42 protein-coding genes (2 of these 42 running past the window's edge) are annotated in these 57,671 nt (G+C 66.6%); 20 read left to right on the top strand and 22 right to left on the bottom strand.

The genetic code is table 11. From position 1 onward, the window contains the following. Both KHO18_RS10250 and KHO18_RS10245 read right to left on the bottom strand, forming a co-directional pair. Positions 1–6,806 carry part of the coding region annotated (locus tag KHO18_RS10250; RefSeq protein ID WP_211943122.1) for a two-partner secretion domain-containing protein on the bottom strand (this coding region is incomplete at its 3' end). 977 nt of the annotated region lie to the left of the window's left edge, so 6,806 of the 7,783 annotated nt are shown. 438 nt (positions 6,807–7,244) lie between these two features. Beyond that, positions 7,245–7,685 carry a PRC-barrel domain-containing protein gene (locus KHO18_RS10245; protein WP_144197747.1) on the bottom strand — a complete coding sequence of 147 codons (441 nt, stop codon included), beginning with the start codon at positions 7,683–7,685 and terminating at the stop codon, positions 7,245–7,247. 289 nt (positions 7,686–7,974) lie between these two features. On the opposite strand from KHO18_RS10245, the gene KHO18_RS10240 reads away from it, so the two are divergent. Next, a complete protein-coding gene (locus KHO18_RS10240; RefSeq protein ID WP_144197746.1) occupies positions 7,975–8,337 on the top strand; it encodes a DUF883 family protein in 363 nt (120 codons plus the stop codon). On the opposite strand, the gene KHO18_RS10235 is transcribed toward KHO18_RS10240, so the two are convergent. After that, positions 8,334–9,254, bottom strand: coding sequence for a LysR substrate-binding domain-containing protein (locus KHO18_RS10235; RefSeq protein WP_144197745.1), 921 nt, complete (start codon positions 9,252–9,254; stop codon positions 8,334–8,336). The genes KHO18_RS10240 and KHO18_RS10235 overlap by 4 nt on opposite strands. Before the next feature lie 105 nt (positions 9,255–9,359). Here KHO18_RS10235 and KHO18_RS10230 point away from each other — a divergent pair, with 105 nt between their 5' ends. Then, entirely contained in the window at positions 9,360–10,628 is a 1,269-nt protein-coding gene (locus KHO18_RS10230; RefSeq protein WP_211943121.1) for an MFS transporter, read from the top strand. A 40-nt stretch (positions 10,629–10,668) separates the two neighbouring features. Here KHO18_RS10230 and KHO18_RS10225 read toward each other — a convergent pair whose 3' ends face one another. The 5 genes from KHO18_RS10225 to KHO18_RS10205 all read right to left on the bottom strand — a co-directional run bounded on the left by KHO18_RS10225 (position 10,669) and on the right by KHO18_RS10205 (position 18,642). After that, positions 10,669–13,791 (bottom strand): efflux RND transporter permease subunit, encoded by a 3,123-nt coding sequence (locus KHO18_RS10225; protein WP_144197743.1) that lies wholly within the window; start codon positions 13,789–13,791, stop codon positions 10,669–10,671. 15 nt (positions 13,792–13,806) lie between these two features. Continuing rightward, a complete protein-coding gene (locus tag KHO18_RS10220) occupies positions 13,807–14,991 on the bottom strand; it encodes an efflux RND transporter periplasmic adaptor subunit (RefSeq protein WP_244844682.1) in 1,185 nt (394 codons plus the stop codon). A 1-nt stretch (position 14,992) separates the two neighbouring features. Further along, the gene (locus KHO18_RS10215; protein WP_211943126.1) at positions 14,993–16,330 is read right to left on the bottom strand and encodes a TolC family protein; all 1,338 of its coding nucleotides are present in this window, start codon (positions 16,328–16,330) and stop codon (positions 14,993–14,995) included. A 278-nt stretch (positions 16,331–16,608) separates the two neighbouring features. After that, complete coding sequence (locus KHO18_RS10210) at positions 16,609–17,457, bottom strand: HpcH/HpaI aldolase/citrate lyase family protein (RefSeq protein ID WP_144197741.1); 849 nt, start codon at positions 17,455–17,457, stop codon at positions 16,609–16,611. Between the two features lie 12 nt (positions 17,458–17,469). Continuing rightward, positions 17,470–18,642 carry a CaiB/BaiF CoA transferase family protein gene (locus KHO18_RS10205; protein ID WP_186296827.1) on the bottom strand — a complete coding sequence of 391 codons (1,173 nt, stop codon included), beginning with the start codon at positions 18,640–18,642 and terminating at the stop codon, positions 17,470–17,472. 144 nt (positions 18,643–18,786) lie between these two features. On the opposite strand from KHO18_RS10205, the gene KHO18_RS10200 reads away from it, so the two are divergent. Beyond that, complete coding sequence (locus KHO18_RS10200) at positions 18,787–19,776, top strand: LysR substrate-binding domain-containing protein (protein WP_211943120.1); 990 nt, start codon at positions 18,787–18,789, stop codon at positions 19,774–19,776. A 119-nt stretch (positions 19,777–19,895) separates the two neighbouring features. Next, entirely contained in the window at positions 19,896–20,876 is a 981-nt protein-coding gene (locus tag KHO18_RS10195; protein ID WP_211943119.1) for a tripartite tricarboxylate transporter substrate binding protein, read from the top strand. Between the two features lie 16 nt (positions 20,877–20,892). On the opposite strand, the gene tssE is transcribed toward KHO18_RS10195, so the two are convergent. The 8 genes from tssE to tssB are packed head-to-tail and all read right to left on the bottom strand — an operon-like array spanning position 20,893 to position 30,423. Continuing rightward, the gene (gene tssE / locus KHO18_RS10190; RefSeq protein WP_144197738.1) at positions 20,893–21,324 is read right to left on the bottom strand and encodes a type VI secretion system baseplate subunit TssE; all 432 of its coding nucleotides are present in this window, start codon (positions 21,322–21,324) and stop codon (positions 20,893–20,895) included. Next, the gene (tssH, locus tag KHO18_RS10185) at positions 21,324–24,014 is read right to left on the bottom strand and encodes a type VI secretion system ATPase TssH (protein WP_211943118.1); all 2,691 of its coding nucleotides are present in this window, start codon (positions 24,012–24,014) and stop codon (positions 21,324–21,326) included. The genes tssE and tssH overlap by 1 nt, the downstream gene beginning before the upstream one ends. A 59-nt stretch (positions 24,015–24,073) precedes the next feature. Beyond that, positions 24,074–24,559: an Hcp family type VI secretion system effector gene (locus KHO18_RS10180; RefSeq protein WP_092293497.1), complete on the bottom strand. Its 486-nt coding sequence runs from the start codon at positions 24,557–24,559 to the stop codon at positions 24,074–24,076. Between the two features lie 4 nt (positions 24,560–24,563). Further along, positions 24,564–26,300, bottom strand: a complete 1,737-nt coding sequence (locus tag KHO18_RS10175; protein WP_144197736.1) for an OmpA family protein — start codon at positions 26,298–26,300, stop codon at positions 24,564–24,566. A 10-nt stretch (positions 26,301–26,310) separates the two neighbouring features. Then, positions 26,311–26,958, bottom strand: a complete 648-nt coding sequence (locus KHO18_RS10170; protein ID WP_211943117.1) for a DotU/TssL family secretion system protein — start codon at positions 26,956–26,958, stop codon at positions 26,311–26,313. After that, the gene (gene tssK / locus KHO18_RS10165; protein ID WP_211943116.1) at positions 26,955–28,301 is read right to left on the bottom strand and encodes a type VI secretion system baseplate subunit TssK; all 1,347 of its coding nucleotides are present in this window, start codon (positions 28,299–28,301) and stop codon (positions 26,955–26,957) included. Before tssK ends, KHO18_RS10170 begins: the two co-directional genes overlap by 4 nt. A 20-nt stretch (positions 28,302–28,321) precedes the next feature. Continuing rightward, a complete protein-coding gene (gene tssC, locus KHO18_RS10160) occupies positions 28,322–29,884 on the bottom strand; it encodes a type VI secretion system contractile sheath large subunit (protein ID WP_144197733.1) in 1,563 nt (520 codons plus the stop codon). Positions 29,885–29,907: 23 nt separating this feature from the next. Next, positions 29,908–30,423 carry a type VI secretion system contractile sheath small subunit gene (gene tssB / locus KHO18_RS10155; protein ID WP_144197732.1) on the bottom strand — a complete coding sequence of 172 codons (516 nt, stop codon included), beginning with the start codon at positions 30,421–30,423 and terminating at the stop codon, positions 29,908–29,910. A 295-nt stretch (positions 30,424–30,718) separates the two neighbouring features. Here tssB and KHO18_RS10150 point away from each other — a divergent pair, with 295 nt between their 5' ends. From KHO18_RS10150 to KHO18_RS10105, 10 genes are all read left to right on the top strand, one after another. Beyond that, positions 30,719–33,058: a type VI secretion system Vgr family protein gene (locus tag KHO18_RS10150; RefSeq protein ID WP_211943115.1), complete on the top strand. Its 2,340-nt coding sequence runs from the start codon at positions 30,719–30,721 to the stop codon at positions 33,056–33,058. A gap of 7 nt (positions 33,059–33,065) precedes the next feature. Then, positions 33,066–35,705 (top strand): glycoside hydrolase family 19 protein, encoded by a 2,640-nt coding sequence (locus KHO18_RS10145; RefSeq protein WP_211943114.1) that lies wholly within the window; start codon positions 33,066–33,068, stop codon positions 35,703–35,705. Then, the gene (locus KHO18_RS10140; protein ID WP_211943113.1) at positions 35,698–36,564 is read left to right on the top strand and encodes a tetratricopeptide repeat protein; all 867 of its coding nucleotides are present in this window, start codon (positions 35,698–35,700) and stop codon (positions 36,562–36,564) included. Before KHO18_RS10145 ends, KHO18_RS10140 begins: the two co-directional genes overlap by 8 nt. A 55-nt stretch (positions 36,565–36,619) precedes the next feature. After that, positions 36,620–37,855: a hypothetical protein gene (locus KHO18_RS10135; protein ID WP_211943112.1), complete on the top strand. Its 1,236-nt coding sequence runs from the start codon at positions 36,620–36,622 to the stop codon at positions 37,853–37,855. Positions 37,856–38,424: 569 nt separating this feature from the next. Continuing rightward, complete coding sequence (locus tag KHO18_RS10130) at positions 38,425–41,244, top strand: ImcF-related family protein (RefSeq protein WP_244844680.1); 2,820 nt, start codon at positions 38,425–38,427, stop codon at positions 41,242–41,244. Further along, the gene (tssA, locus tag KHO18_RS10125) at positions 41,237–42,802 is read left to right on the top strand and encodes a type VI secretion system protein TssA (RefSeq protein ID WP_211943110.1); all 1,566 of its coding nucleotides are present in this window, start codon (positions 41,237–41,239) and stop codon (positions 42,800–42,802) included. The genes KHO18_RS10130 and tssA overlap by 8 nt, the downstream gene beginning before the upstream one ends. A 12-nt stretch (positions 42,803–42,814) precedes the next feature. Next, a complete protein-coding gene (tssF, locus tag KHO18_RS10120) occupies positions 42,815–44,686 on the top strand; it encodes a type VI secretion system baseplate subunit TssF (RefSeq protein WP_211943109.1) in 1,872 nt (623 codons plus the stop codon). A 62-nt stretch (positions 44,687–44,748) separates the two neighbouring features. After that, positions 44,749–45,729 (top strand): type VI secretion system baseplate subunit TssG, encoded by a 981-nt coding sequence (tssG, locus tag KHO18_RS10115; protein ID WP_211943125.1) that lies wholly within the window; start codon positions 44,749–44,751, stop codon positions 45,727–45,729. Between the two features lie 17 nt (positions 45,730–45,746). Further along, positions 45,747–46,268 (top strand): type VI secretion system lipoprotein TssJ, encoded by a 522-nt coding sequence (tssJ, locus tag KHO18_RS10110; RefSeq protein ID WP_211943108.1) that lies wholly within the window; start codon positions 45,747–45,749, stop codon positions 46,266–46,268. Positions 46,269–46,380: 112 nt separating this feature from the next. Then, complete coding sequence (locus tag KHO18_RS10105) at positions 46,381–47,145, top strand: sulfite exporter TauE/SafE family protein (protein ID WP_144197723.1); 765 nt, start codon at positions 46,381–46,383, stop codon at positions 47,143–47,145. Here the strand turns inward: KHO18_RS10105 and KHO18_RS10100 are convergent. Continuing rightward, complete coding sequence (locus tag KHO18_RS10100) at positions 47,142–47,771, bottom strand: DUF938 domain-containing protein (RefSeq protein WP_144197722.1); 630 nt, start codon at positions 47,769–47,771, stop codon at positions 47,142–47,144. The two genes, KHO18_RS10105 and KHO18_RS10100, sit on opposite strands and share 4 nt — an antisense overlap. Positions 47,772–47,905: 134 nt before the next feature. Between KHO18_RS10100 and KHO18_RS10095 the strand changes: the two genes are divergently transcribed. Together KHO18_RS10095 and KHO18_RS10090 are read left to right on the top strand one after the other, a co-directional pair. Then, positions 47,906–48,511 carry an IMPACT family protein gene (locus KHO18_RS10095; protein ID WP_144197721.1) on the top strand — a complete coding sequence of 202 codons (606 nt, stop codon included), beginning with the start codon at positions 47,906–47,908 and terminating at the stop codon, positions 48,509–48,511. Then, positions 48,504–48,818 carry a 2Fe-2S iron-sulfur cluster-binding protein gene (locus KHO18_RS10090; protein WP_144197720.1) on the top strand — a complete coding sequence of 105 codons (315 nt, stop codon included), beginning with the start codon at positions 48,504–48,506 and terminating at the stop codon, positions 48,816–48,818. Before KHO18_RS10095 ends, KHO18_RS10090 begins: the two co-directional genes overlap by 8 nt. A 21-nt stretch (positions 48,819–48,839) precedes the next feature. Here KHO18_RS10090 and KHO18_RS10085 read toward each other — a convergent pair whose 3' ends face one another. The 4 genes from KHO18_RS10085 to KHO18_RS10070 form a co-directional block, all read right to left on the bottom strand. Then, positions 48,840–49,955 (bottom strand): extracellular catalytic domain type 1 short-chain-length polyhydroxyalkanoate depolymerase, encoded by a 1,116-nt coding sequence (locus tag KHO18_RS10085; protein WP_144197719.1) that lies wholly within the window; start codon positions 49,953–49,955, stop codon positions 48,840–48,842. Positions 49,956–50,056: 101 nt separating this feature from the next. Continuing rightward, a complete protein-coding gene (locus KHO18_RS10080) occupies positions 50,057–50,806 on the bottom strand; it encodes a sulfite exporter TauE/SafE family protein (RefSeq protein ID WP_369823406.1) in 750 nt (249 codons plus the stop codon). A 12-nt stretch (positions 50,807–50,818) separates the two neighbouring features. After that, the gene (locus tag KHO18_RS10075) at positions 50,819–51,193 is read right to left on the bottom strand and encodes an antibiotic biosynthesis monooxygenase family protein (protein WP_144197718.1); all 375 of its coding nucleotides are present in this window, start codon (positions 51,191–51,193) and stop codon (positions 50,819–50,821) included. Positions 51,194–51,207: 14 nt separating this feature from the next. After that, complete coding sequence (locus KHO18_RS10070; protein WP_211943107.1) at positions 51,208–52,353, bottom strand: cytochrome P450 family protein; 1,146 nt, start codon at positions 52,351–52,353, stop codon at positions 51,208–51,210. Between the two features lie 270 nt (positions 52,354–52,623). On the opposite strand from KHO18_RS10070, the gene paoA reads away from it, so the two are divergent. From paoA to paoC, 3 genes are read left to right on the top strand one after another with little or no spacing between them, the layout of a single operon-like run. Continuing rightward, positions 52,624–53,280: an aldehyde dehydrogenase iron-sulfur subunit PaoA gene (paoA, locus tag KHO18_RS10065; RefSeq protein ID WP_144197716.1), complete on the top strand. Its 657-nt coding sequence runs from the start codon at positions 52,624–52,626 to the stop codon at positions 53,278–53,280. Next, on the top strand, positions 53,277–54,227 hold the full coding sequence (locus tag KHO18_RS10060) for an FAD binding domain-containing protein (RefSeq protein WP_144197715.1): 951 nt from the start codon (positions 53,277–53,279) through the stop codon (positions 54,225–54,227). Before paoA ends, KHO18_RS10060 begins: the two co-directional genes overlap by 4 nt. A gap of 16 nt (positions 54,228–54,243) precedes the next feature. Continuing rightward, positions 54,244–56,457, top strand: coding sequence for an aldehyde oxidoreductase molybdenum-binding subunit PaoC (gene paoC, locus KHO18_RS10055; RefSeq protein WP_211943106.1), 2,214 nt, complete (start codon positions 54,244–54,246; stop codon positions 56,455–56,457). A 24-nt stretch (positions 56,458–56,481) separates the two neighbouring features. On the opposite strand, the gene KHO18_RS10050 is transcribed toward paoC, so the two are convergent. Further along, positions 56,482–56,673 (bottom strand): hypothetical protein, encoded by a 192-nt coding sequence (locus tag KHO18_RS10050; protein WP_244844678.1) that lies wholly within the window; start codon positions 56,671–56,673, stop codon positions 56,482–56,484. A 514-nt stretch (positions 56,674–57,187) separates the two neighbouring features. Between KHO18_RS10050 and KHO18_RS10045 the strand changes: the two genes are divergently transcribed. Continuing rightward, a protein-coding gene (locus KHO18_RS10045) for an autotransporter outer membrane beta-barrel domain-containing protein (RefSeq protein WP_211943104.1) crosses the window boundary here: on the top strand, positions 57,188–57,671 show its 5' portion. 2,552 nt of this gene lie beyond the right edge of the window; the window shows 484 of its 3,036 coding nt (coding positions 1–484); the start codon lies at positions 57,188–57,190; its stop codon lies beyond the right edge, outside the window.

Genomic DNA, 57,671 nt, shown 5'->3' with positions numbered 1-57,671 from the left:
CCGGTGGCGCGCAGGATGATGTCACCCGCACCGGTCAGCGTGCTGCCGCTGTTGGTCACGCCTTCGGAATGAAACTCGGCGCTGCTGGAGTTCCGCCCGTAAGTCACCGCGATCTGCGGCGCCGTTCCCGCCGAATGGCCGATTTCGCCCGCCACCTGCTTTGTGGCCGTGACCTTGCTGTCGGCCTGGCTGTTGGCCTGGATGTTGCGTACAGAGTCCAGTGGCGTACCGACCACGGCAACGCCGAAGCTGCTGGACCTGCTGCTCTGGCTGCTGTCCTGCACGACCCGGTCAATGCCGGTAGTGATGGCGATGTTCTCGGCCTGGATGTCGATGTGGCCGGCGCTCTCGTTTTCGCCGCTCTTACCCGCGATCAGGTCGCTGCCGATGATGACCGCGTCCTTCCCCGCTGTGATGGTGACGCTGCCGTTGGTGGCACCCACTGCGGAGCGTGCGTCGCTCTGGGTCACGGCCACGGTATGCGACGACGATTTGGCGTTGCTGCCGCCAGCCGACACGCCGATCCCACCCTGCCCCGCCGAGAACTTAACGCCGGACGAAGAGCGCTCGTGCGTCTCGGTCACTTCGCGAACGTTTTCGCCGGCCGTGATCACGACGTTTCCTCTGGCTGCCGTCAGGTCAACGGCATCCGTTGCCGTGACAGTGCTCTGGCGGATGAGCAGGTCGTTGCCAGCGACTGCCTGGACCGTGTCGCCGCTGATGGCGCTACCCACGCCCACGTCCGCGTAGCTGGCTATTGCATCATGGCTCGACGAACGCGACAGGAACCCGCTGCTGCGCGAGCGCTGCTCCGAGCTGGAATCATGCACCTCGCGGCCCTCGGCCACGATCACATCTTCCGTGGCGACCATGGTCACACCGCCACCGGACGCACCCGTGCCGGCCGTCACGCTGGATCCGATGACCGCCACACTGCCTGCGCCTGACGTCTGCGCGGCCTCGATGCCGTTGGCGGCAAGCACCGTACCCACCAGCGCTGTCTGCCCGGCCGCCAGTTTGGCGTTGCCGCCCGCTTCGATCTCGCTGCCGCGCACCGTCTCGTCATAGGACGACTTGGTGTAGGAAGCGCTCTTGCCTCCCAGCGAGGCTTCGGCATGGGCATGCGAGTCCGTCGTGTTGAGTACCACCAGGTTCTGGCCCGCCACCAGCGTGGCATCCGTGCCAGCACTGACGGCAGCATTGGCCAGGACTACGTCGCGCCCGGCGACAGCCGTCAAGCCCTTGCCGGCCGTGACATCGCTGCCCTGGTAGGTGGTCACGGCATCGTGGCTGTAGCTCTGGCCGTTGCGCGTGTCCTGCGTTGTGCCAAGGGCCACCGTACCCACGTTGATGTCACGCCCCGCACCAATCAGTGCATCGCCGCCTGCAGCCAGTGTCGAGCCCGCCAGCGTCACATCCCGGCCGGCGAGCACTGCGACGTTGCCCTTGCCTTCGATGACCGCCTGCGCACCAACGGCCGTGGCGCTGGCACTGGATTTGTCGATCGATTGCACCGCGGAGATCGTCTGCGTCTCGTTGATGACGTCGCGCCCGGCGGCGACGACCACATCCTGCCCGCCAATACGGCCACCCAGGTTGCGCACATCCTGCGCGGCCTGGACCAGCGTCGTGCCGGTAGTTCCGCCAATGGCGCCACGGTTCACGATATCGTTGCCGAGCACCTGGGTGGCTACATCGCCGACGATATTGCCGCTGTTGTTGACGTTCCCCGTGGCGTTGATCGTCACGGCATTCCCCGCCACCAGCGCGCCGGTGGCGTTGAGGTCCACCCCGGGGCCCTGCGCGAGATAGACCTTGGGCACGAGCACTGACTGCGTCGTGCCGTCCGGCAGGGTCACATCCTGCGACACCATCCACACCATGTCGGTGGTGAGCTGGCGCATCTGCTCCTCGGTCAAACCCACCCCCGGCGCCAGGCCAAAGGCCTTCCCGTAGGTCACGCCGTTGTTCATCAGCGCCTTGTACTCCTCCATCTGGTCTGTGTAGCCGGTGAGGAAGGTCTTCCCGGTCAGCGCCGTCACCTGGTCACGGACCAGCTTCTCTTCATAGAAGCCATCGCCGAGGCGCTTCTGGGTACGCTGCGGGTCCAGTCCCAGCGCGCCGAGCATGTAGTCGCTCGAGATGAAGTTGGTGTACTGCGTGAAGCGTGAATCGGTGGCGACCAGGTAGGTATCGCCCGGCGCACTGCGATAGGTATAGAGGCCATTGGTCGGCAGGCGCAGGTTCGGAATGCCACCGCCTGCGGTGCCCAAGGTCTGCGGGCGCGAAGTCTTTCCGGTCGCACCATCGATGTGCGCGCGGCTACCGCCACCCCCGGCCACACCGCTGCTGCTCACGTCCACGCCGACAGCGTTCACCGCACCCACGGAGACATCCCGGGCGCTCGTCTGTACGGCCTGATTGGACGTTACAACGCTGGGCAGTGCTGCCACCGTGGTCGGAACCTGCAACTCAGGCGCAGAGACCACCGTCTGCTGATCGGAGTCAACGCCGCTCTTCTCGTGCCAGTAGAAGGTCGAGGTACTCGTCGTCGTCACCGTCTGCTGGAGGACTGTGCCGATATCGTCGATGGTGCCGCCAGTGGCACGGCGCGAAAGGTCGCCGCCCGCCGCCATTGTCGATGACTGGTTGAGGATGGCGCCGCCGTCAGCATTGATGCGAATGGCACCGCGCGCCTGGATTTTGCCGGCATCCGTGGCGCTAATCAGGCGGTCTGTCGCCGTCATTTTGACAGTGGTACGCGCGATTTCGCTGTAGTCGTGTACGTCAGAGCCGAGGTCGTAGCGCACGCGCAGATCACCGGGATTGATCTGGGTGGCAGGGTCCCAGTCGGGCCAGAACGTAATCCTGTAGCTGCTGCCGGTATCCTCGATGCTCTGGTAGTACTGTGTCGCGTTCTTGGTGACAGAGCGGGTGGGTACGAAGTCGCAAGGGTCCCCGGGAAGGCATGGGTTCTGCGATTGCGCTTCCTCAGTCGACGTTATCTCCATGACCGGCTTGGTGAACGAAAGCGTCTTGGCGTCGGTGTTCAAGTTTGCGACGTCTGACTTCGGTACTTCCACCGTCACAGGCGCTCTCAGCGCGTTCATCATGTCGGCGCTGATGTCGGCACTGCCGCCCATCCACCGCCAATTGGAGAACGTTCCACTCTGGTAGTAGAAGGTTTCGGTCCCTCGCTTCAAACCCGCCATCCAAGCCGTCAACGTCTGCCGCGCCGTCTCCACCGGCGTCCCAGCCTCCGTCACGATGCTCGTACGCTTGTTCATCACCGAACGCGCGGCGATGTCGATATCGCCATCGGCCTCGATGGTCGCCGAACTGTTGACCAGCGCGTTCATCTGGTTCGCCAGCATGCCGCCGCCGTCCCGCGTGCCATCGCGGGCGATCTGGAGGTTGCCCATGCTGTAGATCGTGGCACCGTCTGTGTTCGAAACGGCATTGCTGGCGTATAGCTTCACATCCGACGCACCGGCGATGATCGCGGCCGCCCCGGCATTGGACACGTCGCTGGCTTGCACCGTGATCGCGTTGCCGATGATCGTGCCCATGTTTCCTAGCGCCGCGCTCGTGGTCGTTACCGTGTCGCCGTCGATCCGGCCCGCGTTGCTGATCGTACCGCTGGCGCTGACGTTGGTCGTGGCGCCCGTCATGGTGGCGCCAGCGGCGTTGACCACGTTGCTGCCTTGAACCGTCAGATCCTCCCGCGCAGCCAGGCGCCCGGTGTTCGTGACGGCGCCCGTGGCCGTCACGCGCAGGTCGCCATTGGCGGCCAGCCGGTTGGCGGCGTCATTGACGTAGTCCCCATTGACATTGAGACTCAGGTCGCCCCCGGCGGTCATCTCACCGCTGCCAGCCACCATACCGCTGACGGCGATGCCCTGGTTGGCACGCACAGTGCCTCCAAGATTGCTCATCGCATTGACGTTCAGCGTGACGTCCTTGCCACCCAGCAGCGTGCCGCCGCTGTTATCGATGGAGGCGCCCGCTTGCTGCATGGTCAGCGCCTGCCCGCCGTAGATCCTGCCGCCCCGATTGTCCACGCTGTTGCTGACGGACAGCGTGAGCGAACCACCTCCGGCGACATTGCCACCGCCGGTGTTGATAAGGTCGCGTGCGGCCAAGGTCGTATTGCCGTTCCCTCCTAGCGTGCCTCCCGCGTTGCTCAAGGCCCCTGCCGTGCTGACGGAGGTAGCACCGGTCCCCGCATTCGTCAGCCGGCCGCCCGTGTTATCGACGCCGGCAGCCGTGACGCTCGCGGTGGAATCCGTACCGTTGGCGGAAATCGTCCCGCCATTGTTGGACAAGACCCCTGTCGCACTCAGCGTGAGACCGCCACCCGCCTGCAACGAGCCGCTCGCATTGTCGATATGGCGAAGGGTTCCCACGGCCAGCGACTTGTCAGCGTAGACGCTGCCCTGACGGTTCGTGATGCCGTTCGCCGCAACAAGGCTGACATCGCCCTGGGCGGAGACGACGCCCCGGGTATTGTCCAGCGCGAGGAGACGAGCTTCGAGCGTGCCGTTCGACTGGATGCTGCCGTCCGTGTTGTCGGCGGCACCCTTCTCGCCGAGTACGGCCATGCGGCCCGTGCCGGCGTGAGCAATCTTCCCGCCTACATTGGCCAGCGTGCCTGCGTCCAGGATCGCGCTGCTTCCATTGATGACGACGGCGCCACCGGTATTGTCGAGCTTGCCGCCCGCAACGATGGTCGTGTCGGATGTGCCGTACTGCGCAATCGTCCCTCCGGCATTATTCAGGTTGCCGGTTGCGCGGAGTGCGAGGTCATCTGCCTCGATCCGGCCGCCACGATTGTCGATGGTGCTGCCATTGAGGTCCAGCGAGGCGCTGGAAAACGTGCCATTGCGGTTCGACACCGCCCCGGATACGGAGACGTTGGCCGCACCGCCCGCGAGGACCGTGCCGGCATCATTGTCCAGCTTGCCCAGATGGGCCGTCGCATCGCCGGCGGCATTGATCTGACCGTGATTGGCCAGGGCATCCGCGTCGATCCGCACGCTGCCATTGCCGCCAATGACCCCGCCCTGCGCGCCGCTCGCGGTGTTGCCCGTGGTGTTCTCGATGGCACCTCGTGCGGCAATCGTCAAGCCATCGCCGTTGAGCGACACGACGCGGCCGGCCTGATTCCCGAGCGACGCCACATCCATCGTGAGTCCGCCACCCGCCTGCATCACGCCAGCGGCGTTGTCGACCGCACCTGCTGAACGGATGTCGATGGCACCATCCGCGATCAGTTGTGCGTTCCGGTTCGAGACACTGGCCGCCGTCACGTTCGCGTTGCCGCCCGTGCGTACGGTGGCACCTGACGCATCGAGGGCGCCGCTTGCCTGGGCGCCGAGCGCGCCGCCCGCCGAAAGCGTGGCGCCGTTGAGATCAATACCGCCTTGACTGGCCGTGACCTGCACGGTGCCGATGGCCGATGTCTCGCTGCCGGCCAGGTTCACCGATGCGCCTTGCACCGTAGCATCGGCGCCGGCGAGCACCTTGCCGCTAGCCTGCACCGCGCCGCTGGCATTGAGCGCCAGCGTCCCGGCTTGCGAAACCGTGCCGTCAGCGCCTATGCCAGACGCCAGCGTGCCACTCGACGCGATCGACGCCGCATTCGCCGACAGGCCGTTGCCCGCTGCGAGCGTGCCGCTATTGGTCAGGCCGCCCAGCGTACCTAGTGCCAGCCGTTGGCCGGCATAGGTCGTACCAGTGTTATCGACCCCGTCCCGCGCGTTGACGGTCATCGAGCCGGCCGTACTGGTCTGCCCGGCGAGTTGTAGCCGCCCCTGCGCCGTCAGCGTGAGGTCGCCAGCCTGCGCCGCCACCACGCCGCGCGTGGAAACGCCCACGCCCGCCTCGGTGGACGCCAGCAGGATCTTGTTGGCATACATGCCGCCGAGTTCGCTGACGTCGATACTCACAGACGGCGCCGGACCGCTGCCAGCAATGGCTGTGGCGGAGAGGGTGGCGCGATCCACCTGGGCGGCACCCGCCACGACGTTGAGGTTATTGGCATACAGGGCAGCGTTCGCCTTGACCGCCCGCGCGATCAGATCCACCTGATCCACGCCGGTGGCATGCAGCCCACCGCCTTCCACGACGATCTGCCCGCCGGTCACGCGGAAGGCATCAAGGCTGCCACTGCCGCCATAGACTGGAATCCCGGTGGTCAGCGTCGCGCGGCTCGTGTTGATGAAACCCGCGCCATCTACCAGGATCCCGTTGGGATTGGCCACGATGACTTCCGCACGCGGCCCGGCAACCTCGAGGTAGCCGCGCAGTTGGCTGGGCAGCGTGCTCGTGACCTGGTTGACGATGATCCTTGCGGACCCGCCGGGCTGCAAATTGGGATTGCCGTTGATGTAGCCAGCCTGCTGGGTCGCCACGATGCCCGGCGAGTTGTTGAGGATGGCGCCGGCTTTGTTGACGTCGAACTGGTTGTAGTGATTGACGGAGACACCCGCCCCCGAAGGCCGCGTGATGTTGACCTGCGGCAGGCCGTTCGCCGTCTGGATGACGCCCGGACGGTTTGCGCCGGCATTCGGGTCCGCAACGATCTGCGCACCGGCCACCATCGGCAGCCCCATCGCCATCCACCCTGCCAGTTGCAACATCGGAACGCCGACACAGAGGCTTCCGGTTGCGCCGCGCCGCGTGGCACTTTCCGCTGGACCCCGCCCCTTCCGTCTCCCCGAGCCGGTACTGCTGGCTGTTTCCTGCACGGCCATCAGCATGGCGCGTGTCTTGTTGAAGACGAGACGGTAACAAAGACGATTCATTCAGGACCCCGGCGATTGGCGCACGCGTGGCTGTCGTCGGCAATTTGGTCCTACTCACGCCAAAGGGTCGCGAAACACCGTGCTATTACCGCGGGCCTACTTGTAACCAGTTGTAAGTTTTTTGAAAACGAGGGGGAGCGTACGGCACGACGCAAGGTCCGGCATACCCCACTCTTTTCTGATTCCATCGCCTGCCCGAGGCACAAATCTGCTCCGCCCGAAAGTCGGGCCCGCCCCAGCAAAGGGTTTCCGGGTAAACCGGCAGTTTTTACTATTCCGTCAAATCTGAGTCACCAGTGATATGAATCATTTTTAAATCAGAGTTCAATGACGCGTCACGACAACGCATGTTCACGATTCTGTTACGGTCCACGCGCAAACAAAAACGGCGGCCGTCATTCGAACGGCCGCCGTCTATCCAGCCAGGAAACGCTCAACTCATAGCGCCCCGCCCACACCAGTCCAATACGGGTCCCGCCCGTAGTACTCATGGATCGTGGTCGCCCATTGGGGGTCGGCCATGCCGGGCCAGCTGTCCTTGTTGAAGCCGGGGGCGTTCTTGATGCGGTCTGCGGTCAGGCCGAGGCGGAAGCATTTGGCGTCGGTGTCCATGACCAGGGCGCCCCAGGGAATGGCGTGGAGGGTGTCGCCGATACCGAGGAAGCCGCCGGTGCTCAGCACGGCGTAGGCCACGCGGCCGCGCGGGACGTCGATCATGATTTCCGAGATTTCGCCGACGTGTTCGCCGTCGGACGAATAGACCTTGGTGTCATCCAGGCTCGATGCGGCCATGACTTCGGGGCCGGGCCCGTCGCCCACGCCGGAGCCGACGATGCCGGCGCCCTGGTTGGAAGTGAGAGTGGGATCAGCGGTGTTCATCTGCAACTCCTTGCGTGGGGTGTGGGAACCCTGATCCCGCAACGAGCGTGCCGAGGCTGCGCCCGCCTTGCCAGGCGCGCGCGGTGGTCTGGGGCGGCGTGTCGCGCACCTCCTTCCATCGCGGACAAATTACAAGCACCGGTAACTTGCCGCGGCGTTTCTATATTAGAGAGCGCGCCGCGCGTGTGGGGTGGCGGCGCGTGTGCTGGTACGGAACCTGCGCAGGCATGTGTTGGCATCGATTTCCCCGCACCTTTGCACCTTTCGCACTGCCTGACAGGAGACACGCATGGACCCGAACAACCTCAATCCCCAGAACTCTAGCGCCGACGCCTCCGCCGCCCGAGCCAACCTGCGCGCCGATACCAACCAGCTGGCCAAGGATCTCGACGATCTGCTGTCGCAGTTGCCGAATCTGACCGGTGAAGCCGTCGAAGCCGCCAAGAAGACGTTTCTCTCCAAGGCGGAGCGCGGCTCGCAGGCGCTGGACTCGATCAAGTCCACGGTCAGCCACAACTGGCAGCAAGGGCAGGAGTGCGTGACCGAGTACGTCAACAAGCAGCCGATGCGCGCCATCGGCATGGCGCTCGGGATTGGCGTGCTGCTGGGCGCGGTGCTTTGCCGGCCGAGCCGGCATCGCTACGACGACTAGGCCGCACGCGCCTCACGCACCGACGCCAGCAGGATGTCCGCCAGCCGCTCCACCTCGGGCGGCATGGTCGGCGCCGCCCGCAGCATGACCAGCGGCAGCGACGGCAGCCCGGGCAGGCCGGCCTCCCCGGCCGGCACCGCGCGCACATTGGCCGGCAGACCGTAGCGGGACCGCACGGTCAGCCCCAGCCCGGCAGCGGCGGCGGCCCACAGCCCGCCCAGGCTCGGGCTCGAGAACGCCAGGCGCCACGGAATGCCGGCGCGATCCAGCGCAGCCGTGGCCGCGGCGTGGAACTGGCATGGGCGGTCGAAGGCGATCAGGGGCAGCGGCTCGCCCCGCTCCCAGGTCATCGGCGCCGTCGCGGAGCCGACCCAGCACATGGGCGGTTCGTCGATCGGCTCCACCGCGCGCTGGCCCAGTGCGTAGCCCGGGATGCTCGCCTCGGGCAAGCCCAGACCGCCATCGGCCCAGATCAGGGCGAGGTCCAGCCGCCCGGCATCGATCCGCGCCAGCAGTTCGGCGTTACGCGCCACCACCGCCTCGATGCGCACCTTCGGGTGCGCACGGGCGAACCTGCCGAGCACATCGGGCAGCAGCCCTTCGCCAAACTCCTCCTGCAATCCCAGCCGGATGCCGCCCGCCAGATCCACGCCGCGCACCGCCGCCGCGGCTTCGTCGTTGAGGTCCACCAGCCGCCGGGCATAGCCGAGCATGGCCTCGCCGGCGGCTGTCAGCGCCAGCCCGCGTCCGGATTTGCGGAACAACGGTGTGCCGGCCTGCTCCTCCAGCTTCCTGATCTGCGCGCTGATGGCGGACGTGGAGCGCCCGACGCGATCCGCCGCGCGCGCGAAGCTGCCCAACTCCATCCCCGCCAGCAGGCTACGCAAGGCGGCGACGTCGAAGTTCGTGCGTGACATCGATCATCCTGTTTTGTCGAACGATTCCAGAAATATTTTCTGATATTCAGGACGGATTGTGGGTGAGAGACTCGGTCCGGTCAAATCATCGATCGGAAACCCCACATGTCATCCCAGACTCTTGCTTCGGCGCCGGTGTCGGCGAGCCGTCACTTTGGCGCAGGCCACCGCTGGAAAGTCCTCGGCGTGGGCGTCGCCGCCAATGCCAGCGTGATGGCCGGCGCCAGCGGCATTCCCACCACCGCCGTCTGGATGCGCACCGGCTATCACTTCGACAACGCCGAGCTGGGCCTCGCCCTCGGGGCGCTCGGCTTCGGCGTCGCCCTCTCCGAACTCCCATGGGGCGTAGCGGCAGACCGCTGGGGCGACCGCCCCGTGCTGCTCGGCGGCCTCGCTTCCACTGCCGTCGCCCTGCTGGCCATGGCGCTCTGGCTCGCTCCCAGCGGCGGCCACGCGCCACCGCTGGGCTGGCTGATGAGTGCGATGGCGGTCGTCGGGCTGTTGAGCGGGAGCGTCAACGGCGCGAGCGGCCGCGCCGTGATGCGCTGGTTCCGGGAAGGTGAACGCGGGCTGGCCATGAGCATCCGGCAGACGGCGGTGCCGCTGGGCGGCGGTATCGGCGCCCTTACGCTGCCGTGGCTCGCCTCGACGGTGGGCTTCGCCTGGGTCTATGGATGGGTGGCGCTGCTGTGTGGCGTGTCGGCGTGGCTGACCTGGCGATGGCTGCACGAGCCGCCGGCGGCAGGCTGCGCGGCATCACCGGCGTGCCGGGCACCCACCGCGAATCCCCTGCGGCAGCCGGGCATCTGGCGCATCGTCGCGGCCTTCGGCCTGCTCTGCATGCCGCAGTTTGCGGTGCTGACGTTTGCGTCGGTGTTCCTGCACGACTTTGCGCATGCCGGGCTCGGCGTCATGACGGCCACCATGGTCGCCGTGCAGGGCGGCGCAATGGCGATGCGCGTATGGAGCGGCCGCTGGACCGACCGCCACGGCAACCGTCGTGCCTATCTACGCGGCTGCACGCTGGTGTCGGTAGCCGCCTTCCTGGTGCTGGCGGCCTGCGTCCAGGGCAGCGCCGGCCAGGTCCAAGGCCCGTGGATGATCCTCCTTCCGGCGATGATGGCCCTCGCCGGAATCTGCGTCTCGGCCTGGCACGGCGTGGCCTATGCGGAGCTGGCAGCCATGGCCGGGGCCGAGCGCGCGGGCACGGCGCTCGGCATGGCGAATACTGCGGTCTTCCTCGGCTTCTTCCTCACGCCGCTGACCCTGCCGCACTGGCTCGCGGCGACGTCATGGCCGGTGGTCTGGGCCAGCACTGCGACGGTTGCGCTGATGGCGTGGCCGCTGTTTCCGGGAACGAAGCCCAGCATGTGAAACGCCCCCGGCGGGGCCGGGGGCGTTCACGATGCCTGGCTTACGATGCCAGCGAGGGCGAGATCCGGTTGTGGTCCTCTTCGTCGGACTCTTCGTCCGGCCAGGAGCGTCCCACCATCCACTCGTACAGCGTGGGCAGCACGATCAGCGTCAGCAACGTTGCCGTAATCAGACCGCCGATGATCACGATGGCCAGCGGGCGCTGCGTCTCCGAGCCAATCGCGCGCGAGATCGCCATCGGGAACAGGCCCAGCATGGCCAGCAGCGCCGTCATCAGCACAGTCCGCAGCCGGTCCATGGAGCCGGCCAGCACCGCGTCGCGCACGGAAAGCCCTTCGTCGCGCAGCTGGTTGAAGTACGTCACCATCACCACGCCGTTCAACACGGCCTGGCCAAACAGCGCGATAAAGCCGATCGCCGCCGAGACGGACAGCGGAATCCCGGTCAGGAACAGCGCGAACACGCCGCCGATCAGCGCGAACGGGATGTTCGAGATGATCAGCGTGGCGCTCTTGAACGACTTGAACGCGTTGAACAGCAGCAGGAAGATCACCAGCACCGACAGCGGCACCACGATCGACAGCCGCGCCATGGCGCGCTCCTGGTTCTCGAACTCGCCGGACCAGCTGATCTTCACGTCCTCGGCGTTGACGTTCTTCTTCACCAGCGCCTGCATGTCCTTCACCACGCTGCCCATGTCCCGGTCGTGGATGAAGATGCCGATGGACGTGGTGCGCTGGCCGTTCTCGCGGCTGATGTTCATGGCGCCCGAGGCGGCCCGGAACGTCACAAGTTGTGACAACGGCACCTGCGCGCCATCGGCGGTCTGCATGAAGATGTTCGGCAGGTTCGGCAGTTCGCGCTCGCCCGGCTTCAGGCGCACGGCCACGCTGAAGTGGCGCTCGCCCTCCCACAGCTCCGTGGCGGCCTTGCCGGCCAGCGCGGTTTCCATCAGGTCCTGCACGTCCGCCACGTTGATGCCGTAGCGCGCCGCCTGGGCCCGATCGAACTCCAGCACGTACTGCGGCAGTTCGCCGTCGCGGTCAATGAACGCGCGCATCACGCCCTTGACCGTCTGCACGTTCGCCAGGATCTGGTCCGCCACCTGCTTGTTCTGCTGCAGGCTGTCGCTCTGCACCTTGATCACGATCTGGCCCTTGATCTGGGAGATGCTCTCAAGAATGTTGTCGCGCACCGGCTGCGAGAAGTTCGGCTCGATGCCCGGCAGCCGGCGCAGGTTGTGGTTGATTTCCTCGATGATCTTGCGCTTGTCGTAGCCGGCCCGCCACTTCTGGTCCGGCTTCAGGTCCACCAGGATCTCGACCGTGTTGATCAGCTTCGGGTCGGTGCCGTCGTCCGGGCGGCCCACCTTCGAGATCGTGGTGTTCACCTCGGGCGTCTGGCGGATCACGGTGCGCAGCTTGCGCGCCTGGTCGCGGGCCTCGTCCAGCGAGACCGACGCCGGCAGGTCGAAGCTGACCCACATCGAGCCTTCGTCCAGCTCCGGCAGGAACTCGCTGCCGAGAAACTTGCCTACGCCCACCGTGGCAACCAGCAAGGCCAGCGCAATGCCGACCACCATCTTCTTGTGTTCCAGCGCCCACTTCAGCATCGGCTCGTAGAGCCGCTTGCAGTGGCGCACCACGAAGTTGTCCTCGTGCGCGATGTTCTTCTTCAGCAGCAGGTGGCACAGCAGCGGCACCACGGTCAGCGAGATGATCAGCGAGCCGATCAGCGCCCCGGTCACCGTATAGGCCATCGGCGCGAAGATCTTGCCCTCGTGGCGCTGCAGCGTGAAGATCGGGATGTGCGCCGCGATGATGATCACCATCGAGAACACGGTCGGCCGGCCCACCTCGGTGGTCGCCAGCAGGATGGCGTTGAGCCGTGCCCTGCTGTCCTGGATCTGCTGCTCCTTCAGCTCGCCCAGCCGCTTGAAGATGTTCTCCACCACGATCACCGCGCCGTCCACGATGATGCCGAAGTCCATCGCGCCCAGCGACAGCAGGTTGGCCGGAATGCCCACCCAGGTCAGGCCGATGAAGGTGGAGAGCAGCGCCAGCGGAATCACCAGCGCCACGATGGCCGCCGCGCGCACGTTGGCCAGGAACAGGTACAGCACCGCCATCACCAGCAGCGCGCCTTCCACCAGGTTGCCGAACACCGTGTGCAGCGTCTTGTCGATCAGCGTGGAGCGGTCGTAGTACGGCACGATCTTCACGCCCTTGGGCAGGATGGTGCTGTCGAGCAGGTCGATCTTCTGCTTCAGCGCGTCCAGCACGATCGACGGGTTCTCGCCCTTGCGCATCACCACGATGCCCGAGACGATATCGTCCTCGTCGTCCTGCCCCATCAGCCCCTGCGGCGGCGCCGAGCCAACCTTCACCTCGGCGATGTCCCTGACCAGGATCGGCGTGCCGTTCTTCTCGCTCACCACCACGTTGGCGATGTCCGCGGAGGTGCGGAAGCTGCCCAGCGAGCGCAGCAGGAACTGCTGCCGGCCATGCGCCACCGCGCCGCCACCGGCGTTCGAGTTGCCGCGCTGGAGCGCCGTGAACAGCTCGGACAGCGAGATCCCGGCATCGCGCATCCGCGCCAGGTTCGGGTTCACCTCGTACTGCTTGATGCTGCCGCCAATCGTCACCAGATCGGCCACGCCGGGCACCTGGCGCAGGTTCTTCTCGACCACCCAGTCCTGCAGCGTGCGCAGTTCCTGCGGCGAATAGCCCTTGCCGGTCAGCCGGAAGCGATAGATCTCGCCGATGGCGGTGGAGAGCGGCGCGAGGTCCGGATGCACGCCATCGGGCAGGTCCACGCTGCGCAGCCGCTCGATGATCTGCTGGCGGGCGGTAACGTCCGTGGCCTTGTCGTTGAACGTGACCATCATGAACGACAGGCCGAACTGCGTGTGCGAGAACACCCGCACAGAGTTCGGCGTGCCGGCCAGGGCGGTCTCGATCGGGATCGTGACCTGCCGCTCCACTTCCTCGGCCGCACGGCCCGGGTAGAGCGTGATCACGTTGACCTGGATGTCGGAGACGTCCGGGAAGGCCTCGATCGGCAGGTTCTTGAAGGCGGCCAGGCCGCCCGCCACGAAGATGACCAGGCCGAGCCAGACGAACAGCTTCTGGTGCAGCGCAAAGTTGACGATACGCGAGATCATGTGTCCGCCATTCCCTTACTTGGCGGACGCGCGCGCCGCATTGACCGCCGTGGCGTCGCGCAGGATGTCCTGCAGATAGAGGTTGCCGTCGGTGACCACCACCTCGCCATCGGCCAGCCCTTCCAGCACCTCGGTCATGCCCGGCAGGGACACGCCGGTCTTGACCAGGCGCCGCTCGAAGGTGTTCGAACCCTTGCGCACGAACACGTAGTTCTTGTTGTCAGCCAGGAACACGGCCTTCGACGGCACCGCGATCCCCTTGAACGAGGCGGCCTCGAGGCGCGCCGTGACGAACATCTCGGCCTTCAGGCGGCGGTCCGCGTTCGGCACGGTCAGCCGCACCTTGATGCTGCGCGACGCCGGGTCCACGTAATCCGCGATCTTGACCACGGTGCCCTGGAACGTCTCGCCGGGATAGGCGGCGCTGGTCAGCTGCACCGTCACGCCCGGCTTGAACAGGCCGAGGTCCGCCTCGGCGGCATCCACCTGGGCCCACAGCGTGGTCGGGTCGGTAATCAGGAACAGCGGCGCGTTGGGCGCCTGGTCCGGGCGCAGTTCCATGCCCGGATTGATATTGCGCTCCACCACCAGACCCTCGATGGGGCTGCGCAGCGCAAAGCGCTGGTTCACCGCATCGCCACCGGCCGCAGCGCCGTACATGCGCAGCGCTGCCTGCGTGCGTTGCTGGTCGGCGGCGGCGCGGGCGCTGTCGGCCTGCGCCTGCTCCAACTCCTTCTGGGCGACGATGCCGGCGCTGTACAGCTCGCGCTGGCGCGCCAGGGACTTGGCGGCCACGGCGCTGTCGGCGGCGGCCTTGCGGGCATCGGCCTGGGCGAGGCCATAGTCGGGCGAGGTCAGCGTCGCCAGCGGCTGGCCGGCCTTCACGGTCGCGCCGGGTTGCACGAGGATGTCCGTCACGCGGCCCGCGAACGGCGTGGTCACGCGCACGGTCTTGTCCTCGTTCCAGACCAGCCGGCCGGGCAGGTTCAGCATGCGGTCGCCGCCCAGCTTCACCGGCTGGCCGACGATGCCGGGCAGGGTCTTCACCGACTCCGGAAACTGGATGACCTGGCCGCTGACCTTGGGGTCGTCGTCGGCCACGGGTGCCTCCTTCTTGCCGCAGGCGACCAGCGCCAGCGCGCAAAGTGACCCGACGGCAGCCAGGCGGAGAGAACGGAACCACTGGGACGAAGACGGCATGTTATGGGCGCGACGCATCGGTACGGACCTGGGGAAGCGTGTTGATATCGGATTGGGTAGCTTGCAGCGCGGTGCGGTAGGCGGCCAGCGCCTTGGCGTAGTTGCCCTGCGCCTCGACGGCATCCACGCGGGTCTGGCGCAGCGCGCGGCGCGCGTCGAGCAGGTCCAGCACGCCGGTGGCGCCCTTCGTGTACGCGAATTCGGCGCTGTTCGCCACGGACTCGGCGGCCGGCAGCACGGCGGTCTGCATCTGTTGCAGCGTGGCGCGCGCGGCCTCGAGCTGGCTGCGCAGGCGCTCGATGTCGTTCTGCGCCTCCAGCAGGATGCGGTTGCGGTCGTCCAGCGCGGCGTAGTAGTCCACCTCCGCGCGGCGCGCCTCGCCGCCATTGCTGTGGCGGACGAACAGCGGGATCGAGATGAACACGCCGTAGCTGTTGCCATCGCCATACGTATTAGTGGGCGATTGCGGATAGTGCTCGGCCTGCGCGCCTACCGTCACATCGGGCACACGGCCGGCGCGGGCCAGGTCGCGCGAGGCAGCGGCGGCGGCCAGCCGGGCTTCGGCGGCGGTCACGTCGGGGCGGCGTTGCAGGACATCGGGGTCCACTGTCGGCACCGGGGTGTCCAGCGCGGGCCAGTCCGGCACCAGGCGATTGTCGATCAGCGTGCCCGGCACGCCGATCGCCGCGGCCAAAGCCGCCTTGTCGCTGGCGTGGTCGGCCTGGGCGTTGCGCAGGTCGCTCTGGGCGCGCAGCGTTTCCAGCTGGAGCTTGGTGACGTCGGCGCGGGAGATGTCGCCGGCCTTCAGCCGGGTCTCATTGGCTTGCTGGGTGCGGGAATACAGGCCGACGGTCTCGGTCAGCACCTCGAGCCGGGTCTGGCTGACCACGGCCTCGTACCAGGCCTGGTCCACCGCGCCAAGCTGTTGCGCCACGATGGCCTGGGTGGTCTCGCCGGCGGCGGCGCTGGCCTTGCGGGCCGCATCCACGCGCAGGTTGCCCTTGTTGGCCGTTTCGATGACCTGATCGATGCGCAGCGTGGAATCCACCGTCTTGCTGCGCAAGCTGCCCGATCCCACCCCCGCGTGCGGATTGATATTAGTGACCCCGAGGCTCAGGACCGGATTCGGCCGCTGCGAGGCGATCTGGACATCGGCCTGGCTCGCTTCCTCGCCGCGCCGGGCGGCAATGATGTCGCGATTGCAGCGCTGGGCGTCGAGCCGCGCCTGGGCGAGCGTCAGCGTGGCCTTGGCCGGTGGCGGCACACAGGGGCCGTCCGGGGGCATCGGCTGGCTGGCGGCGTGGCCAGCAACGGCTGCCACAGCCAGCAGCACGGCCATGGCGGCGCGGGAAACTGAAAAATGCACGATCGGTCTGGCTCAATGTCACTTCGGTCTGACGTAAACGACCGTGCCAGCCGAACGGTGCACCGGGCGGACGATTTTCTTTCATCGCTCCCCGGGAACCCGCTCTTTTAGCCGCGCTGCCTTGCCGCGCACGATCTCCCGTGCGCATTCAATCGCAATCTCATTACAAACGGCTTTCATCTTGTCGGCATTCCCACCCAAATGCGCCCAACGTGTGGGTCGGGAAAACACCGATTGGCGCTACGTCCGGCTCAGGCGGAGGTGGCGGCCGGGCCGGGCGCCGCGGCGACTATTCTCAATGCGCGCTCGAGCACAGGGCGGTCCACCATCTTGCCGTCCACCGCGATGGCGGCGCCCTGGGCGGCGGCGGCCTGCTCCACCACGCGCCGCGCCCACGCCACTTCCTGGGCGGACGGCGCCAGCGCCGCATGCACGCCTTCCACCTGGTTCGGATGGATCAGCAGCTTGGCGCCGAAGCCAAAGCGGCGTCCCCGGGCGGTGTCGGCCGCCAGCGCCTCGGCATCGCCGATGGCGGTGCAGACCCCGTCGACCGGCGCCGGCAGCCCGGCCGCGCGCGAATGAAGGACCAACTCGCTGCGGAAGTGATGCAACGGCTCGCCGTCGTCGGCCACGTCGAGATCGAACATCAGGTCGATACTGCCGAACACCAGCCGCGTGACGCCCGGCGCGCGCGCTACCTCGTACAGATCGGCAAACCCGGCGGCCGTCTCCAGCAGAGCATGGCAGTGGGCATCGGGCAGCTCGGCGTGGAGGGCGGCAAGCGCGGTGGCGTCGGCCTTCGGCAGCACGATCTGGCGCACCGACTGCGCGCGGCACCAGGCGAGATCGTCGGCAAACCATGCGGTATCGGCGCCGTTCACGCGCACAAGAAGCTGCACGCCGCCCACCTGGGCGGCCGTCCGCAGGCCACTCCAGGGAGCGGAAAGGCCCGCGCGGGCCTCCGCCTTCGCATCGGGGGCGACGGCATCCTCCAGGTCGACGATGACCGCATCGGCGCCGGCCGACAGGGCCTTGCCGATACGCTCGGGGCGGGAGGCGGGAACGAACAGGTAGCTGCGCGGTACGCGGGGAGTGGTCATGGCCGGCTCCCCTCAGACCACGCCATCGGCGTGAAGTTGGGCCACTTGCGCGGCGGAACAGCCGATTTCCGCCAGGATGGCATCGGTATGCTGGCCGACCGCGGGAATCGGATCCATCCGCGCATCGGTCAGGCCCGGCGGCAGCAACGCCGGGATCTCGCCGACCGGCGACGCCACGGTGCGCCACCGCTCCCGCGCGGCCAGTTGCGGGTGGTGCCAGACATCGGCCATGGTATTGACGTTGGCGTTGGCGATCTTGGCCTCCTCGAGCCGCTGCACCACCTGCTCCGCCGTCATGTGCGAGAACGCCTCGACGATCCGCGCCCGCAACTGGGCCCGATTGGCGCTGCGCAGGCTGTTGGTGGCGAACGCGGCATGCGTGGCCAGCGCCGGCTCGCCCAGCACGGTCTTGCAGAAGACCGACCACTCCCGCTCGTTCTGCAGCCCGAGCATCACGGTCTTGCCGTCGCCGGTCGGGAACGGGCCGTAGGGGTAGATGGTGGCGTGGGCGGCGCCGGCGCGCGGCGGCGGCTCGGCGCCATCGAAGGCGTAGTACATCGGGAAGCTCATCCACTCGACCATCGATTCCAGCATCGACACGTCGATCCGCTTGCCGCGCCCGGTCTGGCCGCGCTCGATCAGCGCCGCCAGGATATTGCTGTAGGCATACATGCCGGCGGCGATGTCCGCCACCGAGGCCCCCGCCTTGACGCCCTCTTCGGCCGTGCCAGTCACCGAGACGAACCCCGATTCGCTCTGCACCAGCAGGTCGTAGGCTTTCTTGTCCCGATAGGGGCCGTCGCCGCCGTAGCCCGAGATATCGCAGACGATCAGGCGCGGATAGCGGGCCGACAGCGTCTCGTAATCCAACCCGAGCCGGGCCGCCGCCCCCGGGGCGAGGTTCTGCACCAGCACGTCCGCGCGCGCCAGCAGCCCTTCCATCACCGGCGTGGCGCCGGGCGCCTTCACGTCCAGCGTCAGGCTTTCCTTCGAACGGTTGGTCCAGACGAAATGCGAAGACAGGCCGCGCACGCGCGTGTCGTAGGCGCGGGCGAAATCCCCCGGGCCGGGCCGCTCGATCTTGATCACGCGCGCGCCAAGGTCCGCCAGCTGGCGGGTGCAGAACGGCGCGGCAATCGCCTGTTCGAGGGAGATGACGGTAATGCCGGCTAAGGGTCGGGTCATGGCGATAGGGTCCGGGGGTGCTCGATGCCGCCAATCTACCCGCGTGCCCCGACTATGTGAAATAGGGATTGCCAAAGCCTCCATAAGTAGAATCAATACCCTCAACGAGAGGACACCCGACGAACGGGACAGGAGACAGCGGCGATGGACATCCGGGCAATGCGGTATTTCGTGGCGATCGTCGACCACGGCAGCCTGACACGCGCCGCCGAGGTGGTCTGCGTGGCGCAGCCGGCACTGAGCCAGCAACTGGCAGCGCTCGAGGAGGAATTCGGCGTGCCGCTGGTGCATCGCGGCGCCAAGGGCGTGCGGCCCACGGAGGCCGGCAAGACGCTTTATCGTCACATCAGGAATATCCTGCGCCAGGTCGAGATTGCCGGCGCGGATGTCCGGGTGGCCGGCTCGGAGATCTCCGGCAATGTCGCCATCGGCCTGCCGACCACGGCAGCGGCGGCCTTCGGCATGCCGTTGATGCGCGCGGTGCGGCAGCGCTATCCACAGGTGCGGCTGCAACTGTTCGAAAGCATGAGCGGCTATATCTCCGAGCTGCTCAACCAGAACCGGCTCGATTTCGCCATCCTGTTCCGCGACACGGCGTCGCGCGCGGTGGAGCCCGAACCGCTGGCCAGCGAACCGCTCTACCTGATCGGCACGCCGCCCGGGCGCACCACCCGCTCTGCCACCATCGCGCTGAAAGCCCTCGACGGCATCCCGCTGGTGCTGCCTAGCGGCTCGCAGGGCCTGCGCGAGGTGGTGGAGCGCAGCTTCGCCAAGGCCGGCATCGCCCTGAACGTGGTGGCAGACCTCGATTCGCTGCCCTTCCTGCTGGCCGCGGCCCGCGAGGGGCTGGCCTGCACGGTGCTGCCGGCGTCGTCGCTGGGGGAGAGTCCGGGCGCAGAAGGGGATGGGGCTGGGGATGGGGATGGAAAAGGGGATGCCGAAGGGGGCATCGGGCGCCGCCTGATCCTGCCGGAACTGCGCCGCACGCTGTCGCTGTGCTGGCCCCGGGCGCTGCCGCGTTCGAACGCGGCCGAAGCCGTGGCCGAGATCCTGCGGGAGATCGTTGCGGTGCGCATCGCGCAGGGCGGCTCATTGGCGCCGCCCCCCTCCCCTGCGGCCCCTGCCGGCCGATAAGAAATCCTTATGGCCATAGTCGGCGATTGAATTTCTCCTGCGCACCAGCCTCGGCTAGAGTGGGCGCCAGCATGGGCGGGACCGACATCCCAGATAACCGCCCGCCACAGGAGACAACAATGCTTCGCACCCTTCCCGCCCTGGCTGGCATGGCCATGGCCACGGCCCTTACGCTGGCCGCCGTTGGCGGCGCCCACGCCGACACCTATCCCAGCAAGCCGATCCAGATGATCGTGCCCCAGGCGCCGGGCGGCACCAATGACATCGTCGCGCGGCTGGTGGCCGCCGATCTGTCGCAGCGCCTGGGCCAGCAGGTGGTCGTCGAGAACCGTCCCGGCGCCGGCGGCAACATCGGCACCCAGGCCGCCGCGCGCGCCACTGCGGACGGCTACACCCTGCTGATGACCATCAGCAGCACGCAGGCGATCAACCCCTCCCTGTACCGCCAGATTCCGTTCGACCCGATCAAGGATTTCGAGCCGATCGCCCCCGTGGCGACGGTGCCGAACGTGCTGGTCGTGAATCCCGCGTTCCCGGCCAAGTCGATGGCGGAGTTGATCACCATGGCCAAGGCCAAGCCGGATTTCTACCGCTACGCGTCGGCCGGCAATGGCACGCTGAACCACCTGCTCGGCGAGATGCTGAACAGCATGGCCGGCATCAAGCTCGAGCATGTGCCCTACAAGGGTGTGGCGCCGGCGTTGAACGATGTGCTCGGCAACCAGGTGCCGATGGCCTTCGCCAGCCTGCCCTCGGTGCTGGCCCATATCAAGGCCGGCAAGGTGCGCGCGCTGGGCGTGAGTTCGGCCAAGCGTTCGCCGTTCGCGCCGGATATCCCGGCCATCAGCGAAACCGTGCCCGGCTATAGCGGCGACCTCTGGGTTGGCCTGTTCGCCGTGCGCGGCACGCCCAAGCCGGTGACAGAGAAGCTTGCCAAGACCCTGCAGGCCGCGCTGGCCGACGCGCCGCTGCGCGACAAGCTCGCCGCGCAGGGCGCCGAGGTGCTCACCGGCACCCCGCAGCAGTTTTCAACCATGTTGCGCGCCGATATCGACAAATGGGGCAAGATCGTGAAGGCCTCGGGCGCCCAGGTGGACTGACTCTCCTCAGGTTCCCTCAGTCGCGGTCCTGCACCGCGCGTAGCAGTGTCAGCCGGGTCTTGCCGTCGGGCGTGAAATGCGTGCCAAAGCGCACCAGCCCGGCCCGGCGCAGGTGGCAGGTCATCGTGAAACTCAGCAGCATCCCGGGCTCGGTATCGTCGATATCGATATCGATGGCCCGGAGCCTCGGCTCGTAGCGCAGCAGCGTCATTTCAATCTCACGCTTGAGCGTGTGCGCCGACGAGGGCAGGTGCCGGTAGATGCGCGACAGATCGCCCAGCCCATAGTCCGGAAGGTGGGCCAGCCCGCCGCGCCGGCTGTTGAGAATGCGCTGGATATTGTCCTGGACGGACAGGAAAGTCTGCGTCGCCAGGTCGAATTCCTCGACCGGCACCCCATTCGCAAAGTGCCCCGTGATTGCCTCGAACAGGCCCGGGCCGCCGGCCATTACAGGTCAGCCTCCGCCCGCGCCGCATCCTCGTCAAACTCCAACCCGATGCCGTCCGCGTCCGAGAAGGTCAGCCGGATCGTGGCCGCGGCGCCCGCCTCCGCTGTCTTGTTCCCCATTCTTATTAGCAGCTCGCGGGCCAGCACCGGCAGGATCTGCTGGTCGAGCAGGCTGTCGATATTGCGCGCGCCGGTGTCCGGCAACAGGCAGGCGGCGACCAGCGCGTCCACCAGCCCATCGTCGTAGCGCAGCGGCACGCCGAACCGGCGCGCCACCCGCTCGCTGACCTTGTCCAGCTTCATGCGGACGATTGTCGCCATGGGCCCGGCGGCCAGCGGCCGGAACACCACGGTCTGGAACCGCGCCAGCAGCGCGGGCTGGAAATGCTCGACCAGCGTCGGGCGGATCGCCTCCATCAGCATGCCGGGGGTGGCCGCGCCGCCAGCCTCGGCCACCGCGTCCGTAGCGGTCAGGATCTGGTCGCTGCCCAGATTCGACGTCATCACGATCACCGTATTGCGGAAGTCGATCACCCGGCCTTCGCCGTCGCGCATGAAGCCACGGTCGAACACCTGATAGAACAGGCTCAGCACGTCGCGGTGGGCTTTCTCCACCTCGTCGAGCAACACCACGCTGTAGGGGCGCTGGCGCACCGCCTCGGTCAGGACGCCGCCCTCGCCATAGCCGACGTAGCCGGGCGGCGAGCCCTTCAGTTGCGACACCGTGTGCGCCTCCTGGTATTCGGACAGGTTGATCGTGATCAGCGCCCGCTCGCCGCCGAACATCAGGTCGGCCAGCGCCCGCGCCGTCTCCGTCTTGCCGACCCCAGAAGGCCCGACGAGCAGGAACACGCCGATCGGTGCGTCTTCGGCCTTGAGCCCCGCCTTCGCCGCCCGCAACCGCTTGCCGAGCGCTTCGAGCGCCTCGTCCTGGCCCACCACCACGCGGCCCAGCCTGGCCTCCAGATCCAGCAGCGTGGCCAGTTCGCTGGCCAGCAGGCTGTCCGCCGGCACCCCGGTCCAGTCCGCGATGACTTCGGCGATCGCGTGCTCGTCCACCTCGGCGCGAATCAGCGCCTCCCGCCCGGCTGAACCCACGGCGCGGTGGGCGGCCTCAATCGAGGGCGCGAGATCCTGCCGCAACGCCTCGTCCGCGTCCTGCCATTGGCGGCGCAGGCCGAACAGGGTCTCCGTCGCGGCCTTCTGGGCGGCGAGGGTCTGCGTGAATCGGGCGAGATCGTCATCCAGCGCCTCCAGCCGGCTGTCGATGGCGCCGATCCGTGCGGCGTCACGGATGCCCGTGGCGCCGTCGTCCTGCGCCAGCGCAGCCCGCTCGGTCTCCAGCGCCGCGCGCTCGGCCTCGCACCGGGCGAAGGCAATCGGCGTGGTGTCCTGGCTCATGCGTACCCGCGCGGCGGCGGTATCGAGCAGGTCAACCGCCTTGTCGGGCAACTGGCGCCCGGTCAGGTACCGGCGCGAGAGCCGCACGGCGGCGACGACCGCCGCGTCGGTGACATGCACGTCATGGTGCCGCGCATAGCGCTCCTTGAGGCCGCGCAGCATCAGGCAGGCAGCCTCGTCGTCGGGCTCGTCCACCTTCACCATCTGGAAGCGGCGCTCGAGTGCCGCGTCGCGCTCGAAATACTGCTTGTACTCCGACCACGTAGTCGCCGCGATGGTCCGAAGCTCACCGCGCGCAAGCGCCGGCTTCAGCAAGTTGGCCGCGTCGGCGCCGCCAGCGCTGTTACCCGCCCCGATCAACGTGTGGGCTTCGTCGATAAACAGCAGGATCGGCGTCGGCGACTGCTGCACCGCCTCGATCACCTGCTTCAGCCGCTGCTCGAACTCGCCCTTGACACCCGCGCCGGCCTGCAACAGCCCGAGGTCGAGCGTCAGCAAGCTGGTGTTGGCGATGATTGCCGGGACATCACCCTCCGCGATGCGCAGCGCCAGCCCCTCGACCAGCGCGGTCTTTCCAACCCCGGGCTCGCCCACGAGGATGGGGTTGTTCTTGCGGCGCCGCGCGAGGATGTCGATCATCTGCCGGATCTCGACATCACGGCCAAAGACCGGATCGATCTGCCCGGCACGGGCCTTGGCGGTGATGTCGATCGTAAAGCGGCCCAGCACCGGGTTGTCGGGGCGGTCCGCCACGGTTGGCGTGTCGGTTGGCAGGGGAAGGATCTCGGGCAGCCGCTGCGCCTCGCTCGATACCTGGTCCAGCTCCGGCATCAGCCGCTCGATCTGCGCGGCGGAGACACTGAGCAGCGGCCAGGCATCCGGCGCCCGCAGCCAATGCGGCGCTTCCACCAGCGCGGCGAGCAGGTGCGCCGAGCGAATCTCGGCGCCGCCCGGCGCCCCCACCGCCGCCGTCGAGAGCGACGCGCGCATCCATGCCGCCTCCAGCCACTGGCCCACGCGCGGCGAGAGCCCGGGCCGACCGCGCAGGTCATGCGGCAGGCGGTCGATAGCGGCGAGCAGCGCATGCCAGATGGCATCGACATCGAGTTCATAGCGCCGCAGGATCGCCAGCAGGTCGCCTTCGCCCAGTTCGAGCAGCTTGATCAGCCAGTGCTCGACCTCGATGTCCCGGTGGGCACGGGTCTCGCAGAGGCTGGCCGCCTCGGTCAGCGCGCGGGCGCAATGGGGGTTCAGGCGTCGCAGGAACGGGGAATAGTCGCGGGCAGTCATGAGGGAGAAATGGCGATGGACGCGAAGAAAAGGCCGGCGCGCGGCCGGCCCGGCCTTACTCAGGCACGCTCGTTCCAGCTATCGGCATGGATGATGTTGCCGTCCTTGTACGACCAGGTGATCTTCTCGTAGCGCAGCTCGATGCTCTCGAGATGGTTGTGCTTCTCGAAGGCCGGGCTCTTGATGTCGTGCATCTTGGGCGTGACGCCGACCACCTTGACGTTCTCGAGCTTGGTGTTGAAGTACTCCTTCTCCTTGCCGGCATCGTCGATCTTGTACCAACGGATCTCGACGGCCTTCAGCGTCTGGCCGCTGGAGACGGCCTTGTACAGATACGGCGTCGAGGCGTCGGTCTCTTTGGTAAAGACGATCGGCTCGTGCACGCGGGTGCCCGTCAGCTTGCCGGTGTTGGCATCCGTCGGGATCTTGACCGCATGGTCGAACGCCACCACCTCGACACTGCCCTCGCGGCCCGAAACCGTGACCGAACCCTTGATGTCGGCGCCACCATCGTCCTTGATCCACATGTATGCGGGAATTGCCATTTGCTTACTCCTTCTGCTGAAATGAACAGGCCGACTGGCCAGAAGTGACCCGATCGCCGTCACGGCAATCGGGAACAAGGGTGATCTCCACACGGCGGTTGGCGGCGCGGCCCGCCTCGGTATCGTTGTCCGCCTTCGGACGGGTGTCGCCGTAGCCTTGCGTCGCAAAATGCGTCAGCGGCAGCCCGGCGGCATCGGCCAGCCAGTTGCGGACGGACACCGCGCGCGCCTCGGACAGCCGCAGGTTGCTGCGCGAATTGCCAGTGGCATCGGTGTGGCCGGCCACCAGCACGCGCTTGTCCGGATGCGCCCGAACCATCTCCAGCGCGCCAATCATCACGCGGTTGGAGCCCGGATTCAGGGTGGCGCTACCGCTGCGGAACAACGCCAGGCTGTCCAGTTCGATCGTGACCGGCGGCGGAGGCGGCGGCCGGTAGCCGGCAATCAGCGTATCGATGGGCGCACGCAGCGCGGCGCCGCGATACAGGCCGAGCCCGAGCCGCAGCGGCACGCCGTTGCGGGCATGGCGGTCGAGTTCGTCGCGGTCACGCCGGACGGTCTTGAGGGCATCGACACGCGCCGCATCCTGTTCCGGAGCCAGCGCGCGATAGCGGTCCATGTTGCCCGTGACCCGCGCCACCAGCGCCCGGTTCTGCCATGCCGAGGCGGCCGCAGCTGCACAGAAAGCCACCGCCAGCCACACGAAACCATGCGCCAGCGCCCGTGGCAGCGCGCGCCGGACCGGCTGCCGGCCGATGCCGAGGATCAGCGACTCCGGGAGCGGATAGCGGACACCGCCACTCCCTTGTGCGCGATGCGCCCCGGCCAGACCGGTGATGCGCGCCACGGCCCCGGCAAACAGCGACTTGTCGGCTGGCGTGCCGTGTACCGCGATCACGCCGACAGCGGCCACCTGCACCGGTCGTCCCGTGCGGCGACCGTCGCGGCTGCCTTCGCGGCTTTCGTCCCGCATGGGCGGCAGCAAGGCCGCTTGCACCCATCTGGCCAACGCATGCAGCCGGGTAGCGCGATACCACCGCGCGGTGCGGTCGGCCGGCCCGGCGGTGCGCGCGTAGGAATCGAGGCTCGCCGCGACTTGCGCGATCCATGCCTCGTCCGCCAGCGCCGCTTCGCCAGACATGCCGAACCACGGACATTCGTCCGGCGGCCCGTCCGATGCCTCACCATAGACCGCGACGCACACTGGTAGCGGATAGTCCACGGCGCGGCTGGCCTCGCCAATCGCGTGGCGCAAGCGGCCGAGCCGCGCGTTCAGCGTTGCGGCGTCGCATATCAGGTCGGCAGCGGCCAGGCACACCACGGCGTCCGGCCCCTGGCCGTCGCGCCAGCGTTTCAGGGCGTCCGCCACGTGCGCCAGCCGCGCCGGATCGTCCACGCGGACCCAGATCGCGGACTCGGTGATGCTGACCAACGCGTCGCCGAACGCCGACGCCAGGGCGCCATCCGGCTCGCCTACGGCCAGTACGAGCGGCGTATTGCGGCGCATTTCGCCGGGCAATGCATCGAGCGACGCGTTGACAGCTTCCAGCACGGCCCGGGAGGCTCGCCGGCGTGCCCGCCCGCGCCGTGTGGCGACGATCATCGCCGCCAGCATCAGCGCCACGACGAACATGCCCAGCAGCAGATTCCAGGTGGCCGACCACGGCGAGCACAGCCCAAGCCATGCCAGACAGAGCGCCGCGATCCAGCCAGCCAAGGTGCGATAGGGATAACCGGTCACGTTACGCCCTTCAAGCAGCCAGCCGCGCGATGGCCGCGTCGAGCCAGCGATCCAGCGCCAGATAGACCAGCCCGGCGCCGAGGAGCGCGAGCACCACCCAGGCGACCGGCGAAATGTGCCAGTCGGCGCGTCCCTTGCCATGGGTGACGATGACCGGCCCGTTGCCCTGGTCGAGCCCCGCGCGCGCCAGTCGCTCATCGAGCGCGCGCAGCAATGCGGCGCGGTCCGTGGCGCCGTTCAGGGCGAATCGCCCCTGGAAGCCCAGCCCAAGCACCACATGGAAGACCGCGAGCAACGGCAGCACCGGTTGGGGCGCTGCGAGGCGCCGTTCGATGCGGTCGATCAGCGCGTCACCCGCGTCGTGACTCTGGAACTCCTTGACTTGCAAGGGCTCGTGCTCCCACTCGTCCCGGCTCGCCCCTTCCAGGTGGCGGAGCGCGAACTCGTCGAGCAGCGCGCATTGCGCATAGATCGCGTCCTCGACGACATCCGGGGATTGCCCCGCCGCCCGGAGTTCCTCACGCAGCCGGGCGATATGGCCCAGGCACGTTTCACGGAACGCCGCGAAGGTCACGGGCCTGTCCCCGCCGGCCAGCGAAGCGACAGTCAGGGCCGTATCGCGTAGCGCGAGCGGAAAGATCGGAAGCGAAGTTGTCATGCCGGCAATACCGCGAAGAGTTCGAGCGAGACGTCCGGCACGGAAGCCGGCACATAGAACTGGCACGCCCGCGCGTCCAGCATGCGCCGGAATGCCGGGTGGGCACTGTCAAGCGCGAAGTACTGGTTTTCGATCCGCACGGGAATGGCGGCAGGCAGGCGCGACATCGTCCGCAACGGAATGCCGGGCAGCGCCGAGTTGACGATCTGCGAGACTTCATCCGGCGCCCCCGCCTTGCAAAGGCGTGGCAGTTGTTCGAGCAAGGCGTGCGCCGGCATGCCAGCCTGCACCGACAGGTAGTACTCGGTACCTTCGACCAGCCGCTCGTCGAGGATCTTGCCGTCCCAGATCGTGGGCCGCAGCCGTTCCAGTGCAATCGGCACGACGCGCGACGGCACCACCGCATCCACCAGCCGCCGAATCATTGACTCCAGTTCCGCGAACACGGGCTCCGGCGCCATGTGGTCGTAGGCTGGAATGGCCTGCAGGGTCTCCGTGGTCGAGAACGTCAGCAGCGCGCCCGCCAGCCGGGCCAGCACACGGTAGAGTTGCTCGGGATGCTGCTGCGGGGCCGCGCGCAGCCGCGCCAGCTCCGGCCAGGCACTGTTGACACTGTGCAGCAGCCAGAACAGTGCCACGTCGGCCACCGCGTAATCGGCCATCTGGTCGGAACGCTCACGTCGGCGCACGCCCAGGCTCGCACTCTTCGCGCTGAGGATGGTCGACAGCCGCACCATGCGGGCGGTCAGCTGCTCGCTTGCGGACAGGAACAGGCTTGGCGGCACGTAGCCCGGATCGAGTTCTATCTGCCCCTGCGGCGTGCGGACAATCCGGGCGATCGGGCACGTCACATAGTCGCCCTGTGCCTCGCCATCGAACAGCAAGGCCAGTGCGTGACGCTCGACGCTGATTTCCTCCTTGCCCTCACCGTGCAGGTCGGCGACCTCCAGGTACTCACGCACGAAGCGGCGCGGCCGCGCCGGCCGCTCGCCATCCTCGACGCAATTACCACCCAGTGCGTCCAACAGCGGCAGCCCGATCAGGACCACCGCCGCGTCCGCGCCCGCGGGCAGATCGGATAGATCGCGCGCCGCAGGGGTCCGGTCGGCCGTCTCCGTATCGATCACGGTGCCATCGGGCAGGCGCACGGCAAGCGAACTTACCGCGAGGCGATTCACTGACAATGCCTGGGTATCGATGACGACGCGCACGACGCCCCATGGTTCCGGGGTGGCGATACGCGCAATCTGCTCGCCGGCGTGGCGCTCCCATAGCGCCTGCTGCTGGAAATGCTGCGGCGTCATAAAGATGCCCTGCGCCCACAGCGGTCTTGTGATCTTCATGGTATCGGGCCGATTCCGCTTCAGTTCTTCGCCTTGGGCATCTGCGAGACGAGCGACAGGTTGATGTCCATCCCCTCGATCTGGAAATGCGGCACGATGAACAGCTTCACGCGGAAGAAGCCCGGGTTGTCTTCGATATCCTCGACAATGACCCGCGCGTCGCGCAGCGGGTGCGATGCCTGCAGTTCGTCACCCGGATCGGTCATCTCGGTCACGAGCGTCTTGATCCAGCTGTTCAACTCCAACTCGAGGAGGCGGCGGTCCTTGGTGGTGCCGATGTTCTCGCGCTGGATCAGCTTCAGGTAATGCGCGATGCGCGACAGCAGGAAGATGTACGGCAGGCGCGCGTTGACACGGCTGTTCGCGGTGGCCTCCTTGGTGTCGTACAGGGCCGGCTTCTGGGCCGAATGCGCCGAGAAGAAGCACGCGAAATCGTGATTCTTGTAGTACGACAGCGGGATGAAGCCGAGGTTGGCGAACTCGAACTCGCGCGTTTCGGGAATCAGTACCTCGGTCGGGATCTTGGCCTGGTTGCCTGTGCCAAGGTCATAGAGGTGAATCGGCAGGTCCTCGACCAGACCGCCAGCCTGCGGGCCCCGGATCTGCACGCACCAGCCGTTCTTGATGAAGCTCTGCACCATGTTCGCGGCGAACGAGAACGATGCATTGGCCCAGAGGTAACGGTTGTGATCCGGCCCCTTGACCGCCTCCGTATAGTTGAACGCGCGGACCGGCACGGTATCCGGGCCGTACGGCAGCCGCGCCAGGAAGCGGGGTAGCGTCAGGCCGATATAGCGTGCGTCGTCGGATTCGCGGAAGCTCTTCCACTTCAGGTACTCGGCGCGGTCGAAGTAGTTGCCGATGTCGCGGATCGCCGCCACGTCCTCCATCGACGTCTTGCCAAAGAACTCCGGCGCCACCGCACCCACGAACGGCATGTGCGCAGCCGCCGACACCTTCGAGATATTGCGCAGCAGGGCGATATCCTGTGGGCTACGGTCGAACGCGTAGTTGGAGATGATCGAGCCGATTGGCTCGCCGCCCGGCGTGTCGTACTCCTGGATATAGGTGTGCAGGTACAGGCCGCTCTGGATCACCTCGGGGGTGTCCTCGAAGTCCTGGCGCAGCGCTTCCTTCGAGACGTCGAGCACCTCGATCTTCACGTTCTTGCGGAAATCGGTGCGATCGACCAGGAATTTCAGGCCGCGCCAGGCCGATTCGATCTCCTGGAAGGTCTCGTGATGCATGATTGCATCGAGCTGCCGGCTGATCTTCTCGTCCAGATGGGCGATGTGGAAGTCGAGCAGGCTCTTGTCGAGCCGGTCCACCTGCTGTGACGAATCCTGGATCATCTTCAGGAACACGTGCATGGCCTGCGCCACGCGCTCGTCGAGCGAAGATTCGGACAGCGCGTCTGCGCTCTGGAACGACTCCACCGGCCGCGTGCTACGGACCGGCGACAGGTTGATCTTCTCGCAGAGCGCTTCATAGACGCTCTTGCCCGGCGCGTCGAGGACGACGGCAGCGGCGGCGCTATCGGCGGCGCTATGGGTACGTGCAGACAGTTCTGGCTTCTTTTCCATGGAAAAAATCCTCGGGTAACGGGTTACTGGGCGGAGGCCGGAGCCGGGGCGGCCTGGCCAATCTTCTGCAGATCGGCGCGCAGGCGCTCGGACAGCCCGGGGTCCTTGAGGATCTTCTCGAGTTCGCGACGGAACATTGCGTTATCGAGCAGGTTCGACTTGAGGTCGCGCAGGAGATTGCGTGCCGCCATCAGCGCGCGCAGTTCGGGCACCTTGCCGGCTACCACCTCCGGCTTGAAGTCATCCATGGAATGGAAATCGAGATCGACGGGCAGCTCGGAGCCATCCGCTGCGAGCGTGTTCTCGACGGCAATCCTGGCCCGCGGGTTGAAGTCCGCCAGCACCGCATTGAAGTTGTTCTTGTTGATCGAGACCTTCTCCCGCTCCGCCAGCGCGCGGGTGTCCTGCCCGCTGCTGTAGTCGCCCATCACCAGCAGCTTCAGCGGCAATTCCACCTTCTTCTGCGCGCCGCCGGTGTGCAAATCCAGCTTGATGTTGATCCGTGCCTTGGGCACTTCGTTCTGGAAGCTCTCTGCCATTCTCGATTTCCTTCTCCAACAGGTTTCAATCCACGCGGCGATCGATTCGTCTCGATCAGCCGCACGGCCGGTAGACACGCAAGTCCGGGAGACTATCTTTTTTATTTCTTACTGTATTTAGGTGACTTCCTAAAATTCGTCAGACTTTTGATCTTTTTTATCTAAATCAATTTTTCGACATAGTCCTATTTTCCTCAAAGCCACAAGGCGGTAAGGTGCGGCGCGCAGGAGCATGTCGCTTGCATCGCGACATGCCTGACGTGCTACGCCGGCTTGCCGGCCATGGGGAGAGACGATGTCGGCTGGGGTTGCAACACTGAAGGCATATGGGGAAGCACTGCTCAAGGGACTGGGCGGACAGCAGTCGTACTTCCTGAAGGTGCCGGGCGCGGAGACCGCAGTCGGTCTCTCGGTGGTGTCGTTCGAGGCGGTGGAGCAGCTGGGCGCTCCCTATGCCGTCACGATCCAACTCACCCACCCGCTGGAACTCGGGCGTGCCAGCTACCTCGGCAAGCCCGCCACGTTCGAGATCGACCCCGGCGATGGCACCGAGCCGCGCAAGTTCGCGGGATGCATCACACAGTTCTCCAAGACCGCGCGGACGCAAGACTTCCACGGCTACCAGATGGTGGTGGAGCCCCTTGTGGCCCGGCTTCGGCTCACCCGCTCCACCCGCGTCTACCAGCACCAGACCGCGCCGCAGATCATCGAGGCGATCCTGCGGCGGCATGAACTGGTCGGCCACCAGTTCATCTTCAAGCTGCGCCGCAAGTACCCGCAGCACCCGTTCCGCTTGCAGTACCAGACGTCTGACTGGGACTACATCCGCCTGCTGATGGAGCAGGAAGGGCTCTATTCCTATTTCCTTCCTGGGAAATTCGGCGAAATGGTGGTGTTTGGCGACGACATCGACCATTACCTCTACAAGCCTGAATTACGTGTGCCCTACCGGGAGACCGCCGGCCTGGAGGCCGGTGTCGAGGCGGTCTTCAGCATTCGTACAAATGCTAGAACCGTCCCCGAATCGTTCCTCGTGGCGGACTACAACCCCGACCTGGCCTGGGAGCCGTTGAAGGGCGAAGCCAATATCGCGCGAAAGGACAAGACCACTTACGGCCAACCTTACGTCTTCGGCACCCATCACCTCGATTTCGATGGCGCCAAGTGGGAGGCCCAGCTTCGTCACGAGGCCGCCATCGCCTGTCAGGTGGAATACGAGGGCGAGAGCAACGTGCTGGAACTGCGTCCGGCGCGGATCCTTCGAATGGATATTGACCTGCCCGACGCACCCAATGGGCAGGTCATCACCGAGGTCACCCATACCGGCGCGCGCGATGTCGCATATCGCAATTCCTTTAAATCAATTCCTTCTGATCGCCGTTTCCGGCTGCCACTGGACGAGGCCAACTGGCCAAGGATCCCGGGCACGCTGAGCGCCCGCATCACCTCACCGAGCCAGTATCAGTACGCCTACCTGACCCAACAGGGCTACTACACCGTCCGCTTCGACTTCGATTTCGAGAAATGGCCCGGTGGCGGCGAATGCGTGCCCCTGCGGCTGGCAAAGCCGTTCGCCGGCGCATTCCAGACAGGATTCCACTTTCCGCTGATCGACGGCACCGAAGCCGCCATCGCGTTCCGGGACGGGAACCCGAACAAGCCCTACATCGCCCATGTTCACCACAACAGCCGCCAGACGGACCTGATTACCAATCATGACCGCTGGCTGTCGCGCAACGTCATCCGCACGCAGAGCGACAACAAGCTCGAGTTCGAGGACTGGGAAGGCCAGGAGCACGTCAAGCTGTCCACGGAGCATTCCGGCAAATCGCAACTGACACTTGGCCATATGGTGGATGGGAAGTGGAAGAAGCGGGGGGAGGGGTTCGAGTTGCGGACGTCCGGTTGGGGGTCGATCCGGGGCGGGAAAGGGTTGTTTATCTCGGCGGACGACCAACCGGGCGCGCGAGGCGAGCAACTGGCCATGTCCGAAGCGGAAGATTCGCTGCGCCAGGCAACGGAGACGATGCTGAATTTGAACAAATCAGCGGAGGCAGCTCATGCCTGGCTTGCCGACATTGATCGGCAACGCGAATTGGTAGAACAGACGCTATTCAAACTAAAATCATCCGCGATTCTCACTCACGCCCCCAAAGGCATTGGTATCGCTAGCGGTACGGATATGCAGATCGCCGCACGAAGGCGAATCTTCATGAATGCGCGCGACGGGTTGGATGTCGGCGTCATGAAGAGACTCACACTTGCCGCCGGGGAGGCAATCTCGATATTTGCGGCGCGGGTCGGAATTCGAATCTTCGCAGCCAAAGGAAAAGTGCAAGTACAAGCACAAGACGATGCACTGGAGTTGATGGCGATGAAGAACGTTGTGATCAGCGCCTCTCATGGCGAGGTCATGATGACTGCCGCAAAGGGCATCACTTTAGGCGATGGGTCTGGCGCGTACATAAAAATCGCGAATGGAAGGGTTGAAATAGCAAGCCCGGTGGGCGAGATCAACGTCAAGGGAAGTCTACGCGCGCAGAGCCCGGCTGGTGGAAGTTTCGCATTTCCGGCCTGGCATGCGATGCCGGTTCAGGATGTGAAGGGCACCATGAACTTCAGCTTCTCGAAGTGAGGGTTCCGTGACAACGACTTCATCCAATCCCGAGCGTACTCCTCCCCTGAAGAAACTCAACTTCGCTTTTCCTTTTCGCAAGGCAGCCGAAGATCAGAACAAGCCGCCGAAAGACTTTACCGATCCACAGGAATTCCTCGGGTTGCTGCACAAGGAATTCCACGGCGCATACGCAGTAAGTCGCGAGTGGCTTTGGCACGGCGGCATCCATGTGACTGCCACCGGTGCGGGGTCATCCTTGGACCTGAGCCACGGCGTCCGATGCATGGCGGATGGCGCGATCGTGGCATGGCGCCTGAATAAAACATATCTTGCTAACGATTTGCCCGCAGATGGAGAGGTGCCAGCATTCCAAGCCCAGTACAGCTCGGGCTTTGCACTCGTACGCCACATCATGGAGTTCCCCGCGAGTAACTCGCTGACCTTCTACAGCCTGTACATGCACCTGCAGGACCTCGCAAGTTACGACGCGGACCAGACGCAGTTGCGCCCCTCGTACTGGACCAAGTGGTTCCGAGTAGCAAGCGGGGCCAATGACAAGCCAAATCCGAGTGCTAGCGGGATGTCTGCCCCTCCGGAACATACTGGCTTGCAAGTCAGCGCTTCCAAGTCGGGAGGAAGAATCATTGGCATCCTCCCTAGGGGGGCGGAGTTCAGCCTCACTAAGCGGGAGGGAAACTGGGGGCAAATCGAAGCCATCCACGCGTCAGCGTTGGTGCCACCCAGGGTCGGCAGTTTCATCGAAGCCGACGCCGCTGTAGGTGGATGGATCAATCTGGAGAGGAACGGGGATACACACGTAATCACTCCTTTCACGCCCGACGCCGCACTTGATCGCGTCGTGGTGCCCGTCGCACCGATTCCTGTAAAGGCAGGGGATTTCATTGGTCATATCGGCAGATTCGATTCCATCACGGATCGAAATGCGGCCCGTATGGTCCATCTGGAGTTTTTTTCCGGCAGCGAGATCCAAATGTTTATAGAAGAAAGCCGAAGATGGCTCGTGGAAAACGCAGCAAAATTAGCAAAGTGGAAACAGTTAGGCTTATCCGCTACGCCGACCATCCTCAGGATAGACACTGGCACCAAGCTTTACGCTAGTCCCAATTGGGAAGGCAGGGATGCCCCGACGACCGATGTCATTCAGTCCCACTCGCTGGCGGAACTCGCCAAGGGTCCTGAAGGGCCTGTGATCGAAACCAACCGAGGCAGCGATGGCAAGAGAATGCGCTGGTGGAAGGTCCCGAGTGCCGATGCGCGCAGGCGGGAAATATCAGGTTGGATACGCGAAGGGAATTTCGCCGGCGGGCGCGTATCTAGGGAGTTCGCCCAGAAGTGGGTTGACTTTGAAGTCTTGGACGCTCTGCATGATCCGGCCCACACCATCTTCGCCTCGACCGAGCAGTGGGCGGACTATGCCAGTGGGGCCGATGTTCCGGCCGTCGGCGGAATTAACAAGCTCAGCCCGCTGATGCAGGTCGTATTTCGACAACTTTTCGAAACCAACGACGGAAATCAGGCAGCGAACGATCTGGCTGTCGCCTCACAGGATAAATGGACAGCCTTGCGGGCGTCTCGCCTTATCGTCAGGCACGAGAGTGAGTGGGCCAATCCTGAAAAGTGGGATCAACTGATCACGGCGATCGAGAAGACTACGGGCCCAACGGTAACGCTGAATGCCGAGTGGGAGCGCATTCAGAAGCTCGTATGGTGGGAGGAGGTAGGCGCTCAGCTCCCGGGGTTTTCCGAGCCGAACGTTTTCCACATCCATCCTATCGCCATGGTTGGAAATTTCCGGACAAGTTGTTCCTGTGCTGGCCAACTTCTATCTGAGGAGGATCTTCAGCAGATCGCCCTAGGTACACCGAGAGCGAGGATCCAGGAGTATGTATCAGCCCTGAATACCGCATTTGCCGACTACAAATTCGACACATGCATATCACGCGGACATTTTCTAGCGCAGATTCTCCACGAAAGCGGCGGTCTGAATTTTACGCTGGAGAGCAATGGAAGAGGCGAGTTGCCATACGATCCCTGGCGTGGCCGTGGCTTGATGCAGATCACATTTAAGGCCAACTACGACGAATATCAGCGATACACGGGCGAGGACGTCACTTCAAACCAGCTCGCCATGGAGAAACTCGAGAAAGCGCCGCACGCCCTTCTCTCCGCCGCTTGGTTCTATGCAGTTAAATCAAAATTAATCGATGCCAGCGAGGTCGATGATTTTATTTGGATCACCCGAGTCATCAACGGGGGATTCAATGGATACGACCATCGACTTCAGTACTTCAATCAATCCATCCCCGTTCTCGGCCTTCAAGGCTGCCTGAAGCTGAACAGAAATGGGGCATATCGATTTGAAGAGAGCAAAGCATATCGGGAGAAGAGAGCATCGTTCGCTTGGGGCCTATGGAATGACCCTGGACTAACTAAGCGCGGCATCGCCATAAAGACGAAATCGGAAGCGATAAAGGGATATACGCGCTATCTGGAACTTGACGATATAGCAGGAAAGCCCACAGACAAGAAAGGCGACCCAAAGGACAAAGGGTGGTATGGAATCGGCCGCCAGATCTTTGTCCGGAGTTACTGCGAAACCAGACTTGCGGAAATTTCAAAGGGTAATCAGGAACAGCATGATTAAGCAGATCACGCGCGCAGCCGGCACGCTTTGCCTACTATTTTCGTTTGCTTCCCAGGCCGCAGCCCCTAGTTCTTCGATATCGGGAGAACTTGAAGGCGAAGGTGCCGCAGGGCAACTAATCTATTCGATTAACCACGATGCGTTGCTTCTGCAATATTTCTCATCGGGTACGAAAAGGAGATTGACATACAAGGTTCATAAATTTGACGCGTGCAGTACGATGGCGGTCTATCAAATACCCCACACGCGCCAGATCGCTATTGACGGCAGCTGTTTGAGCCTGGGCGGACAAATCCTCGTGGAGATTTACGAGTGGAAGGCTCCGCACTCCAATTGGTGCCTCGTGCGTGGCGTTGCAGGAGAGCGGAGTGACAATTTTTACGAACCGAATCAAACCCTGAGCGTCTCGCGCGCGATTGGATGCACCCCCCCCGGGAGTCGCGACGTTCGAAACTTTGCGTCTCTAACCGAAACGGCTATGGAGGTGAACGTGGAAATCGAGGCGCTGAAGAAAACTATCAAGGATGGTACTCAACTGACGGAATATGCACGCACCGTTCCCTATTATGCGATCGCCGAACTCGTCCCATACGTGAGCCCCGACAATGTCGAAGCGCTTAACCGCCTTGCCAGTTGTCTCATCAGGAATGGTCGAGCGTCCGAAGCTACCCCACTTCTCCAAAATATAGTCGCAAAATTTCAAGCAATACCGGGGGCGAAATTGAACCTCGCGGATGCTTACTGGGAAACGGGTCATCAGGCTATCTCCTCGCGGATATATCTCGAGTACTACGAACGTGCAATCAGCCAAGGAATTCATGACATCCCGGCACGTGTACTCGAACGGAAGGCAAATTAAGGCATGACGGAGCGTGTTATGAGCATGGTGAAGTTCATTGCGTCGGAAGAAATTCATGCCCGTTGATTTCCGACGCATTCCGTCAAAGACCGTGGTGCCCGAGTTTCCACAATGGTCGGTCACCAAATGGGCGGTACTTTTCGTTGCCATTGTCGGCGGTGGGGCGGCGCTTGCACTCTATACGTGGCCCGCATCGCAGCCGACGAATACCCCTTGGTTTTGGGTTCGAATCGTGGGCTATCCGCTACTTGCGTGGGTATTCATTTGGAGTACGACGCTGGCAGGCGCACATACCCTCCGCAGCGTTGCCTCAGCAAAAAATGAAGTCAGTGAACGGCATGAACTGGCATGTCATGCACAGGCGAGTATGCCGCTGGCACTCCTCGGGCATGCATTGCGCTTTTCTACTGACGATGCGGAGAATAACGCACAGGCAGTCGTCGGAGGCCAGGTCCAAATGGTGGCGCGTGCCAGCGCGGCATTTCCCAAGTCCGCAACGACGTCGCGCTGGATCGCCATTCCGGAGAAGCCTTTCTATCCGGGGAATGAACTCTCAGAGCATTTCAGGCACGAGGTCATTACTGAACGGCTGATAGACGATCTCGTCGCTCGATTGCGCGGCGATCTCGGGCGGTTGCCTTCCGGTACATGTGTGCGAGTTCGATCCGTTGTCGCGTCTTCGCTGGCGAGCGAAGAAGTCTGTGCGGATATAGGAGAAAAACTTCGGGGCTGGTTCCCCGGTCTTTCCGTGGTCATGTCGAAAGACACCGATGCTCTCTCGTTGTTCAACGTCGACGCTTGGGCCGACGGCCTTTGGCAAAACGAAATCCAGCTTCTCGTCGCAATCCAACTGCGCCGAGCAATCAGTGAAGAACTCCCCGAAGGTTCCGCGGAAGCTGGCGTGGCTCTGTTAGTCGGTCCACCTTGCGATCATACGTCGATACCAACAGCACTGCACCTGCACCGCCCTGCCACGGGCAATGCGACATCCGCAAGTGAAATCTCCGCGTTGGCAACCCGCTGGGGCCGGAGCAAAGGCACCGACATTAGTGTCGTTTGGAGTGACGCCTTGACGGACGGAGCCATTGCACAACTCCGATCGACAGGCGTCGCAAGCGACAGCGCGATCTGGATCGATCTGCGTAGGACCATCGGCGACTGCGGCCACGCGGCGCCATGGCTGGGTGTCGCGCTGGCCGCCGAGCAGGCCGCGCAGACGGCCTCTCCCCAACTAGTTGTCGCCCAGGAAGGCGACCAAATCATCGCACTTGTGTGCCGCACGCAATCATGAACTCATCCAAGTCGTCAGGTGTGACGCTTTACCTTCGACTCGCGATACTTTCCCTCTTCGGTGCTGCGGGCGCGGCGATTTGGTTCGAAGGTGCAACGCTTGGTTTGTCGCCCGCGCACATCCATATGACACTTATCGCCTTGGGGACTGCATGCGTCGTATCACTGGTCCTCGCCAGCTACTACGAGTGGGTCTTGCTCAAGGTGGAGGAGTTGCGCGCTCGACTCAGGATATCTGAAACGCCACCCTCCTCCAATGAAGGCATCACGAACGTGAGCGGGCTTCATACGGTGGCAAGAACGCTTCGAGAAGAGCGGCTTGACTGGCGCTATCGCAAGCCATGGCTTCTGGTATTCGGCGATGTGTCGACGGTCGTCCGGCTGTTTCCTGAACTAGCCGAGCACGGGTGGCATCAATCCGACTCTGCCGTCCTCCTATGGAATCAAAGCGGTAACGGTGCTGAACCTGACGCAGCATGGCTCAAGCAGCTTCGGAAGCTACGCCGTCGCCGTCCCATCGATGCAGTCGTCATCATCAGAGACGCCGACCAAAAGAAGGAAGCGCGAGCCATGAGCCGAACCGGTCTTTCGCGTGTCGCCGAATATCTCCGCTGGTCCGCGCCCGTCTTTGCGCTCGAGGTAACACAGGCGCCCATCAGCAATGCGCCGATCCCAGTCGTCGGCTTCGACCTGGGCGCCAACCCCAACACCGCCGTCATCGAAGCTGTGCTTTCGGACCTACACCAAACCCTCGCCCGTCGCGGCACTGCGCAACTGATCGCCGACCACACCGACCGCTACATGGCAACGCTGTCCCAGCAACTGGACAAGCGCATCAACGGACTCGTCGAGTGGGTAACAGGGCTGATGAATTCCCGCAGCGGAGCTATTCCTCTTGCGGGGATCGTCTTTTCTCCGTATCCGCAGCCCGGCACCACCACCAACCTCCCCCTCTGGCAACACATCGCCGATTCCGCCCGCCGTCATCCCGGCCGGCGGGTCGGCTTCCATCCCGTCACCGTCTTTTCCACCATCGCCCTCGGCGCCATCGGCCTGTGGACGGCCGGGATGTTGCTGTCCGGCTATCAGAACGCCCGCAATATCCACACTGCACAGCGGGCTGTCGATGCCAGCGCCGCGGAACTAAGTGCCGCCGGGCAACTTCGCTCGCTCGTCAGCCTCCAACACCAGATCGCGCGTTACGAACCCCGCGCCGGCCATCGCGCGTCGCTCTCCACCCGCTTCGGGCTGAACCGCGATGACGCCCTGCTCGCAGCGCTGTGGAAGCCCTATGCGGCGGCCAGCCGCGAGCTTCTGGTCGGCCCGATCCAGCAGGATCTCGAAGATGTGCTCGTCGATCTCGCGCAGATGCCGGTGGATGGGCTCGACGCGCAGGGCAGCCAGTGGGCGCTGGGCGGCCATCAGACGCTCAAGACCTATCTGATGCTGGCCAACCCGGAGCGCGCCGAGCCAGACTTCCTGGCGCCGCAGCTGGTCCGGCACTGGCAGACGGAAGCCCGCATCACGCCGGGCGAGCGGGACGATCTGGCGGATCGGCTGCTAACGTTCCATGCCGCCCGCGTCAAGGCCCATCCCGACTGGCGCATCGAGGCGCGGCCCGAGCTGGTGGCCGGCGCGCGGCGCACGGTGCTCGCGGTAATCGGCCAGCGCAACGCGCAGGACACGATCTACCGCCAGGTGATCGATGGCATCGGCAACAAGTATCCTGATCAGACGCTGGTGTCGCTGACTCCCGGTACCGACGCACGGGGGCTGATCCGTGCCAATGCGCTGGTGCCCGGCGCCTACACCCGGCAGGCCTACGACGGCCACGTGGCCGAGGCCATTGCGCAGGCCGCCAAGCGCACGGAAGTCGCTAGCGATTGGGTGCTATCAGACGGCAATGCCCCGCAGTCGGCCAGCCCGAAGAACCTACAGGCCAGCCTCACCGCCCGGTATTTCGCCGACTACGCCGAGCAGTGGCAGCGCTTCATGAACAGCCTCCAGTGGGAGCCCGCCCCCACGCTGCCGGGCGCCATCGACCAGTTGAAGCTGATGGCCGATGCACGCCAGTCGCCAGTCATCGCGCTGATGAAGTCGCTGGATTACCAGGGCGGCGCTGGCGCGCACAGGGACTCGCTATCCGACACGCTGGTCGCCAAAGCGCAGGACATGCTCGGCAAGAAGGCCACCGGCCCCCAGGCCGTCAAGCCCGACACCGCCGGCCCGCTGGGCCCGACCTTCGGGCCAATCCAGCGGCTGATGGCCGTTGGTGAAGGTGCCGGCGGCGACATGAGCCTGCAGCGCTTCCTCGATCGCGCGACGGCCCTGCGGTTGCGGCTCCAGCAGGTCAGCCACAGCCCGGACGCCGACGCCCAGGCCCGCCAGATGGCGCAGGCGCTGTTCCAGGGCAAGGGCTCGGAGTTGGCCGATACCCAGGCGTACGCGCAACTGATTGCCGCAAGCCTCGGCGCCGAGTGGGCCGGGATGGGGGAGGCGCTGTTCGTGCGTCCCATCGCCCAGGCGACCCAGACCGTGCTCCAGCCGGCGCAGGCCAGCCTGAACGCCGCCTGGCGAGACAGCATCGCCATGGCATGGGGCCACGCCTTCGCCGGCCGCTACCCGTTTGCGGATACCGCCAACGACGCCTCGCTGCCGGAACTCGCCCGCTTCCTGCGCCCGCAGGGCGGGCTGATCCACGGCTTTCTCACCGCTCAGCTGGCCGGCGTGCTCGAACTGCAGGGCGATGCGTGGCAGCCCGCGGCGTCGGGCGGCCACGCGCTGGCGTTCGATCCGGCCTTCCTTGCGGCGATCAACCGGCTGCAGCGCATCGGCACGCGGCTGCTCACGCAGGGCGAACCCCGCTACCAGTTCGAGATGAAGCCCGTGCCGACGCCGGGCCTGACCGATACGCTGCTGACCCTGGACGGCCAGACCCTCCACTACTACAACCAGCGCGAACACTGGCAGGCCATGACGTGGCCGGCGAGCAACCTCGAGAGCCCCGGCACGCGCCTCCAGTGGCAGACCGAGACGGCCGCCACCAACAAGCATTACGAGTTCACCGGCCGATGGGGACTCGTCAGGATGCTCGAGCGGGCCAGCATCGAGCCGATCGACAGCGCCACGTTCCAGCTCACGTGGCAGGGGCAACCGGATAGCCCCGTCGTGGCCCCCGCGCCCGACCCCGCGCCGGACCCCGACAGCCTGACCCCGCGCGCTGCGATGCAGCCGCCAGCCAGGGATGTCACCTACCCCATCCGCTACCAGCTGCGCACCGAACTCGGCCATGGGCCGCTCGAACTGCTCTCGCTGCGCGACTTCGTGCTGCCGTCCCGGATCTTCCTCGACAAGCCCCAACCATCCACCACCAAGGGGAACGATGTTTAACCAGTTGCTCAACGCACTGTTCGGCACGCGCGCGCCGTCGGATCTGGCCCGGACGGCCATCGCGCGATGGGAGCCGTGGCTGAAGCCCATCCGCCCCGACGCACCCGCCGGGGACGATCCCGGCTACGACGACGATTTCCTCGCCATCAAGGACGAAGTTGCCAAGCTGTCCGATGTCAACGACACCCTGATCGTCGAGACGGCGGAGCGCCTGCTCCAGGGCACTGCCAAGGACGCGCGGATCGCTGCCTACTATCTCTACGCGCGCATGCGGCGGGACGGCGCCGAGGGCATCGCGTCCGGCTTCGAGCTGCTGTCGGCACTGGTAGACCGCTTTGGCACGCAGCTGCTGCCCGCCCGGGCCGAGAGCCGCAAGGCGGCGCTCGAGTGGCTCGCCAGCGCCACGTTCACGGATCGGCTCGACCGCGTGCACGGGCTGACCGGGCTGCCGCTGGAGCGCACGCTGTCGGCGCTGGCGCTGATCCTCGAGCGCACCGCGCAGTGGCCGGAGGCCGCCCGGCCGGCGCTGGACGCCCTCTTCCGGCGCTTCGAGGGCCGCGTGGAATCGCCCGCCGCCCATGACTCTGGCGCCGAGCCCGCGTCACCTGCTACGCCGATGGCGCTGCCCGCAGGCGACGTCTCCTCCTCGCGCGACCTGCTCGACCGCGCGCGCCAGATGGCCACGTTCCTGCGCGAGCAGCCGCAGGGCTATCTGGCCGCGTACCGGCTCATGCGCTGCGTCCGTTGGGACACGCTGACCGAGGCGCCGCCGCACGAGCCCAGTGGCAAGACGCGACTGGTGGCCCCACGCGCCGAACTGCGCGCCCAACTCAAGCGCCTGCTGTTGCAGAAGCAGTGGCCGGAACTGCTCGACCGGCTCGAACGCGCCTTTGCCGAAGGCGCCAACCATTTCTGGCTGGACCTCCAGTACTACGCCTTCACCGCGCAGGACCAGGCCGGCGGCGACTACGCGCGCGTACGGGACCTGCTGGCCACGGACTGCGCATTGATGCTGGAGCGGCTACCCGGCATCGAGCAACTGAGCTTTGCCGATGGCACGCCGTTCGCGGACGACACCACGCTCGAATGGATCGCACGCCATGCCACCGTGCGCGATGTCGAGCGGGGCGACGCCGTGGCGCCGGTGTCGGTCTCGTCCGCCAGCACCGACTGGGCGGAGACCGAGGCCCAGGCGGCCGATCTCGCCGCGCAGCAGAGCCTGGACGCGGCGTTCGCGTGGCTGCAAGGGCTGCCCCTGCCCGATGGCGAGCGCGACCGCTTCATCCGCCAACTGGTGATGGCACGCGTGGCCGCCCGCGCGGACCGTGCCGATACCGCGCTGCACCTGCTCGCCACGCTCGAAGCCACCGCCGCGCGCTTCCAGCTGGCCGCGTGGGAGCCGGGCCTCGCGTTCGAGGCCAAGCAGCAACTGCTGCGGCTGCTCCGGGCGCGCCTGTCGCGCAAGGACGCCGACAAGCCCGCCATCGCCCATCGCATCGACACCCTGCTGGCCGATCTGATCGCCCTCGACCCGGCGCGCGCCATCGCCACCGCCTAGCCTTCCCGAGACATGAAGCACCCGACCCAAGACAACGAGATCCTGCGCTACTACGAAGCGGAGATGCGCTACCTGCGCGAAGCGGGCACCGAGTTCGCCCAGGCCTACCCAGACCGCGCGCGCATGCTGAACCTGGATCGCATCGGGGAGCGCGACCCGCACGTAGAGCGGCTGTTCGAAGGCTTCGCCTTCCTGATGGGGCGCCTGCGTCACAAGCTGGACGATGAACTGCCAGAGTTGACCGAGGGCCTCGTCAGCATGCTATGGCCCCACTACCTGCGCATGATCCCGTCGCTCTCGATCATCGAGATGTCCCCGGCCATGGGCACGCTGCAACGCCACGAGGTGCTGCCGGCCGGGCTGGAAGTCGTTTCCGACCCGGTGGCGCTCGGCGCGCAGCCGGCGCGCGGGCAGAGCGGGCAGAGCGGCCAGGGCACCCCGGGCAACCCCGGCGATAGCGTCGACTGTATCTACCGCACCACGCAGTCCGTCGACCTGTATCCGCTGCGCCTGACCGAAGCGGCCACCTACACGCGCGAGGATGGCCGCTCGGTGATCCGCCTGCGGCTGGCGCTGCAGGCGCAGGCCAAGATCGCGCTGCTGGAGGTGCCGCGCCTGCGGCTCTTTCTCCATGCCGACCGCCCGCTGGCGCTCGCCCTGTACGCCGCGCTGACCGCCACGCCGGTGGCGATGCACGTGCGGGTGCCCGGCCACCCTGCCGACCGTCCCGGCACGCCCCTGCCCATGCCGGGTCTGTCCCTGCGGCCGGCCGGCTTCGCCGCCGACGAACGGCTGTGGCCCAAGCCGGACAACGCGTTCGGCGGCTACCAGCTGATGCTCGAATACTTCACGTTCCCCGAGAAGTTCATGTTCGTGGACCTGTTCGGGCTCGACCTCCCCGCCATCGCCCGGCTGGCGCCGGAGACGGAGCAGTTCGATGTCGAGGTCGTGCTCGCCCGGCCATTCCCCGATGACCTGCGCTTCTCCGCCGAGAACGTGCGGCTCCATTGCGCGCCCATCATCAACCTGTTCGAACTCGAGGCCGACCCGGTCACCCTCACGCACCACGAAACCGAATACCGCGTGCGGGCGATGGCGCAGCATGGCCGGCATGTGGAGGCGTACTCGGTGGACACCGTGCGCGGCTTCGAGGCCGCCAGCGGCGAGCGCTTCGAGTACGCACCGTTCGCGGCGTTCCGGCATCGCGGCGGCATGCTGCGCCACGAGATGCCCGAGCGCTACTTCCACACGCGCGTGCGGCGCGGGCCGTCGGGCCAGGTGGACACCTGGCTGGTGCTCGGCGGCCATGCCTGGGAGACGCAGGACGCGCTGCCCGAGGAGACGCTCTCGCTGTCCGTCACCGGCACCCACGGCATGCTGCCGCGCAAGGGCCTGCGTGAAGCCGGCATCACACAGATGCGCGGCGGCTTCACCAACGTGGCGTCGATCCGCAACCTCACGGCGCCGACGCTGCCCGTCTATCCGCCCACCGGCGACCGCTTCCACTGGCGCGTGCTCTCGCATCTGGCGCCGAACTACCTGTCGCTGCTCGATGCCGAGGTACTGCGCGGCACGCTGGCGCTCTATGACTGGACGGACGGCGAGACCAACCGGCAGCGCATCGACGCCATCACCGAGGTGCGGCACCGCCCTCTGCAGAAGCTGGAGAGCGGCGGGCTGCTGCGCGGCGTGGAGATCGAGGTCTGGCTGGACAGCACGCGCTTTGCCGGCGCGGGCGACCTCGAACTGTTCGGCGAGATGCTGAACCGCTTCCTGTCGCTGTACGCCACGCTCAATCTCTACACGCGGCTCGTGATCGTCTCGCAACCGTCCGGCCAGCGGCTGGCGTGGCCGGACAGCAAGGGCCAGGGGGCGCCGTTTTGAACGCACCGGACAACCGGGCGCCCCGCCCGCTGAGCGAGGCATTGCTGGCCGATGCCCCGCGCATGAACTTCTTCCGCCTGTGCGAGTTGATCGAGCTGGCGGCGCCAGGCCACCCGCCGCTCGGCACCACCGATTCGCCGGCCAATGAGCCGGTGCGCTTCCGCTCGAACGGCCGGCTCGGCTTTCCGGGCCGCGAGATCGACGCCGTGGAGCGTGACCCGGACCACCCCGACGCGCCACCCGTGGTGCGCACCAATTTCCTGGGGCTGTATGGCGTCGATGCCCACATGCCGTCGTATTTCGTCGACGAAGTGGCCCAGCGGCGCGATGGCGCGGAGCCGCTGGCGGCCTTCCTCGACCTGTTCCACCACCGCATCGTCACGCAGTTCTATCGCGTGGCGCGGAAGTACCGCTACCCGCTGGGCTTCCGGCGCGACGGCGGCGACGAGGTGTCCCGCTACCTGCTGAGCCTGCTCGGGCTCGGCCTTGGCGGGTCCGCTGTCAGCGACACCGTGCCCACCCAGAAGCTGCTGTCGATGCTGGGGCTGGCCAGCCAGCGCACCCGCACGGCCGAGGGCCTCGCTGGCGTGCTGCAACACGCCGTGCCCGACGCAGGCGTGCGCGTAGACGAATTCCATCCGGTCTGGACCCGCCTGCCGTCGGACGCGACCGAGCGCAGGCCGCTCGGGCAGAACTGTGTACTCGGGCGCGGCTTCTTCGACCGCGCGAATGCCGTGCGCGTGGTCATCACGCCCCGTACGGCGGACCTCGTGCAGGGCCTGATGCCCGGCCACGCCCAGCACCGGGAGGTGATGACCCTGCTGCGCTTCTACCTCGGCCACACGGCGCATGCCTGTATCGAAATGCACGTGCACACGTCCCTGATGCCGCCGCCGGCGCTGAACGACGGCGCGGTGCGGCTGGGCTATTCCACCCAGCTGCGGGCGCCCGCGGAGTCCGTGACCCGGGTGCAACTGGGCACCTGGAATGGCATCGTCCAACCCGCCGCGCGCCCGGAGCGCCACCCCTCCAGCCACCACTAATCATGAGGACAAACACGATGAGACAGCCGTTCCGCATCGGGGCCCTGTTCCTGTGCGCCAGCCTCGCCGCAGGGTGCGGCGTCGGCCAGGCCGTGAAGGACAGCACCGTGGAGGCCGCGAAGTGGGCCTTCACCACGCAGGTCAAGACGATGAATCTCGACCTCGCCAGCCGGACGTCATTGAACGCCACCGACGCCGGAAAGTCCTTGTCGACGGTGGTCCGGGTCTATCAGCTGAAGACGCCGGACGCCTTCCGCGAACTGAGCTACGCCCAGCTCCAGACCAATGACCTGACGGCGCTGAAGCCCGACCTGCTGGCCCAGCGCGATGTCGTCCTGCGCCCGGACGAGCGGGTCAGCCTGGCCGAGCCGATGCATGCCGACGCCGAATTCGTCGGCATCGTCGCCCTGTTCCGCAACCCGGACGAGGAAGCCGGCTGGAAGCTGGTGGTGCCCCGGCGGCAATGGAAGCAGACCGATCCGGTCAGGGTGGAGGTGCGCGCCAATACGCTGGCGTTGGCTGCGCCGGCGAAGGGGTAGTTAACGGATCGCTAAAGGGCAGCCCCGGGCGGCGGCCATGTATCCCCCAATGTCCGCGTATCATCGACGCCCTTCGCCCCCTCTTCGCGCCCCTGACGCCCCCGGATTCACCATGCCTGACCATTCGTTGCTGTCCGCCCTGCTCATCTTCGGACTTGGAGGGCTGCTCGGCGGGGTCGGGGGCCTGTTCGGCATCGGCGGCGGGCTGATCGCCATCCCGGCCCTCGGGCTGCTCTACGGGATGGACCAGCAGCTCGCCCAGGGCACCTCGCTGGTGATGATCGCGCCCAACGTGGTGATCGGCTTCTGGCAGTACCGCAAACGGGCCGATATCGAACTGCGCACTGCCATCGTGCTCGGTCTCTCGGCCGTGCTGGCCACCTACTTCTCCGCCCGGCTGGCCACCGCCATGGACGCCCAGCTCCTGCGCCGGATTTTCGCAATCTTCATGATCGGCCTCGCCCTGTACTTCTTGTGGCGCCTGATGCCCGGCCGGGCCGTGACCCAGCAGCAGGCGCGGCTGTCGTCGCGCTGGATTCCGGCTGTGGGCGTGGTGGGCGGGGCGTTCTCGGGGTTCTTCAGCGTGGGCGGCGGCGTGGTGGCCGCGCCGGCGTTGGTCGGCCTGTTCGGCATGCGGCAGGCCGCCGCGCAGGGGCTGGCGCTGGCGCTGGTCACGCCGGGCGCCGTGGTCGCGCTGATGACCTATGCCCAGGCCGGCCATGTCGACTGGACCAGCGGCATCCCGCTCTCGCTCGGCGGCATGCTGACGATCTCCTGGGGCGTGGCGCTGGCGCACCGGATGCCGGAACGCCGCCTGCGCGCCGCGTTCGCCGTCTGCCTGATCGCCACGGCGGTGGTCATGCTCGTACGCGGCTAGCCTGCCGCCGGCTTGCGGAAGACCAGACTGAAGTTGTTCGCCGGCATCGGGATGGGCGCGTCGCAGGTCATGCCCTGGGCCGCACCGAGCGCGATCACCGCTTCCATGTCGCGCACGCCCCATTCGGCATCGGCGGCACGCAGTTGCGCGTCGAAGGCCGCGTTGCTGGGCGCCGTGTGGGCGCCGTCGCGCTTGTAGGGGCCGTAGAGGTAGAGCACGCCGCCCGGCCCGAGCCGCTTGCCGGCACCGGCGAACAGCGCCTCGGCGGCCGCCCACGGCGAGATGTGGACCATATTGATACAGACAATGGCGGACACGGCGTCAATGCCCCAGGGTTCCGCGCGCACGTCGAGGGCCAGCGGCGGCAGCACGTTCGTCGTCCCGGCGTGGACTGCCCAGGCCGCAATCGACTCGCGCCAGGTGGCATCGGGGTCGCTCGGCTGCCAGGTGATGCCCGGCAGCGCGGCGGCGAAGTGGACAGCGTGCTGGCCGGTGCCGCTGGCGATCTCGAGCACCGTGCCGCTGGTCGGCAGCACCTGGCGCAGCACGGCAAGGATCGGCTCCCGGTTGCGCTCGGTGGCAGGCGCCATGCGGCGCGCGGCGAGATCGGGGGACGGGCGGGTCATGGGCGCTCCTGTTTTCGCGGGTAACAGGCGCAAGGGTAGCAGGCACGGCGCCTCTGCGCGGTCAGACGCCCCGGCTGCGCTACACTCCCTCTCCTGCCCAGTCACCCCGCCGGTTTCGGCCGATTTCCGCCGCCTTGCCCACCTACACGCTTGCCACCCCCGTGCACTCGGACCTCGAGATCCGCAAGAGCCGCTTTATCGGCCTGGCCACGCCCGTGCCAGACCGCGAGGCCGCCATGGCGGTGCTCCAGGACCTGCGCGCGCAGCACCCAGCCGCCACCCATGTGTGCTGGGCACTGCTGGCGGGTGGACAGTCCGGCATGTCCGATGACGGCGAGCCGTCCGGCACGGCGGGCCGGCCGATCCTCGAAGTGCTGCGCCACCATGATCTCGATGGCGTGCTGGCGGCGGTGATCCGCTACTACGGCGGGGTCAAGCTGGGTGCAGGCGGCCTCGTGCGCGCCTATACCGATGCGATTGCCGCCGCGCTCAAGGACGCCGAGCGCGTGGAGCGCATCGCCTACGCCACGCTGGACGTCGAGGTGGACTATGCCGACGAACCGCGCGTGCGCCGCTGGATCGAATCGATGGCCGGCGAGGGCTGCACGCTGGCCGACACCCAGTATGGCGCGCTGGCCCGGCTGGTAATCCGCCTGCCGGCCACGCTGCGCGAGCCCGCCATCGCCACCCTGCGCGACGCCACCCATGGCCGCGCCCGGTTCCCGGAAGCCGATGCCTGACCAGGACGACATCATCTCGGACGACAGCGCAGAATTCACCGCCCACGTGCTGCCCGGCGAGACACGCTACGCCGCGCCGGCCTCGCTGAGCCTGCTGGAGGCGGCCCTGCTCGAAGGCGTCGCCCTGCCCAGCTCCTGCCGCAACGGCACCTGCCGGGCCTGCATCAGCCAGCTTCACGCGGGGAGCGTGCGCTATCGGATCGAATGGCCGGGACTCAGTGCGGATGAGAAGGACGAGGGCCTGATCCTGCCGTGCGTGGCGTGCCCGACCAGCGACGTGGCCTTCGAGCCCGTCGGCACGAACTAGGCACCCGGGTAAATCGCCCCATCAAGCCAGCCCGCGCCCGTTCACGGAGAAGAAGCGCAGGGCGATCTTGAGCGCATCCGGGCCGGTCGGATCGGCAAAGGCCTGACCCGGCGCGCCGCCGCTCCAGGCGTGCCGCAGCCCCTCCACCCTGACCAGCCGCATGAAGGGCCGCACGCCGGCCTGCCAGTCGAAGACATCGACCGCGCGCCGGGTGCCGCGCCGCACGCGCCGGGGCGGCATGGCCTTCGGGGCGACCGCACCAGGCGGCAGCAGCTCCAGCCACAGCGCGGCGGCCGAGGTGGCGTTGTCGTAGGTGACCACGGTGTCGTCATCGCCATGCAGCAGCAGCAACGGCGGCGGACGACGGCCCGCCAGCGCCAGCCGGGCCGCCACGGCGTCCGGCACGCGCTCGCCGCGCATGGCGCGCGGGGCCTGGGCTGCGTTGACGGCGCTATAGGGCACGGCGCCCGAGTGCGAGCCCACGGCGGCAAAGCGGTCGGGGTAGCGCAGGCCCAGCATCATCGCCATCGCCCCGCCCGCCGACAGGCCCAGCGCGCAAACCCGCTCGCCGATGATGGCGTAGCGCCGGCAGACATGGTCGATCATCGACATCAGCAGCGCTGCCTCGGATGCGCCCCGGGCGTCCGGCCGGAACCAGTTCCAGCAGCGCTGCGAGTTCGCCTGCACCGACTGCTCGGGCATCAGCACCACCCAGCGCGCGTCGCGCGCCACGGTGGTCACGCGCGCGCAGGCGGCAAAACTGGCGGCGTCCTGCCCGCAGCCGTGCAGCAGCACCAGCAGCGGGGCGGGACGCGCGGCGCTCACGCCCGGCGGCACGAAGATGCGGTAGCGCCGCTGGCCCAGCGCGCCAAGGCCGAGGGTGAAACCCCAGACCCCTTCCTCCCAGACCCCGCCGCCCTTGCTGACCGGCGACGGCGCGGGCGTGACCACTCCGGTCAGCGCCCGATGCGCAGCCTTGCCCACGGCACGGCCCACGGCCTCGCTCACGGCGCTGCCCTGCTGCCTGGCCGTCTTCAGCACGGAATTGGTCACCGTGCGTTGCAGGCGCCGGGCGCTGCGCGCCGCCTGCTTGCCCAGCGTTGCCCACAGTTGGGTAGTACCCCTGCGCCGTGTCATGCCGCATCGCCCTTTCGTCGTCTGGTGCCATGGCGGATGCCACGTTGCGATCCTGCACCAGTATCCGCGGCGATTGTGTCAGGTTTTCATGCCAGGGCCGGTCAGACAATGCCGCGCAGCGCCAGATCCGCCCCCAGCAGCAGCAATCCGCAGAAGAACAGGCGCCGGAAGCGCTCCGCGCTGATCCGGTGCCGCAGCCACTGGCCAAGGAACATGCCGCCCAGCGCCGGCACCAGCGCCAGCAGCGAGGCCCCCAGCACCGGCGTATGGAGCAGCGCGCCGCCCAGCGCCAGGCTCACGGCCAGCGCGATGGTCGAGACCGTGAACGACAGCCCCAGCGCCTGCACCATGCTTTCCTTGTCGAGGCCGAGCCCCTGCAGGTAGGGCACGGCGGGGATGACGAAGACCCCGGTCACGGCGGTGATCGCCCCCGTAACCAGCCCGGCCAGCGGCGCCATCCAGCGCTCCGCCCGGGGCGGCACCACCAGCCGCACCGCGGCGAGGCCCATCACGGCATAGACGATCAGCGCCACGCCGAGGGCGTTGGTGGCGTGGTCCATCATCCTGGCCGGCACCAGCGCGGCGCACAGCCACGTGCCGGCGCAGATGGTGACCAGCATCGGCCACAGCCGCAGCAGCAGCTGGCCGAAGCGCGGGCCGCTGAACAGCTGCACGACGTTGGTGACCATGGACGGCGCCACCAGCAGCGCGGCGGCCTGCACGGGCGGCATGACCAGCCCGAGCAGGCCCACCGCCACGGTCGGCAGGCCAAGGCCCACCACGCCCTTGACGAAGCCGGCCAGCAGGAAGGTCAGGCCGATAAACGCGAATTCGGGACCGACGTGGAACATCGACAGGCTCCCTTAGCGCGGGGTGGACACACCGTTGGGCACATCGGCGTGCACGGCCCGGCTGTCCGCCGGCGCCTCGTCACGCTCGTGCAGGCCGTAGTCGCGCAGCACCTGGGCCACGCGCAGCCGGTAGTTGGCGAACACGCCGCCGCGCCCGGCCGCCTGCGCCTGGCGGTGGTCGAGCGTGTTGCGCCAGGCGATGACCGCCGCCTCATCACGGAAGAACGAGAGGGACAGCAGCTTGCCGGGCGTGGTCAGGCTCTGGAAGCGCTCCACCGAGATAAAGCCGTCGATGGCCTCGAGGGTCGGCTTGAGGTGGGCGGCGATGTCGAGGTAGGCGTCCTGGCGGCCCGGCGCGGGTTCGACTTCAAAGATCACGGCAATCATGGGGGCTCCTCTACTTAATAGTGGGATGGTGTGAACAGCGGAATGCGCGCGTTCACGGATGGACGATAGCGCAAGCCGCGCAGCAGGCGGCGTGGGTTCACATCGCGCTGGAGCAGGCTGTCGACGGTGACCGCCGCCAGAAGACGCGCCAGCGCGTCGCCGGGGCAGCCGTGGCGGCCGGTGCCGAAGGTCCACGGCCGGTCCGCCGGGTCCGCCCGCGCTGCCGGGTCATGCGACGCGGCGGCCAGCAGCACCAGCACGGCATCGCCGGTCTTCAGGGATTCGCCGCACAGCGTGGCGTCTGCGGCCAGGAAGCGGCGCGTGTTCTGCACTGGCGGATCGGTGCGGGCGACGTCCGCGACCAGTTGCTCCACATCCCCCACATCGCCCATTTCGCCCATTTCGCCAGTCCGGCCCAGCCGCACCAGCGTATTGCCGACCAGCCCGGCCGTGGCCTCGCAGGCCTGGATCATCAGGCCGATGGCGTTGGCCAGCAGCGTGGCGGGGTCGATGTCGGCCTCGCCAGCGGCCTGCGCCATCGCCGCGAGCAATCCGCCCGGCGCTGCGTTCTCCCCCGCCCAGCGCGTCAGCCATTGCGCGGCCACGGCGCCCGCCTCCACATCGGCGGGTCGGGCCAGCGGCGACATGGCCGCCGCGAACGTCGCCACGAAGCCGGCCACCCGTGTGGACACATGGCCGGCTTCGTCCCGCTCCAGCGGCAGCCCGAGCAGGTCCGCCACGCAGAGCACGGGCAGCGTGAACATCCAGCGATTGGCCTCGTGGGCGTCGTCCGCCTCCACGCGCGGCAGGTGCGCGGCCAGCGCGCGGACGCGGAGGCGGGCGGCAGGGAGGTCGATGCCCGCCATCGCCCGCAGGACCACGGTCTTGAGCGCCGCATGAGGCGCCCCGTCCGTCATGCGCACCAGCCGGCCGAACAGGTCGCCCGCCGGGGTGCCGGCCAGCGCGGGCGGCACCGGCTGGGCCGTCGGGCGGACCCGGCAGTCAGGATGGGCGAGCACCTCGGCCACCGTGTCGGCGCTGGCCGCCACCCACAGGCCCAGCGCGGCATCGCGGTGAAACGGCCGCGTGGCGGCCAGGTGCCGGTAGTACGGATAGGGGTCCGCATCGGTGACGGCGGCAATCGGATCGGCAACGTTCATGGGGGCGGCTCCGTGGCGAATGGATGCAGTGTGCGTCACGCCGCGCCGCCGATGCTTCATGGCGGCGTGAAACGTCGAATGCGGGCAGGCGGGCCTGACAACGGCGCGGGCGCGCTCGGGCATGTTTTGTGCGCCGTTCTGCCCGCACCGGCAGACGCCCCGTGCAGCCGCCCCGCGCGGCCGGCCCGCGCCGTGTAAGAACTGCGCGCAACCGTCGCCACATTGCAATTTCGGGCGTCCGCGTCCGACATCACAAGGAATCCCCCACCCATGGAAGACTTCCGCGACCCTCTCAAGCTATCGCGGCGCGAGTTGCTCAAGGCGAGCGCGGTCTCGGTGACCGCCGCCGCCGTGCCGGGCGCCGCCACCGGCCGGCCCGCCGGCGCGCCCTCCCCCGCCACCACGCGCCCGCCCATCTCGCACAAGGTGTCGCTGATCGTCAACGGCCAGCGGCGCGACCTTGACCTCGATACCCGCACCACGCTGCTGGACGCCCTGCGCGAGCACCTGCACCTGACCGGCACCAAGAAAGGCTGCGACCACGGCCAGTGCGGCGCCTGCACGGTCATTGTCGATGGGCGCCGGCTGAACTCGTGCCTGACGCTGGCGGTGATGCACCACGAGGCCAAAATCACGACGATCGAGGGCCTGGGCACGCCCGAGCGCATGCATCCGATGCAGGTGGCCTTCGTGAAGCATGACGGCTACCAGTGCGGCTACTGCACGCCCGGCCAGATCTGCTCCGCCGTGGCCGTGCTCGACGAGATCCAGGCCGGCATACCGAGCCACGTCAGCGCCGACCTGAACGCGCGCCCGGCCCTGAGCGCCGAGGAGATCCGCGAGCGGATGAGCGGCAACATCTGCCGCTGCGGCGCCTACGCCAACATCCTCGACGCCATCGGCGACGTCGCCGGGAGGAAAGCATGATCCCCTTTACCTACGAACGCGCCCAGTCGCCGGCGCAGGCCGCCGCGTCCGCCACGCGCATCCCGGGCAGCCGCTTCATTGCCGGCGGCACCAATCTGCTCGACCTGATGAAGCTCGGTATCGAGACCCCGCTGCACCTGATCGACGTGAACGGCCTGGCGCTGGACAAGATCGAGGCCACCTCTCAGGGCGGGCTGCGCATCGGCGCGCTGGTCCGCAACACCGACCTCGCCGCCGACCCGCGCGTGCGGCGCGACTACGGCGTACTGGCGCGCGCGCTGCTGGCCGGCGCCTCCGGGCAGTTGCGCAACCGCGCCACCACGGCGGGCAACCTGCTGCAACGCACACGCTGCCCGTATTTCTACGATACGGACCAGCCCTGCAACAAGCGCGCGCCGGGCAGCGGCTGCGCGGCCATCGGCGGCGTGACGCGGCAGCATGCGGTCATCGGCGCCAGCAACGCGTGCATCGCCACGCATCCGAGCGACATGGCGGTGGCCATGCGCGTGCTCGACGCCACGGTGGAGACCGTCAACCCGAAGGGCGCCACGCGTGTCATTCCCATCATCGATTTCCACAAGCTGCCGGGCAACACGCCGCATATCGAAACCGCGCTGGAGCCGGGCGAGCTGATTACCGCCGTGACGCTGCCTCCGCCGGTAGGCGGCGCGCAGCTGTACCGGAAGGTGCGCGACCGGGCCTCGTACGCATTCGCGCTGGTGTCCGTGGCCGCCATCGTGCAGCGCGACGGCACCGGCCGCGTGGCCGTGGGCGGTGTGGCGCACCGGCCGTGGCGCCTGGAAGCCGCCGAGACCGAGTTGCCGCGCGGCGCCCAGGCCGTGACCCAGCGCCTGTTCGCGGACGCCCGGCCAACCCACGACAACGCCTTCAAGGTGCCGCTGTTCCAGCGCACCCTCGCCGCCGTGCTGGCGCAGGCCCGCACCTGACCGGAGGAGACGGACGATGAAATTCGATACCCCCGCCACCACCAACCCGATCGACCAGCTCCGCGTGGTTGGCAAACCCACGGACCGCATCGACGGCCCCCACAAGGCCACCGGCACCGCGCCCTATGCCTACGAGCGGCACGACGTGGCGCGCAACCAGGCGTACGGCTATGTGGTGGGCGCCGGCATTGGCAAAGGCCGCATCATGTCGATGGACACCACCGCCGCGCGCCGCGCGCCCGGCGTGCTGGCCATCGTCACCGCCGCGAACGCCGGCAAGCTCGGCAAGGGCCAGCGCAATACCGCCGCGCTGCTCGGCGGCCCGGAGATCCAGCACTACCATCAGGCCGTGGCACTAGTGGTAGCGGAAACCTTCGAGCAGGCCCGCGCGGCGGCGCAGATGATCCGCGTGCGCTACACCGCCGGGAAAGGCGCGTTCGACCTGGCCGCCGCGCGCGATGCGGCCGTCGCGCCGAAGGGCGATGACTTTTCGGGCAAGCCGGAAACGGCCGTGGGCGACTTCGCCGGCAGCTTCGCGGCGGCGCCGGTGCAGTTGGACGCCACCTACACCACGCCCGATCAGTCGCACGCGATGATGGAGCCGCACGCCTCCATCGCCGCCTGGAACGGCGACAGGCTCACGCTGTGGACGGCCAACCAGATGATCGCCTGGGGCCGCGAGGACCTGGCGGCCACGCTCGGCATCCCCAAGGAAAACGTGCGCGTGATCTCGCCCTATATCGGCGGCGGCTTCGGCGGCAAGCTGTTCGTGCGGGCCGAGGCGCTGCTCGCGGCGCTGGGCGCGCGCGCGGCCGGGCGCCCCGTGAAGGTGGCGCTGACGCGGCCCCTGATGTTCAACAACACCACGCACCGGCCGGCGACGATCCAGCGCATCCGCATCGGCACCACGCGGGACGGCAAGATCACGGCCATCGCCCATGAAAGCTGGTCGGGCGACCTGCCCGGCGGCGGACCCGAGACCGCCGTGCAGCAGACGCGCCTGCTCTACGCCGGCGCCAACCGGATGACCGCGCTGCGGCTGGCCACGCTGGACCTGCCCGAAGGCAACGCCATGCGCGCGCCGGGCGAGGCGCCGGGCATGATGGCGCTGGAGATCGCCATCGACGAGATCGCCGAGAAGGCCGGCATCGACCCCGTGCAGTTCCGCATCCTCAACGACACGCAGGTGGACCCGGAAAAGCCCGCGCGGCCATTCTCGCAGCGGCAGTTCGTGCAATGCCTGCGGCTGGGCGCCGAGCGCTTCGGCTGGCAGGCGCGCAACCCCAAGCCCGGCGCGACGAAGGCGGGGCAATGGCTGGTCGGCATGGGCGTGGCGTCGGCGTTCCGGAACAACCTGGTCATGAAGTCCGGCGCGCGCGTGGGGGTGGACAAGGGCGGCCGGGTCATCGTGGAGACCGATATGACCGACATCGGCACGGGCAGCTATACGGTCATCGCCCAGACGGCCGCCGAGATGCTGGGCGTGCCGATCGAGCAGGTGGTGGTGCGGCTGGGCGATTCATCGTTCCCGGTGTCGGCGGGGTCCGGCGGCCAGTGGGGCGCCAACAGCGCCACCTCAGGCGTCTATGCCGCCTGCGTGAAGCTGCGCCAGCTGCTGGCCCAGCGTGCCGGCCTGAGCGTGAACGCCACGGACGCGGTGTTCGAGGGCGGCCAGATCCGCGCCGGAGGCCGCAGCGTGCCGCTGGCGCAGGCGGCGGGCGAAGGCGTGACCGCCGAGGACACCGTGGAGTTCGGCGATCTCGACAAGCAATACCAGCAGTCCACCTTCGGCGCGCATTTCGTCGAGGTGGGCGTGGACATGGCCACTGCCGAAATCCGCGTGCGCCGCATGCTGGCCGTCTGTGCGGCGGGCCGGATCCTGAATCCGAAATCGGCGCGCAGCCAGGTGATCGGCGCCATGACGATGGGCGTGGGCGCCGCCTTGATGGAGGAACTCGCCATCGACAAACGCGTGGGCTTTTTCGTCAATCACGACCTCGCCGGCTACGAGGTGCCCGTGCACGCCGATATTCCGCACCAGGAGGTGATTTTCCTGGACGAGGTGGACCCCATCTCCTCGCCCATGAAAGCGAAGGGCGTGGGAGAACTCGGCATCTGCGGCGTGGGCGCGGCGGTGGCCAATGCCATTTACCACGCCACCGGCGTGCGGGTGCGTGACTACCCGATCACGCTGGACAAGCTCCTGGCGGGCATGCCGACGATGGTCTGACCAACCGCGCCCAATACCCGTCCGTCACGCCTTGCGCGAGGGACGGGTATCGCGCAGTGCCGAAGGCCGCACTTCCTGCAGCGATCGCAGGGAGCGCTGTGCGTCCTCCACCGCTTCAAGCCCCTCCCGCAGGCGCGTGCAGGCGTAGCCGAGGCGCGCCTGCACCTCGGGATCCAGTGAAGACAGACGCTCCAGGGCGTCCAGTTCCGTCTGCAAGTGGCCAATCATCCGTCGTAATTGCGCCGTGCTATGAGATGCGAGTGACTGGATGGCCATTCGTAATCCCCTATCGCTAAGATGCAAAATGAGAAGGGCAGTGCCCATCCTAATACCCTAGGGCGAGCCGCCCAGATTTCCAGCGCTGTTACATATATGTCGGGAGCCCCACGGGAAAATCCGGCATTGCGCTGGCGAGTGAGCATCCCCTTTCGCTGTCACCCCCGCCAGTTCTGTATTTTTTGCATGAGGGACCGCTACATGGATAATAAATGACAATCGCAACATTGCGTTATATCGAGGCGGAAAATAAATATCAGACAATGCAGGAAAATAAATACCCCGCACTATCACTAATCCACTTTCTCAACCCCTTCGCATCACATACACTGCCTTTCAATTCCACCCAATAATCTTCTGATAATCCAATATCGCCCATTATCAAACATATTGGATTCAGTTTCCGATCCGTGGGAAATTGCCGATGCCCGTTCCGTCCCGAGTTCGCATCGCTGTGCTTCTGTTGTTTGCCACCGCCTTCCGGCCCCTTCAGGCGACTGACCTGACGAGTTCGGAGGTGGGCTACAAGCTGAGCCGCGCCGACAATCCGTTTGTCGTGGTGCCCGGGGCGATCATCGACACGCGCGGGAACGGCGCCGTCGCCATCGACGCCTCTGGCAGTTCCGGGTGGTCGTTGACCAACAACGGCACCGTCTACGGCGGCTACAACGCGGTGCACCTCCCCTTGGGCACGCTGACCAACTTCGGCGTGCTGGCGAGCCCCAGTACCACCGCGGTGGCGATGTTCGCCGGCGGCACCGTGGTGAATCAGGCCGGCGCGGTGATCGCCGGCAAGCTCGACGGCATCTACCTCGGGCAGTCGGGCAGCATGGTGATCAATGCCGGCGACATCGCCGGCGACGTATTCGACTACTCCAGCACGCAGGCCGCCATCCATTTCGCCGAGAGCGGCACCGTGGTCAATCTGGCGACGGGCC

Source organism: Cupriavidus campinensis (assembly GCF_905397395.1).
Lineage (GTDB): Bacteria > Pseudomonadota > Gammaproteobacteria > Burkholderiales > Burkholderiaceae > Cupriavidus > Cupriavidus campinensis.
The sequence above is the reverse complement of the archived record's forward strand: the minus strand, read 5'-3'. Positions and strand labels throughout refer to the sequence as shown.

Excerpts from the sequence above, each read along its gene's own strand:
- KHO18_RS10245 (WP_144197747.1), bottom strand. The coding sequence starts at position 7,685 with ATGAACACCGCTGATCCCACTCTCACTTCCAACCAGGGCGCCGGCATC.
- KHO18_RS10240 (WP_144197746.1), top strand. The coding sequence starts at position 7,975 with ATGGACCCGAACAACCTCAATCCCCAGAACTCTAGCGCCGACGCCTCC.
- KHO18_RS10235 (WP_144197745.1), bottom strand. The coding sequence starts at position 9,254 with ATGTCACGCACGAACTTCGACGTCGCCGCCTTGCGTAGCCTGCTGGCG.
- KHO18_RS10230 (WP_211943121.1), top strand. The coding sequence starts at position 9,360 with ATGTCATCCCAGACTCTTGCTTCGGCGCCGGTGTCGGCGAGCCGTCAC.
- KHO18_RS10225 (WP_144197743.1), bottom strand. The coding sequence starts at position 13,791 with ATGATCTCGCGTATCGTCAACTTTGCGCTGCACCAGAAGCTGTTCGTC.
- KHO18_RS10220 (WP_244844682.1), bottom strand. The coding sequence starts at position 14,991 with ATGCCGTCTTCGTCCCAGTGGTTCCGTTCTCTCCGCCTGGCTGCCGTC.
- KHO18_RS10215 (WP_211943126.1), bottom strand. The coding sequence starts at position 16,330 with ATGGCCGTGCTGCTGGCTGTGGCAGCCGTTGCTGGCCACGCCGCCAGC.
- KHO18_RS10210 (WP_144197741.1), bottom strand. The coding sequence starts at position 17,457 with ATGACCACTCCCCGCGTACCGCGCAGCTACCTGTTCGTTCCCGCCTCC.
- KHO18_RS10205 (WP_186296827.1), bottom strand. The coding sequence starts at position 18,642 with ATGACCCGACCCTTAGCCGGCATTACCGTCATCTCCCTCGAACAGGCG.
- KHO18_RS10200 (WP_211943120.1), top strand. The coding sequence starts at position 18,787 with ATGGACATCCGGGCAATGCGGTATTTCGTGGCGATCGTCGACCACGGC.
- KHO18_RS10195 (WP_211943119.1), top strand. The coding sequence starts at position 19,896 with ATGCTTCGCACCCTTCCCGCCCTGGCTGGCATGGCCATGGCCACGGCC.
- tssE (WP_144197738.1), bottom strand. The coding sequence starts at position 21,324 with ATGGCCGGCGGCCCGGGCCTGTTCGAGGCAATCACGGGGCACTTTGCG.
- tssH (WP_211943118.1), bottom strand. The coding sequence starts at position 24,014 with ATGACTGCCCGCGACTATTCCCCGTTCCTGCGACGCCTGAACCCCCAT.
- KHO18_RS10180 (WP_092293497.1), bottom strand. The coding sequence starts at position 24,559 with ATGGCAATTCCCGCATACATGTGGATCAAGGACGATGGTGGCGCCGAC.
- KHO18_RS10170 (WP_211943117.1), bottom strand. The coding sequence starts at position 26,958 with ATGACAACTTCGCTTCCGATCTTTCCGCTCGCGCTACGCGATACGGCC.
- tssK (WP_211943116.1), bottom strand. The coding sequence starts at position 28,301 with ATGAAGATCACAAGACCGCTGTGGGCGCAGGGCATCTTTATGACGCCG.
- tssC (WP_144197733.1), bottom strand. The coding sequence starts at position 29,884 with ATGGAAAAGAAGCCAGAACTGTCTGCACGTACCCATAGCGCCGCCGAT.
- tssB (WP_144197732.1), bottom strand. The coding sequence starts at position 30,423 with ATGGCAGAGAGCTTCCAGAACGAAGTGCCCAAGGCACGGATCAACATC.
- KHO18_RS10150 (WP_211943115.1), top strand. The coding sequence starts at position 30,719 with ATGTCGGCTGGGGTTGCAACACTGAAGGCATATGGGGAAGCACTGCTC.
- KHO18_RS10140 (WP_211943113.1), top strand. The coding sequence starts at position 35,698 with ATGATTAAGCAGATCACGCGCGCAGCCGGCACGCTTTGCCTACTATTT.
- KHO18_RS10135 (WP_211943112.1), top strand. The coding sequence starts at position 36,620 with ATGCCCGTTGATTTCCGACGCATTCCGTCAAAGACCGTGGTGCCCGAG.
- KHO18_RS10130 (WP_244844680.1), top strand. The coding sequence starts at position 38,425 with ATGAGCCGAACCGGTCTTTCGCGTGTCGCCGAATATCTCCGCTGGTCC.
- tssA (WP_211943110.1), top strand. The coding sequence starts at position 41,237 with ATGTTTAACCAGTTGCTCAACGCACTGTTCGGCACGCGCGCGCCGTCG.
- tssF (WP_211943109.1), top strand. The coding sequence starts at position 42,815 with ATGAAGCACCCGACCCAAGACAACGAGATCCTGCGCTACTACGAAGCG.
- tssG (WP_211943125.1), top strand. The coding sequence starts at position 44,749 with ATGAACTTCTTCCGCCTGTGCGAGTTGATCGAGCTGGCGGCGCCAGGC.
- tssJ (WP_211943108.1), top strand. The coding sequence starts at position 45,747 with ATGAGACAGCCGTTCCGCATCGGGGCCCTGTTCCTGTGCGCCAGCCTC.
- KHO18_RS10105 (WP_144197723.1), top strand. The coding sequence starts at position 46,381 with ATGCCTGACCATTCGTTGCTGTCCGCCCTGCTCATCTTCGGACTTGGA.
- KHO18_RS10100 (WP_144197722.1), bottom strand. The coding sequence starts at position 47,771 with ATGACCCGCCCGTCCCCCGATCTCGCCGCGCGCCGCATGGCGCCTGCC.
- KHO18_RS10090 (WP_144197720.1), top strand. The coding sequence starts at position 48,504 with ATGCCTGACCAGGACGACATCATCTCGGACGACAGCGCAGAATTCACC.
- KHO18_RS10085 (WP_144197719.1), bottom strand. The coding sequence starts at position 49,955 with ATGACACGGCGCAGGGGTACTACCCAACTGTGGGCAACGCTGGGCAAG.
- KHO18_RS10080 (WP_369823406.1), bottom strand. The coding sequence starts at position 50,806 with ATGTTCCACGTCGGTCCCGAATTCGCGTTTATCGGCCTGACCTTCCTG.
- KHO18_RS10075 (WP_144197718.1), bottom strand. The coding sequence starts at position 51,193 with ATGATTGCCGTGATCTTTGAAGTCGAACCCGCGCCGGGCCGCCAGGAC.
- KHO18_RS10070 (WP_211943107.1), bottom strand. The coding sequence starts at position 52,353 with ATGAACGTTGCCGATCCGATTGCCGCCGTCACCGATGCGGACCCCTAT.
- paoA (WP_144197716.1), top strand. The coding sequence starts at position 52,624 with ATGGAAGACTTCCGCGACCCTCTCAAGCTATCGCGGCGCGAGTTGCTC.
- KHO18_RS10060 (WP_144197715.1), top strand. The coding sequence starts at position 53,277 with ATGATCCCCTTTACCTACGAACGCGCCCAGTCGCCGGCGCAGGCCGCC.
- paoC (WP_211943106.1), top strand. The coding sequence starts at position 54,244 with ATGAAATTCGATACCCCCGCCACCACCAACCCGATCGACCAGCTCCGC.